The organism is Taklimakanibacter deserti (assembly GCA_003574785.1).
The window spans coordinates 227207-282860 of sequence record QORU01000005.1; the positions used below are offsets into that span (position 1 = coordinate 227207).

Annotated in this window: 59 protein-coding genes (2 of these 59 cut by a window edge); 28 read left to right on the top strand and 31 right to left on the bottom strand. The window is 61.8% G+C overall.

The window, feature by feature from the left end:
• The 4 genes in view from arcC to arcD are tightly spaced (at most 42 nt apart) and all read right to left on the bottom strand, a layout consistent with a single transcriptional unit that may run on beyond the window.
• Positions 1-386 carry the 5' portion of a carbamate kinase gene (gene arcC, locus DS839_RS12115; protein WP_119270586.1) on the bottom strand. It extends 553 nt beyond the left edge of the window, so 386 of the gene's 939 nt are visible here — the first part of the coding sequence; its start codon is at positions 384-386; the stop codon falls past the left edge of the window.
• Positions 387-388: 2 nt separating this feature from the next.
• Positions 389-1393: an ornithine carbamoyltransferase gene (locus DS839_RS12120; RefSeq protein WP_119270587.1), complete on the bottom strand. Its 1005-nt coding sequence runs from the start codon at positions 1391-1393 to the stop codon at positions 389-391.
• A gap of 40 nt (positions 1394-1433) precedes the next feature.
• A complete protein-coding gene (gene arcA / locus DS839_RS12125) occupies positions 1434-2663 on the bottom strand; it encodes an arginine deiminase (RefSeq protein WP_119270588.1) in 1230 nt (409 codons plus the stop codon).
• A 42-nt stretch (positions 2664-2705) separates the two neighbouring features.
• Complete coding sequence (arcD, locus tag DS839_RS12130) at positions 2706-4184, bottom strand: arginine-ornithine antiporter (RefSeq protein WP_119270589.1); 1479 nt, start codon at positions 4182-4184, stop codon at positions 2706-2708.
• 880 nt (positions 4185-5064) lie between these two features.
• On the opposite strand from arcD, the gene DS839_RS12135 reads away from it, so the two are divergent.
• The 7 genes from DS839_RS12135 to DS839_RS12165 all read left to right on the top strand — a co-directional run bounded on the left by DS839_RS12135 (position 5065) and on the right by DS839_RS12165 (position 12140).
• Positions 5065-6453, top strand: a complete 1389-nt coding sequence (locus DS839_RS12135; RefSeq protein WP_119270590.1) for a DUF3300 domain-containing protein — start codon at positions 5065-5067, stop codon at positions 6451-6453.
• Positions 6454-6493: 40 nt separating this feature from the next.
• A complete protein-coding gene (locus tag DS839_RS12140; RefSeq protein WP_162918472.1) occupies positions 6494-7426 on the top strand; it encodes a DUF2950 domain-containing protein in 933 nt (310 codons plus the stop codon).
• A 480-nt stretch (positions 7427-7906) separates the two neighbouring features.
• Positions 7907-8545 (top strand): response regulator, encoded by a 639-nt coding sequence (locus DS839_RS12145; protein WP_119270592.1) that lies wholly within the window; start codon positions 7907-7909, stop codon positions 8543-8545.
• Positions 8546-8848: 303 nt separating this feature from the next.
• A complete protein-coding gene (locus DS839_RS12150) occupies positions 8849-9616 on the top strand; it encodes a DUF2092 domain-containing protein (RefSeq protein ID WP_368911552.1) in 768 nt (255 codons plus the stop codon).
• A gap of 13 nt (positions 9617-9629) precedes the next feature.
• Positions 9630-9836 carry a hypothetical protein gene (locus tag DS839_RS12155; protein WP_119270594.1) on the top strand — a complete coding sequence of 69 codons (207 nt, stop codon included), beginning with the start codon at positions 9630-9632 and terminating at the stop codon, positions 9834-9836.
• A gap of 145 nt (positions 9837-9981) precedes the next feature.
• A complete protein-coding gene (locus DS839_RS12160; protein WP_119270595.1) occupies positions 9982-10572 on the top strand; it encodes an HdeD family acid-resistance protein in 591 nt (196 codons plus the stop codon).
• A gap of 491 nt (positions 10573-11063) precedes the next feature.
• Complete coding sequence (locus DS839_RS12165; RefSeq protein ID WP_119270596.1) at positions 11064-12140, top strand: ABC transporter ATP-binding protein; 1077 nt, start codon at positions 11064-11066, stop codon at positions 12138-12140.
• On the opposite strand, the gene DS839_RS12170 is transcribed toward DS839_RS12165, so the two are convergent.
• The 3 genes from DS839_RS12170 to DS839_RS12180 form a co-directional block, all read right to left on the bottom strand.
• A complete protein-coding gene (locus DS839_RS12170) occupies positions 12137-12970 on the bottom strand; it encodes an ABC transporter permease (RefSeq protein WP_119270806.1) in 834 nt (277 codons plus the stop codon). The genes DS839_RS12165 and DS839_RS12170 overlap by 4 nt on opposite strands.
• A gap of 5 nt (positions 12971-12975) precedes the next feature.
• The gene (locus tag DS839_RS12175) at positions 12976-14211 is read right to left on the bottom strand and encodes an ABC transporter permease (RefSeq protein ID WP_119270807.1); all 1236 of its coding nucleotides are present in this window, start codon (positions 14209-14211) and stop codon (positions 12976-12978) included.
• 207 nt (positions 14212-14418) lie between these two features.
• Positions 14419-15459 carry an ABC transporter substrate-binding protein gene (locus DS839_RS12180; RefSeq protein ID WP_119270597.1) on the bottom strand — a complete coding sequence of 347 codons (1041 nt, stop codon included), beginning with the start codon at positions 15457-15459 and terminating at the stop codon, positions 14419-14421.
• Positions 15460-16010: 551 nt separating this feature from the next.
• On the opposite strand from DS839_RS12180, the gene DS839_RS36405 reads away from it, so the two are divergent.
• Positions 16011-16166, top strand: coding sequence for a hypothetical protein (locus DS839_RS36405; protein WP_162918473.1), 156 nt, complete (start codon positions 16011-16013; stop codon positions 16164-16166).
• 15 nt (positions 16167-16181) lie between these two features.
• Here the strand turns inward: DS839_RS36405 and DS839_RS12185 are convergent, their stop codons facing one another.
• From DS839_RS12185 to DS839_RS12195, 3 genes are read right to left on the bottom strand one after another with little or no spacing between them, the layout of a single operon-like run.
• The gene (locus tag DS839_RS12185; RefSeq protein WP_119270598.1) at positions 16182-16931 is read right to left on the bottom strand and encodes a Crp/Fnr family transcriptional regulator; all 750 of its coding nucleotides are present in this window, start codon (positions 16929-16931) and stop codon (positions 16182-16184) included.
• A gap of 11 nt (positions 16932-16942) precedes the next feature.
• Positions 16943-17323, bottom strand: coding sequence for a response regulator (locus tag DS839_RS12190; RefSeq protein ID WP_119270599.1), 381 nt, complete (start codon positions 17321-17323; stop codon positions 16943-16945).
• Between the two features lie 5 nt (positions 17324-17328).
• Complete coding sequence (locus tag DS839_RS12195) at positions 17329-20847, bottom strand: CheR family methyltransferase (protein ID WP_119270600.1); 3519 nt, start codon at positions 20845-20847, stop codon at positions 17329-17331.
• Between the two features lie 309 nt (positions 20848-21156).
• On the opposite strand from DS839_RS12195, the gene DS839_RS12200 reads away from it, so the two are divergent.
• The 3 genes from DS839_RS12200 (at position 21157) to DS839_RS12210 (ending at position 21918) form a co-directional block, all read left to right on the top strand.
• Entirely contained in the window at positions 21157-21372 is a 216-nt protein-coding gene (locus DS839_RS12200) for a hypothetical protein (protein WP_119270601.1), read from the top strand.
• Between the two features lie 29 nt (positions 21373-21401).
• Positions 21402-21602 (top strand): hypothetical protein, encoded by a 201-nt coding sequence (locus tag DS839_RS12205; RefSeq protein ID WP_119270602.1) that lies wholly within the window; start codon positions 21402-21404, stop codon positions 21600-21602.
• Positions 21603-21732: 130 nt separating this feature from the next.
• Positions 21733-21918: a hypothetical protein gene (locus tag DS839_RS12210; protein ID WP_119270603.1), complete on the top strand. Its 186-nt coding sequence runs from the start codon at positions 21733-21735 to the stop codon at positions 21916-21918.
• Positions 21919-21921: 3 nt separating this feature from the next.
• Here the strand turns inward: DS839_RS12210 and DS839_RS12215 are convergent, their stop codons facing one another.
• A complete protein-coding gene (locus DS839_RS12215) occupies positions 21922-22938 on the bottom strand; it encodes a chemotaxis protein CheB (protein WP_119270604.1) in 1017 nt (338 codons plus the stop codon).
• A 402-nt stretch (positions 22939-23340) separates the two neighbouring features.
• Between DS839_RS12215 and DS839_RS12220 the strand changes: the two genes are divergently transcribed.
• On the top strand, positions 23341-23565 hold the full coding sequence (locus DS839_RS12220; protein ID WP_119270605.1) for a hypothetical protein: 225 nt from the start codon (positions 23341-23343) through the stop codon (positions 23563-23565).
• A gap of 6 nt (positions 23566-23571) precedes the next feature.
• Here the strand turns inward: DS839_RS12220 and DS839_RS12225 are convergent, their stop codons facing one another.
• The 4 genes from DS839_RS12225 to DS839_RS12240 form a co-directional block, all read right to left on the bottom strand.
• Complete coding sequence (locus tag DS839_RS12225; protein ID WP_368911557.1) at positions 23572-24474, bottom strand: amidohydrolase family protein; 903 nt, start codon at positions 24472-24474, stop codon at positions 23572-23574.
• A 17-nt stretch (positions 24475-24491) separates the two neighbouring features.
• The gene (locus DS839_RS12230; protein ID WP_119270606.1) at positions 24492-27677 is read right to left on the bottom strand and encodes an efflux RND transporter permease subunit; all 3186 of its coding nucleotides are present in this window, start codon (positions 27675-27677) and stop codon (positions 24492-24494) included.
• Positions 27674-28831 (bottom strand): efflux RND transporter periplasmic adaptor subunit, encoded by a 1158-nt coding sequence (locus DS839_RS12235; protein WP_119270607.1) that lies wholly within the window; start codon positions 28829-28831, stop codon positions 27674-27676. Before DS839_RS12235 ends, DS839_RS12230 begins: the two co-directional genes overlap by 4 nt.
• A 295-nt stretch (positions 28832-29126) precedes the next feature.
• Positions 29127-30350: an argininosuccinate synthase gene (locus DS839_RS12240; protein ID WP_119270608.1), complete on the bottom strand. Its 1224-nt coding sequence runs from the start codon at positions 30348-30350 to the stop codon at positions 29127-29129.
• A 64-nt stretch (positions 30351-30414) separates the two neighbouring features.
• On the opposite strand from DS839_RS12240, the gene DS839_RS12245 reads away from it, so the two are divergent.
• The gene (locus DS839_RS12245; protein WP_119270609.1) at positions 30415-31017 is read left to right on the top strand and encodes a 2-hydroxychromene-2-carboxylate isomerase; all 603 of its coding nucleotides are present in this window, start codon (positions 30415-30417) and stop codon (positions 31015-31017) included.
• A gap of 195 nt (positions 31018-31212) precedes the next feature.
• Complete coding sequence (locus DS839_RS12250; protein ID WP_119270610.1) at positions 31213-31713, top strand: hypothetical protein; 501 nt, start codon at positions 31213-31215, stop codon at positions 31711-31713.
• A gap of 31 nt (positions 31714-31744) precedes the next feature.
• Here the strand turns inward: DS839_RS12250 and DS839_RS12255 are convergent, their stop codons facing one another.
• The 4 genes from DS839_RS12255 to DS839_RS12270 are packed head-to-tail and all read right to left on the bottom strand — an operon-like array spanning position 31745 to position 34532.
• Positions 31745-32275, bottom strand: coding sequence for a hypothetical protein (locus DS839_RS12255; RefSeq protein ID WP_119270611.1), 531 nt, complete (start codon positions 32273-32275; stop codon positions 31745-31747).
• The gene (locus DS839_RS12260) at positions 32272-32748 is read right to left on the bottom strand and encodes a GNAT family N-acetyltransferase (protein ID WP_119270612.1); all 477 of its coding nucleotides are present in this window, start codon (positions 32746-32748) and stop codon (positions 32272-32274) included. The genes DS839_RS12255 and DS839_RS12260 overlap by 4 nt, the downstream gene beginning before the upstream one ends.
• On the bottom strand, positions 32748-33959 hold the full coding sequence (rlmN, locus tag DS839_RS12265; RefSeq protein ID WP_119270613.1) for a dual-specificity RNA methyltransferase RlmN: 1212 nt from the start codon (positions 33957-33959) through the stop codon (positions 32748-32750). Before rlmN ends, DS839_RS12260 begins: the two co-directional genes overlap by 1 nt.
• A 48-nt stretch (positions 33960-34007) precedes the next feature.
• The gene (locus DS839_RS12270) at positions 34008-34532 is read right to left on the bottom strand and encodes an invasion associated locus B family protein (protein WP_119270614.1); all 525 of its coding nucleotides are present in this window, start codon (positions 34530-34532) and stop codon (positions 34008-34010) included.
• A 183-nt stretch (positions 34533-34715) separates the two neighbouring features.
• Here DS839_RS12270 and DS839_RS12275 point away from each other — a divergent pair, with 183 nt between their 5' ends.
• The 4 genes from DS839_RS12275 to DS839_RS12290 all read left to right on the top strand — a co-directional run bounded on the left by DS839_RS12275 (position 34716) and on the right by DS839_RS12290 (position 37862).
• Positions 34716-36404, top strand: coding sequence for an acyl-CoA dehydrogenase family protein (locus tag DS839_RS12275; protein WP_368911559.1), 1689 nt, complete (start codon positions 34716-34718; stop codon positions 36402-36404).
• A complete protein-coding gene (locus DS839_RS12280; protein ID WP_368911560.1) occupies positions 36401-37237 on the top strand; it encodes an SDR family oxidoreductase in 837 nt (278 codons plus the stop codon). Before DS839_RS12275 ends, DS839_RS12280 begins: the two co-directional genes overlap by 4 nt.
• Entirely contained in the window at positions 37234-37422 is a 189-nt protein-coding gene (locus DS839_RS12285) for a twin transmembrane helix small protein (RefSeq protein WP_119270615.1), read from the top strand. The genes DS839_RS12280 and DS839_RS12285 overlap by 4 nt, the downstream gene beginning before the upstream one ends.
• A gap of 89 nt (positions 37423-37511) precedes the next feature.
• Entirely contained in the window at positions 37512-37862 is a 351-nt protein-coding gene (locus DS839_RS12290) for a YkvA family protein (RefSeq protein WP_119270811.1), read from the top strand.
• Here DS839_RS12290 and DS839_RS12295 read toward each other — a convergent pair.
• From DS839_RS12295 to DS839_RS12305, 3 genes are all read right to left on the bottom strand, one after another.
• A complete protein-coding gene (locus tag DS839_RS12295; RefSeq protein ID WP_119270616.1) occupies positions 37859-38203 on the bottom strand; it encodes a HigA family addiction module antitoxin in 345 nt (114 codons plus the stop codon). The two genes, DS839_RS12290 and DS839_RS12295, sit on opposite strands and share 4 nt — an antisense overlap.
• Positions 38204-38238: 35 nt before the next feature.
• Positions 38239-38523: a type II toxin-antitoxin system RelE/ParE family toxin gene (locus DS839_RS12300; RefSeq protein WP_119270617.1), complete on the bottom strand. Its 285-nt coding sequence runs from the start codon at positions 38521-38523 to the stop codon at positions 38239-38241.
• 72 nt (positions 38524-38595) lie between these two features.
• Positions 38596-39069, bottom strand: a complete 474-nt coding sequence (locus DS839_RS12305; protein ID WP_119270618.1) for an Lrp/AsnC family transcriptional regulator — start codon at positions 39067-39069, stop codon at positions 38596-38598.
• 108 nt (positions 39070-39177) lie between these two features.
• Here DS839_RS12305 and DS839_RS12310 point away from each other — a divergent pair, with 108 nt between their 5' ends.
• Positions 39178-39714: an RBBP9/YdeN family alpha/beta hydrolase gene (locus DS839_RS12310; protein ID WP_119270619.1), complete on the top strand. Its 537-nt coding sequence runs from the start codon at positions 39178-39180 to the stop codon at positions 39712-39714.
• A gap of 3 nt (positions 39715-39717) precedes the next feature.
• Here DS839_RS12310 and DS839_RS12315 read toward each other — a convergent pair whose 3' ends face one another.
• Both DS839_RS12315 and DS839_RS12320 read right to left on the bottom strand, forming a co-directional pair.
• Entirely contained in the window at positions 39718-40689 is a 972-nt protein-coding gene (locus DS839_RS12315; protein ID WP_119270620.1) for an NADPH:quinone oxidoreductase family protein, read from the bottom strand.
• On the bottom strand, positions 40686-41591 hold the full coding sequence (locus DS839_RS12320) for a DMT family transporter (protein WP_119270621.1): 906 nt from the start codon (positions 41589-41591) through the stop codon (positions 40686-40688). The genes DS839_RS12315 and DS839_RS12320 overlap by 4 nt, the downstream gene beginning before the upstream one ends.
• A gap of 84 nt (positions 41592-41675) precedes the next feature.
• Here DS839_RS12320 and DS839_RS12325 point away from each other — a divergent pair, with 84 nt between their 5' ends.
• Complete coding sequence (locus tag DS839_RS12325) at positions 41676-42398, top strand: tellurite resistance TerB family protein (RefSeq protein ID WP_119270622.1); 723 nt, start codon at positions 41676-41678, stop codon at positions 42396-42398.
• A 42-nt stretch (positions 42399-42440) separates the two neighbouring features.
• The gene (locus DS839_RS12330; protein WP_119270623.1) at positions 42441-43316 is read left to right on the top strand and encodes a YihY/virulence factor BrkB family protein; all 876 of its coding nucleotides are present in this window, start codon (positions 42441-42443) and stop codon (positions 43314-43316) included.
• Here the strand turns inward: DS839_RS12330 and DS839_RS12335 are convergent.
• From DS839_RS12335 to DS839_RS36410, 3 genes are read right to left on the bottom strand one after another with little or no spacing between them, the layout of a single operon-like run.
• The gene (locus DS839_RS12335; protein WP_119270624.1) at positions 43284-43541 is read right to left on the bottom strand and encodes a TfoX/Sxy family DNA transformation protein; all 258 of its coding nucleotides are present in this window, start codon (positions 43539-43541) and stop codon (positions 43284-43286) included. The genes DS839_RS12330 and DS839_RS12335 overlap by 33 nt on opposite strands.
• A gap of 4 nt (positions 43542-43545) precedes the next feature.
• Positions 43546-44847 carry a crotonyl-CoA carboxylase/reductase gene (gene ccrA, locus DS839_RS12340; RefSeq protein WP_119270625.1) on the bottom strand — a complete coding sequence of 434 codons (1302 nt, stop codon included), beginning with the start codon at positions 44845-44847 and terminating at the stop codon, positions 43546-43548.
• Between the two features lie 36 nt (positions 44848-44883).
• Entirely contained in the window at positions 44884-45090 is a 207-nt protein-coding gene (locus DS839_RS36410; protein WP_162918474.1) for a hypothetical protein, read from the bottom strand.
• Between the two features lie 20 nt (positions 45091-45110).
• On the opposite strand from DS839_RS36410, the gene DS839_RS12345 reads away from it, so the two are divergent.
• From DS839_RS12345 to DS839_RS12365, 5 genes are all read left to right on the top strand, one after another.
• Complete coding sequence (locus DS839_RS12345) at positions 45111-47090, top strand: methylmalonyl-CoA mutase family protein (RefSeq protein ID WP_368911561.1); 1980 nt, start codon at positions 45111-45113, stop codon at positions 47088-47090.
• On the top strand, positions 47087-47467 hold the full coding sequence (locus DS839_RS12350; RefSeq protein WP_119270627.1) for a hypothetical protein: 381 nt from the start codon (positions 47087-47089) through the stop codon (positions 47465-47467). The genes DS839_RS12345 and DS839_RS12350 overlap by 4 nt, the downstream gene beginning before the upstream one ends.
• Positions 47464-47811 (top strand): hypothetical protein, encoded by a 348-nt coding sequence (locus DS839_RS12355; RefSeq protein ID WP_119270628.1) that lies wholly within the window; start codon positions 47464-47466, stop codon positions 47809-47811. The genes DS839_RS12350 and DS839_RS12355 overlap by 4 nt, the downstream gene beginning before the upstream one ends.
• A gap of 23 nt (positions 47812-47834) precedes the next feature.
• On the top strand, positions 47835-48779 hold the full coding sequence (locus DS839_RS12360) for an AEC family transporter (RefSeq protein ID WP_162918475.1): 945 nt from the start codon (positions 47835-47837) through the stop codon (positions 48777-48779).
• A 95-nt stretch (positions 48780-48874) separates the two neighbouring features.
• Entirely contained in the window at positions 48875-49642 is a 768-nt protein-coding gene (locus tag DS839_RS12365; RefSeq protein WP_119270812.1) for an isocitrate lyase/PEP mutase family protein, read from the top strand.
• Positions 49643-49708: 66 nt separating this feature from the next.
• On the opposite strand, the gene asnB is transcribed toward DS839_RS12365, so the two are convergent.
• Genes asnB through DS839_RS12385 form a run of 4 tightly spaced genes read right to left on the bottom strand, consistent with a single transcriptional unit; the run spans position 49709 to position 53986 of the window.
• A complete protein-coding gene (gene asnB / locus DS839_RS12370) occupies positions 49709-51565 on the bottom strand; it encodes an asparagine synthase (glutamine-hydrolyzing) (protein WP_119270630.1) in 1857 nt (618 codons plus the stop codon).
• A gap of 27 nt (positions 51566-51592) precedes the next feature.
• Positions 51593-52648: a MaoC family dehydratase gene (locus DS839_RS12375; RefSeq protein WP_119270631.1), complete on the bottom strand. Its 1056-nt coding sequence runs from the start codon at positions 52646-52648 to the stop codon at positions 51593-51595.
• On the bottom strand, positions 52641-53117 hold the full coding sequence (locus tag DS839_RS12380) for a hypothetical protein (RefSeq protein ID WP_119270632.1): 477 nt from the start codon (positions 53115-53117) through the stop codon (positions 52641-52643). Before DS839_RS12380 ends, DS839_RS12375 begins: the two co-directional genes overlap by 8 nt.
• Positions 53114-53986, bottom strand: a complete 873-nt coding sequence (locus DS839_RS12385; RefSeq protein WP_162918476.1) for an HpcH/HpaI aldolase/citrate lyase family protein — start codon at positions 53984-53986, stop codon at positions 53114-53116. The genes DS839_RS12380 and DS839_RS12385 overlap by 4 nt, the downstream gene beginning before the upstream one ends.
• Positions 53987-54098: 112 nt before the next feature.
• Here DS839_RS12385 and DS839_RS12390 point away from each other — a divergent pair, with 112 nt between their 5' ends.
• Positions 54099-55271 (top strand): NAD(P)/FAD-dependent oxidoreductase, encoded by a 1173-nt coding sequence (locus DS839_RS12390; protein ID WP_119270634.1) that lies wholly within the window; start codon positions 54099-54101, stop codon positions 55269-55271.
• Between the two features lie 120 nt (positions 55272-55391).
• Positions 55392-55654, top strand: the 5' end (the start) of a protein-coding gene (phhA, locus tag DS839_RS12395) for a phenylalanine 4-monooxygenase (RefSeq protein ID WP_119270635.1). Its footprint extends 613 nt past the window's final position; the window shows 263 of its 876 coding nt (coding positions 1-263); it begins with the start codon at positions 55392-55394; its stop codon lies off the right edge, out of view.

Genomic DNA, 55654 nt, shown 5'->3' on the forward strand with positions numbered 1-55654 from the left:
TCATAGACGGGCCCGACGAATTTTGTCGGGTTCTTGAACCCGGGATCGTCGCCGTCGACCTCCACCATGGTGAGCAGCGTGGCGAAGGGGACCTCGAAGGGAAGCAAATTGCCGAGTTCCTGCTCGATCATGTAGCCGATCATACCTTCGGTTTCGGCGCCGAGGACATCAAGCGGATAGGCCTCGTCCGGCTTGTAGGCAGCGCCCTGGAGCGCCAGGAGTCCGACCTGAGGGCCGTTGCCGTGGCTGATCACCACCTGATGCTCGGAGGCGATCGGCGCGATCGCCTGTGCCGCGACCTTGATGTTGTTCCGCTGCGTCTCCGCGGTCATCGGTTCGCCCCGCTTCAGGAGCGCGTTGCCGCCCAACGCTATCACCACTCGCATGATCAGTCTCCCAGCGTGGCCACCAGCAGCGCCTTGATCGTGTGCAGGCGATTTTCCGCCTGCTCGAAGGCGACATTCGCTTCCGACTCGAAGACTTCATTCGTCACTTCGAGTCCATCCGACATCCCGTAGTCCTTGGCGATCTGCTTGCCCAACACGGTCTCGGTGTCGTGGAAGGCAGGCAGGCAGTGCATGAACTTCACCTGCGCATTGCCGCTCGCCTTCATCAGCTTGGCGTTCACCTGGTAGGGGGTCAGCAGCTTGATGCGTTCCTTCCACACGTCCTTGGGCTCGCCCATCGAAACCCACACATCGGTATGGATGAAATCGACACCCTTGACCGCGGCGGCGGTATCCTCGGTGATCATCAGCCGCGCGCCGGATTTTTTGGCAAGATCCTTGGCGATCGACTGATACTCGTCCGAGGGCCACAGTTTCTTCGGGCCGCAGATGCGCACATCCATGCCCATCAGGCAGCCCACGATCAGCAGCGAATGTCCCATGTTGGAGCGCGTGTCGCCGAGAAACGCATATTTGATCTCGCTGATCGGCTTTTCACTGTGCTCGCGCATGGTCATGACGTCGGCAATCATCTGAGTAGGGTGGTACTCGTCGGTGAGGCCGTTATAGACCGGCACGCCCGCAAATTTTGCGAGCGTTTCCACGCCCTTCTGGGCGGAGCCGCGATATTCGATGGCGTCATACATGCGCCCGAGCACGCGCGCCGTGTCCTTGAACGATTCCTTGTGGCCGATCTGCGATCCGCTCGGGTCGAGATACGTGACATGGGCGCCTTGATCGTAGCAGGCGACTTCGAAGGCGCAGCGCGTGCGGGTCGAAGTCTTTTCGAAGATCAGGCAGATCTCCTTGCCCTCGAGATGCTTTTGCTCGGTGCGCGCATATTTCGCCCGCTTGAGGTCGCGCGCAAGGTCGAGGAGATAGCGGAATTCGCGCGGCGTGTAGTCCTGGACAGTCAATAAGGACCGGTTGCGAAGATTAAGGCTCATCTCTCTGCTCCATCATTCAGCGTGATTGTCGGATGGGTGCTCAATAGGCGGGCTCGCGCCAGATCGGGCAGGTCATGCAATGGCCGCCGCCCCGGCCCCGGCCGAGCTCGGCGCCACGGATCGTGATCACCTCCACGCCTGCTTTGCGCAGCAGCGTGTTGGTATGGGTGTTGCGGTCATAGGCGACGACCACGCCGGGCTCCAGCGCCACGACGTTGTTGCCGTCGTCCCACTGCTCCCGCTCGGCTTCATAGGCGTCGCCACCCGTGCCGACCGTGCGCAGCTTGTTGAGGCCCAGCGCATCGCGGACCACTTCGAGCATCGGCTTGTCTTCCTGCCGCGCTTCGATGCCGCCATTGCCGTCGGTTGGATAGAGGCTGTAGCAACGGATCTGGCTGACCACTTCCTCGAACAATGTCACGAGATCGCGGTCGCAGAAGCTGAACACCGTGTCGAGATGCATGGCGGCCCGGCTTTTGGGCATGAGGCAGCCTATGACCCGTGTCGCCGCCTTGGCCTTGAACAGCTCTCGGGCGACCTGTCCCACCGCTTGATAGGTGGTTCGCTCACCCATGCCGATGAGGACGACGCCCTTGCCGATGGGCATCACGTCGCCGCCTTCCATGGTGGAATTGGCATAGTGGCTATCGGAATCGCCCCACCAGATCTTGAAGTTTCCGCCCTTGAACATGGGATGGAATTTGTAGACGGCGCGCTGCAATAGCGTCTCCGGCCTGCGGGCCGGCCAGTACATCGGGTTGCAGGTTACCCCATTGTAGATCCAGCAGGACGGATCGCGTTGGAACAACGTGTTGGGGATCGGGGGGAGCACGAAGTCGCTGTCGCCGAAGGCCGTTTTCATCAGTGTTTTGGCTTTTCCGTCGGGAAGATCGGAAATGGCGATGCCGCCTATGAGAAAGACCGCCAGTTGCTTGGCCGGAATTTCATTGAGCCAGCTTCGCATGAATGACGCAACCTGAATCCCCACGGCATTCTCGGTAATCTGTCGGTCGAGAACGAAACTTCGAGCCTCCTTGTCCTCGAGCGCTTCCGCCAGAAGATCATGCAGTTCCAGAACCTCGACCCCTCTCTCTTTCATCTTCAGGGTGAAATCGTAGTGATCCTTCTGCGCTTCGTGCACCCAGATGACATCATCGAACAGAAGGCTGTGACAGTTGCCGGGAGTGAGCCGCTGATGGGCGAGCGAGGGCCTGCACACCATGACCGTCTTGAGCTTTCCGACTTCCGAATGAACTCCATACTCTCGCATTTACATTCTCCAGAGCTTGAATGGGACGTCTTTATCCAGCGGTCACAGCGGACTGATCTTGCCGGTCCACATCAAGTAGGCGGCCAGGACAGCAAGCAGCACGATCACCACGGCCACGATAATCTCGAAGCCCTTGAACACAGATTCGCCACGTTCGCGCCGCGCTATGGCGTAGACCAGAATGCCGGGCGCAAACAAAACGGCGCACATCAGCAGGTAAGTGAGCCCCGCGGCATAGACGAGCCAGAGGCCGTAGACGGTGGCCAGGCCGCCAATCCACATGTCCCTGTTGCGCGAACCACCGTCGCGGGAATAGGTCTCTCCGCTGGCCGCAAGCTTCAAGGCATAAGCGCCGGAGAGGACATAGGGCGGAAGAATGGCGACAGAAGCGATGAAATAAAAGAACTGATAGGCGTCCTTGGAGAAGTAGCTGACGATCAGGAACAGCTGGATGAGAGCGTTGGTCGCCCATAGCGAATTGGCGGGGGAACCGTTGGCATTTTCAAACGCGAACCACCGCGGAAATGTGCCGTCGCGCCCGCAGGTGTAGGGGATTTCGGCGCACAGCAGCGTCCATGAGAGAAAGGCGCCGCCCACGGAAATCATGAGGCCGATGTTGATCAGTGCCGCCCCCCAGCTGCCGACCAGAGGCTCGAAGACCCCCGCCATTGAAGGCACCTTGAGTCCGGCAAGTTCGGGCTGGCTGAGCACTCCGGTTGCCAGCAGCGAGACCAGGACATAGAGGCCGAGCGCGCCGAGGAATCCGATGACCGTGGCCCGTCCCACGTCGGAGCGGCGGGCGGCTCGCGCCGAATAGACGCTCGCTCCCTCGATGCCGATGAACACCCACAAGGTGACCAGCATCGTGCTCTTCACTTGATTGACGATCGATCCAAGGCCGCCCGCGCCCTGGGAGTCGGGCTCGCCCCAGAAGTTGAAGGTGAACTTGTCCCAGTTGAATGCCACGATGGCGACGAGGACGAAGAGAAACAGCGGCACTAGTTTTGCGATCGTTGTGACGATATTGACGAAAGCTGCCTGCTTGATTCCATTCAGCACCAGCAGGTGAATGAGCCACAGGCAGATCGATGCGCCGATGATCGAGACGAGGTTATTGCCATCCCCGAACATCGGGATGAAATGGGATAGCGCCGAGAAGATGGCGACCGCATAGGCGACGTTGCCGAGGAAGGCGCTGAGCCAGTAGCCCCAAGCGCTATTGAAGCCGACGAACGATCCGAATCCCGCCTTCGCATAGGCATAGGGCCCGGCATTGAGCTCGGGCTTGCGCGTGGCGAGGTTCTGATAGACGAAGGCGAGCATCAGCATGCCGAAGCCGGTGATGAGCCAGCCGATAAGGATCGCGCCCGGTGAGGCGCCCTTCGACATGTCGGAGGGCAGGTTGAACACGCCGCCGCCGATCATCGAGCCGATGACGAGGGCAATCAGCGGGATGAGAGAGAGTTTCTGTGTTTCGGTGGAACGCGCTTCGATCGCCTGTTCGGTGTCAGTCGCAGTCATGGTTCCCTCCCCAGCCGCGCCGGCGCTGACGGCATCAGGCGGCCAAAGCGAGCCATCGCTATCGCCTTGAGCGGATGCGTCACGTCACCGGTTCAGCATCAGGCAACTCCACCGGCTTTCAGGACTGGGCCGGCCATTCCGGTCTGAAGCTACATCAGCGCAGACAGCGCGAGACCTCGTAAATTTGCGAGGTAGCGGCATGAATTATTACTGATGCGCGGGTTGCTTCGATCGGCAAGAGAAGGACGAGCCGGCATCGCTGATACGGCTTTGCCTTGTTCGGGAAACTTCGCTGGGCAGGTTTGCCGCATGCACTGCTGATGTTGAACGCGATGCAACTCCTGCGAGCGAGGCACGCGCGGTGGGTGAATGACACTCGTAATACCGCCGACAGCTTTGCAGGTAATTTTACCAGCTTGCGTGATTGGCGATTTGGACGAGACTTTGCCTCGCGGCCTGGTGAGCGCCCAGACACTTCAATCAGGCCGTAGGTCTGCGACTTGGTGACCCTGGTCGAGCCCGCCCCCGGCGCTGCGGCTCCCGCCTGGCGCCGGGGATTGTATCCTGCATGCAGCAGGGTGAGCGCGCTATTCAAAGATGGCCGAGAACCAGATCATTCTCCTCGTAAAATTACGAGGTCTCACGACGTTTCTACGACTGTATAGTAAAATCGAAACAGCAAGTATGAGATGTTTGGATGGCACCGACAACCCTTGTCATGACACAGGCGAAGATTCGGCCTGCGCATGCGGATACGCCGTGACCGCCATCATTTGTTGTCGAGGCAACTCGTTGGCTCAAGGCTGTGAAGATTAGCCATTCCGACGCGTCTGGTTTGATCGGCAGCCTCGCTATTGGCAATCGTTCGGAGGGTCGAAGCATGTCTCTCAGCCGCCAGATCAAGTCGATTGGCATGACCGTTGCGACGATCATGATCTTCATGGCCCAGGATCCCGTGATCCTGTCGGCGCAGGACTCCAGCGCAACGTCCGCCGCGGCCGACGCCAGCCAGCAACCTCTCTCAGCCGAAGAGCTTGAGACCCTCGTGGCGCGCATTGCGCTTTATCCGGATGACCTGGTGGCGCTTGTCATGGCCTCCTCGCTTTATCCGCTGCAGCTCATCCAGGCCGATCGCTACCTCTCCGACGTCAAGAGCAAGCCAGACCTGAAACCGGACCCGGATTGGGACGGCAGCGTTATTGCGCTGCTCAACTATCCGGACGTCCTCAAGATGATGAATGACGACCTCAAATGGACAGAGCAGTTGGGCAACGCGGTCCAGACCCAGCAGAAAGATCTGTTGGTGGCTATCCAGGAGTTGCGCGACCGGGCGGTGGCAAATCGCATCATAAAATCAGACAGCAAGATTACCGTTAAAGAAGAGAACAACAATGTGATCATCGCACCGGCGAAGGAGGAAGCCACCTATGTGCCGACATATGACCCGGCCATTCTGAGCCCGACCTATGTCTACGAGGAAAGCGCTCCGCCCCCCGTCTATTACGGTGACCCCTACCCTTCCTATTATTATCCCTACGCACCCTATTGGCCCGGATTCATCACCGGCGCGTTCTGGGGTGCGGCGATCGACTGGGATGACTGGCATTCCTGGGGCGGTGACGTCGATGTCGACATCGATATCGACGGTGATTTTGATTTTGACCGCAATCGTCTCGAGCACTGGGACAGGAACAACTTCAACCAGTGGAACAAGAACAACTTCAAATTCGACCGCAACTCGATCAATAACCGGCTGAGGAACAATAATTTCGATCGGCTTGACCGCAAGGCCGGCAACCGCGGAAACCGTGTTTCGAATTTGCCCGCTGGCGGCAATAGGATCACAGGCAAGGATGTAAGGCGGGACGTGAAGCAGGGCCTGAAGAAGCAAGGCCAAGGGCAACGTCAACGACCCGCCAATGTTGCGGACCGTAAAGCGGGCCAGGGCTCGCAACGGGCAGGCACCAGGCCGTCCCAGGGTGCCAGGAACGTGGCTGCGCAGAGAAAGAAGGCAAGCAGCACTCGCAACCGGGCCGCACAGCGCCCCGCCTCCAAAGTCGACCGGCGTCCCAAGCAGATGTCCGGCCTGGGTGACTACGGCCGAGGCCGCAGCGCCAAGCAGTATTCGAAGCGCGGACAATTCAGCCGCGGAGGCGGCAGAGGAGGCTATGGCGGCGGCCCGAAGATAAGGCGCCCGATGGGTGGCCGCGGCGGCTTCGGCGGCGGCGGCAGGGGCGGCAGGGGCGGCAGAGGCGGCGGCCGCCGCTGAGCATCACATCCTGATCCATACCGATTCCAGGAGACTGACCATGCGACGCACCACTTCAATCCTCCTCTTCACGGCAACGCTGCTCTGGGGTGCCGCCGGCATTCCCTCGGCCGACGCCGCGCCGTCGATCGAGAGGTTCTTCGGCGATGAGCCGCAAACATTCAAGGAACCGGCAGAGGCCGTCGAGGCGTTCAAGGCCAAGATGATCGCGAAGGACGTGCCTGGCCTGGCGCAGATCATCGGGCTCGATGCCAAGGAGATCGCCAAGACGGAAGACTTCGACAAGCGGTTGACTGAGCTGCAGACCGCCACGAAGGAGAAGGTCGAAGTCAAGGAGACGAAGCCCGATCGCCGCGAAATCCTGCTTGGCAACCTGCTATGGCCATTTCCGTTCCCGCTGGTGAAGAGCGCGAAGGGCTGGCAGTTCAACACCGAGGAAGGCCTTGAGGAGATACTGGTCCGGCGCATAGGCGAAAACGAGATCGAAGCCATCGAAAACTCCCGCAACTACATTACGGCGCAGCAGGATTACGCAAGCGAGGATCGCGACGATGACGATGTGCTGGAATTCGCGCAGAAACTCATGAGCACTGAAGGAGCGCATGACGGGCTTTATTGGCCCGCTGATGATGACGGAGAAAGTCCTGCCGGTCGATTTGTAGAGGAGGCGAAGCTCGGGCAAACCGGCGCTCCCGCGGACCAGGGCTATTTCGGATATCGGTTCCGTATTCTGGGCGGGCAAGGGAATAATGTTGCCGGCGGCCGATATGATTATGTGATCAATGGGAACATGATTGCCGGATATGCGCTGGTGGCGTGGCCGGCGCGCTATGGCGAAACCGGGATAAAGACCTTCCTCGTGAGCCATCACGGCACGGTCTATGAGAAGGACCTTGGCCCCAATACGGCGAAGCTTGTCCAACAGATCAAGCGTTTCAACCCCGACAAGACCTGGAATGAGGTCCCGAACTAGAATGCTGGGACTGTAATCGTCCATGAGAGTCAGCATTGCATCAGCGAGCGCATCACCAACTCTGGCGATGCGCTTTATTTCTTAGACGTTTCTGTATTTCTGCGCCTCATCCAGGTCCTCCTCCGCAAGGCACCAGCGCTGTCTGCTTCCACTGACGCTTGCCACGCTTCCATTATGCCGAAGGGCTATTCTTTTGAGTTTAACAATCACTTTTCTGTTGACATCGTGGGCCAAACGGCAGGATTTGGAGAATATCAAGATCGAAAGAAATGCGTCCGGAATTCCTGGCTGCCGGGCGTTTTTTCGTATCCTGAGAGGGTCGACTTGACTTGCCTCGAAAGTCACATCTGAGAGACGCCGTTGAATAGGATCGCACCTGGGACCGGTGGGGTGTTTGATACTGCGCCGCCTCGCGCAGCCGGCTCGCTCCGTGCGGTTCTTCGTGCTACAACAATGTCCAGCCGGGCGAGGAGCAAAGCAATGAGCCGTCCACGCGTCCTGTTGGCTGACGACCATCGCATCGTCAGCGAGGGGCTGAAGGGCCTTCTTGCCGATGATTTCGAGCTGGTCGGCATGGTTGAAGACGGACGTGCGCTGATCGCCGCCGCCAGGACGCTCAAGCCCGATGTCGTAGTGGCCGACATATCGATGCCGCATGTGAACGGGATCGATGCCGTAGCCCAGCTGAAAAAGGACAATCCGGACATCAAGGTCGTCTTTCTGACGATGCACCAGGATTCAGCCTATGCGCGTCGGGCGCTCGACGCCGGCGCTCACGGCTTTGTGGTGAAGCACTCCGCCACCGCTGAACTCGTCATGGCCATTCACGCCGCGCTCAAGGGTCAGACTTTCATAACACCTGCGCTGACCGGCGACTTGCTGCGACAGGGGAACAAATCATCGAACATCGACGATGCCGCCAAGTTGCTGACCGCGCGACAGCTCGAGATCCTGCGGCTGCTGGCGGAAGGCCGTTCAGCGAAAGAAATTGCGATAAGCCTTGCAATATCCCCGCGCACCGTCGAGTTTCACAAATATCAGCTGATGGAGGCTCACGGGCTGCACAGCAATGCGGAGCTGATTCACTTTGCGATCAAGCACGGCGTGGTGACCATCTGATCGGAGAAAACTACTCCGCCTTGATCGCCAGCAAGGTCAGCAATAGCCCGATTGTCGAGAAAAGAATGATTACCTGCGCTTCCATGGCTCGCTCCCGCAGCCGAAATGATGCATCTGCTGACGGCATCCGGAAATAACATAGGTGAATGAGCGCGAACAAACTGCGCCAGTAATTTTTCACCCGGTCCCCTCGTAAACTTACGAGGTCTCAAGCTCAGCTCTCGTCACGTAAAGTGAAGGTCCGTAGAGCTGATCCTTATGGGCTGCTCAGAAGGCAAGCAACGCAAACAAATGGATCGCACGATGTCGTCGCTCAGAATCACGTCCGTGGTGCTGGCCCTATCGATGATCACGGCCATGCCGGCAGCTCGAGCGGATGAAGCACAGGCCAAGCAGCTGTTCAAGGCGATGTCGGATTACATGGCCTCGCAGCAGAAGATCTCATTCAACCTCGACACCACCCTCGAGGTCGTTACCAAAGACGATCAGAAGATCGCCTTCGCAAGCTCCGGCAGCGTGACGCTCAACCGTCCTGACAAGCTTCGTGCCACGCGTAAAGGTGGGTTCGCCGATGTCGAGCTGGTCTTTGACGGAAGGACCGTCTCGCTGCTCGGCAAGGATGCGAATCTATACGCTCAGGCCGATATACCCGGCACCATCGACAACCTGGTCGACGTCATGCGGGACAAATTTCATCGCCCGCTGTCGGGAGCGGACCTGGTGATGTCCGACGTCTACGGTCAGCTCATGCCCCTGGCAACGGAAGTGAGGGATGTTGGAAGCGGCGTGATCCGGGGTGTGGAGTGCGATCATTTTGCATTCCGGGCAAAGGACGTGGATTGGCAGATTTGGATCGCGCAAGGTGACCATCCCTACCCTTGCCGCTATGTCGTGACCACCAAGGACGTCAAAGGGTGGCCGCAATATACGGTCGACATTCGGGATTGGAAGACGGGAGCCGAGGTCGCAGCCGACGATTTTGCCTTCACGCCGCCGGCAGAGGCGCGAAAGCTGAAGCCAGGTGAATTTCCCGATGTCGACGAACTGCCGAGCGCTCTGGTGAACAAATAAGGAGGTCACCGCAATGCTGAAGCGTATTGTGATCGTGCTCGGCGCCACCATCGTCGGCATGCTTTCATTCAATGTCGGCGAGTTGCTGATTGGGCCCGGTCGCGGAATCTCGATTCCAACTGCGCAAGCAAGGGTCGGTCGACCGCTGACGCCGATGAGCGTTGCCGGCGTCACGCGCCGGACGGTACGGCGGTGCGCCGCTGGGGTCTACAACTGCTAGCTCTGTAGACATTCAGCCCTCCACTCGGCCACCGACACTCCACTCCAAGTAGGCAAAACTATTAGGGAATTGCAACCACAGGCTTTCTCGGTATTGGGCCTAAGTCCAACTTGTCGCCGAGTAAGACTATTGCTGTGGTGGGGCCATGGATCATACGGTTCGCGGCGCGGCGTCGAGGCACGTGCTCGTCGGGCGTCCATGGATTCCATTGCTGCGCGGATTTTGGGTCGTGACACTCGGCGAGATCACTTTGCTCCTGCCGGACATGACTTTGGCGATGCTTGCGATCCTCTTTGGGATCTATGCGCTCGTCGATGGCACCATCGCCCTGGTCTCGGCTTATCGCGCACCCAGCATTGGAGCGAACTTGTGGCTCGCTTTGATCGGTGTTTGCGGCATCCTCGCCGGTCTTTTCGCGCTCCTATGGCCAGGTCTGTCGGCGCAGACATTGCTTTACTGCATCGCCGTCTGGGCCGTCGTCCTTGGCCTTTGCGAGATTGCGGGCGGCATCGCCTTGTTCAAGGTGACCTCCCATGAGTGGTTCTACTTTCTGGGCGGGTGGGTCGCGATCATTTTTGGCGCCATGCTGATATACCAGTCGGACGAAGGCGTTGTCGCGTTGGTCTGGCACATCAGCAGTTTTGCCATCGTCTTCGGCGTGCTGCTGATCGCGGCGGCCTACCGGCTGCGCAAGGAATTTGTCGATAGCGACCAAAGCGCCTTCCTAAGCGATTAGAACGTGGCGCGAGGTTGGCGCAAACCGCTTCGCACTTCTTGGTCCGATTCTGTGGTAGCTGCATCGGGTGGCGCGATACCGGAACGCTAGTAATATTTCGTCCCCCTCCCTCGCAAAGTTACTAGGTCTCACAACCGCCCTTCAACCCTAGAATGATACGCGGAATCTCGAGCATTTTAGCGAATGCGCAAGCAGAACTTCGGGGGATGCATATAAGCAGATCGCGGTGCTGGTTGCCCACTCGCAAAGGCCGCCCGCGAAGGGCTCCCACCTGGACCCCGGAAGGCATCCGGGTGGGAGAACCCACAGCACGGTCCATTCCTCCTTGCTACCCCGGAATCTCCGTGCCGCCAGGGCAGGCGGTCATGCGGGGCGCAAACGGCGAGCGGCTTCCTTTTTGGCCGGCTCCGGCCTATCCTCTCGAACCAGAACCATAAAGCCCTGAGGGAGGGAAATTGACGACAACGGCTTCCGTGTCCGGCGGCGACCCCATGGTCCGCTTCGTGAACGTGCAGAAGAGTTACGACGGCAGGACTCTGGTTGTTAAGAATCTCAATCTGGATATCGCCAAGGGTGAGTTCGTCACCATGCTGGGCCCGTCGGGCTCGGGCAAGACCACGACGCTCCTGATGCTCGCGGGCTTCGAGCCCGCCACCGACGGCGAGATCTTCCTGAACGGCCAGCCGATCAACCGCATGCCGCCGCACAAGCGCGGCATCGGCATGGTGTTCCAGAATTATGCGCTTTTCCCGCATATGACAGTCAATGAGAACCTGGCCTTTCCGCTGCAGGTCCGCCGGCTGGACAAGGCCGAGATCGAGAGCCGGGTGAAGACGGTGCTCGAGATGGTGGAGCTGCCGGGCTTCGGCAATCGCCGCCCGAGCCAGCTCTCCGGCGGCCAGCAGCAGCGCATCGCCGTCGCCCGCGCTCTGGTCTTCGACCCCGATCTCGTGCTCATGGACGAGCCCTTGGGCGCGCTCGACAAGCAGTTACGCGAGCAGATGCAGTATGAGATCCGCCATCTGCACGAGCGCTTGGGCATCACCGTCGTCTATGTGACGCATGACCAGGCCGAGGCGCTCACCATGTCGGACCGCATCGCGGTCTTCAATGACGGTGTCGTGCAGCAGCTCTCGACCCCGGCCGAGCTCTATGAGCGCCCGCAGAATTCCTTCGTCGCCCAGTTCATCGGCGAGAACAACCGGCTGCCCGGCGTCGTCGAGACTATCGCCGGCAACGGATCCTGCACGGTCAGGCTCGATTCGGGCGAGGTGGTGAACGCCTCGGCGGTGAAAGTCGCGAAGAAGGGCGACCGCACGCTTCTCTCCTTGCGTCCGGAGCGGGTGAAGATCGATCCCACGACCAACGGCACCGCCAATATCATCGACGGCTCGATCGAGGAGCTCATCTATCTCGGCGACCATGTCCGCACCAGGCTCAAGGTGGCGGGCCAGTCCGATTTCATCGTCAAGATCCCCAACAACACCGAGCGCCCCGCGCTCAAGGAAGGGATGAAGGTGAAGATCGGCTGGGCGCCCGAGGATTGCCGCGCCCTCGACGACGTTTAGCTCGGCGTCATGCCGCGCAGCCTCTCGGAGCGGCGGCGCAGCAATTCGACGCCGATGAGAAGGCAGATCGAGAGCGCCACCTGAACCGTCGCGGCGGCGGTGATCGTCGGGCTGATCATCTCGCGGATGCCGCTGAACATCTGCTTCGGCAATGTGCGCTGCTCGGCGCTCGACAGGAACAGCGCCACCACGACCTCGTCGAAGGAGGTGACGAAGGCGAAGAGCGCGCCGGTGACGACGCCCGGCAGGATGAGCGGCAGGATGATCTTGCGGAAAACGGTCAAGGGCGTTGCCCCCAATCCTTGCGCGGCGCGCTGCAGCGACCAGTCGAAATTGGTGAGCGTCGAGGTCACCGCGATCACCACGAAGGGAACCGCGAGTGCCGTGTGAGCCAAGGCTAACCCTGTGAAAGTGCCGATCAGGCCGAAATAGCCGAAAGACATGAAGACGGCGACGGCGACGACGATCACCGGAACGATCAGCGGCAGGAGGATGACGGCCAGGATCACGCTGCGTCCGGGCAGATGCGTCCGGGCGAGGCCCAGCGCCGCCATGGTGCCGAGCGCCGTCGCGGCAATGGTGACCACGACCGCGAGCTTGATGCTGAGCAGGAAGGCGCCGGTCCAGCGCGGATTGCCGAAGAAATCCTGATACCAGCGCAGCGACAGGCCCGGCATCGGATAGCTGAAATAGGGCTCGGCATTGAAGGACAAGGGCACGATGGCGAGGATCGGCGCCACCAGAAACAGGAGCACCAGCCCGGTGAAGACCCAGCCGCCATAGAACAGCGCTTTCTCGGCGGGCATGGCATAGGGGGCGGGTTTGAGCATCATGTTCAACCGAGCTTCACCTTGTCGATGCCGACGATGCGGTTATAGATGAAGAACAGGACAATGGTCGCGAGCAGCAGGATGGCGCTCAAGGCGCTGGCCTTGCCCCAGTTGTTCTCCTGATTCATGGCTCTCTCGATGGTGCCGCTGACCATCTGGTCGGCGGCGCCTCCGACCAGCGCCGGCGTGATGTAGTAGCCGAGGCAGAGAATGAAGGTCAGGAGGCAGCCGGCGCCTATACCGGGAAGCGTGAGCGGCAGATAGACCCGGAAGAACGAATAGAAGGGCCCGCCGCCGAGCGACCGCGCGGCGCGCATATAGGACGGCGATATGCCCTTCATCACGCCATAGATCGGCAAGAGCGTGAAAGGCAGCTGGATATGGACCATGGCCGTCACGGTTCCGAACCGGCTGAAGATCAGCTTGAGCGGCCCTTCCGAGAAGTTCAGGTACTGGATGAGGCCGTTGACCGGGCCGTTATCCTGGAGCAGCACGAACCAGGCCGTGGTCCTGACCAGTAGTGACGTCCAGAACGGCACCAGGATGAAGATCAGGAGGATATTGGCCAGGCGGTTCGGCGCATGCGCCAGCATGAAGGCGACGGGATAGCCGAGCGCCAGGGTGATGAGGGTCACCAGCGCGCTGATATAGAAGGTGCGCGCCAGGACATTGACATAGACGGCCTGGGATTTGGGGACGGAAACGATGCCGTTGTCGGCATTGCGCTCGAGATCGAGCGAGCGCAGCAGATAGAAATCGGTGAAGGATCTTCCGGCCTGCTTGATCTTGGCCCAGACCAGCCGGTCGCCCCATATCTTGTCGGCGGCGATGAACTGCTCCTTGTAAGGCGCTCCGGTGAACTCCGTCGACTTGTTCACCGAGCCGATGATCTTGCTGCGGATGCCCGATATCTCATAGTTCATGCGCTTGCCGACGAAGGCCGCGGTATTGTCTTGGGCGACTTTCTTGAAATCCTGGGCCAGCGCCGCATAGACCTGCTCATCGGGCAAGTCCTTGCCGTCCCAGTTCTGCAAGGCGGCAATCGTCGTGGGCAACGTCTCGGCGATGCTCGGATCATAGACGGCACGCGTCAGAAGCAGCACGACCGGTGTCGCGAAGGTGACGATCACGAACAGCAGCAGAGGCAGCACGAGGACGGCCGCGCGGAGGTGGCCCTTTCGCTCGGCGGCGGCGAACTGCCACGGCAGTCTGGGGGCGGCTGTGAGGGTGGCCTCAGTCATCGTGGGCATCGCAACAATATTCCCCTTCTCCCGCGCGGCACGCGTGGGAGAAGGTGGCCGAAGGCCGGATGAGGGCTCTTTCGTGCAGCGTGTCCAGCTTTCAAAAGCATTTGCTTTGCAGGCAAAGAGCCCTCACCCGCCCTTCGGGCACCCTCTCCCATTGCTTCGCAACGGGAGAGGGGGAAGTTGGAGAGCTTTTGCTCACTCTTACTGCGCAACCCAGACGTTGAAGCGCTCGCGCAAGGCGTCGATATTGTCGCCCCAGAACTTCGCGTTGACGATGAAGCCCTTGCTCAGATTGTCGGGATTCGTCGGCAGATCGGGCGTGATCTTGGGGTTGGTATCGGCGATCGCCTGCTTGTTGCCCGGACCATAGGAGATGTAGTTGGTCTGGTCGGCCTGGCGGTCGGCACGGCCGGCAAAGGCGATGAACTTATAGGCGGCGTCGCGGACCTTCGATCCCTTGACGACGTTCCAGCCCTGCCAGTCGAGGGCCTGATTTTCCCACATCACCTTGAAGGGCTTCTTGTCGACATTGGCGGCCGAATAGATGCGGCCGTTCCAGGCGGAAGTCAGGATCACCTGGCCGTCGGCGAGGAGTTGCGGCGGCTGGGCGCCCGCTTCCCACCACACGACGTCCTTCTTGATCGTGTCGAGCTTGGCGAAGGCGCGATCGACGCCTTCGGGCGTCGACAGGACGTTGTAGACGTCCTTGACATCCACGCCGTCGGCGATCAAGGCCCATTCCAGATTGATGAAGGGGCTCTTCTGCAGGCCGCGCTTGCCGGGATATTTCTCGAGATCGAAGAAGGCGGCGACCGAGGTCGGCGCTTCCTTCACCTTCGTCGTGTCATAGGCGAGGACGGTCGCATAGAGGATGCTCGGCACCACGCATTCGCTGGCATCGGCGCTGACGAAATCGTCGCGCTTCAGGCCGAGCTTGTCCCAGTCGATCTTCTCGACGATGCCTTCGGCGCAAGCCGCGATGGTGGTCATCGAGTCGTTCTCGACCACGTCCCAGGTGATGTTGTTGGTCTCGACCATGGCGCGGATCTTGGCGATCTCGCCGTTGAACTCCTCTTCGACGATCTTCTCGCCCGATTCCTTCATATAGGGTTCGAAGAAGGCCTTGCGGACGCTGTCCTGATAGGCGCCGCCCCATGACACGACGGTGACGCTGTCCGCTGCCAGTGACGGCAGCGAGAGCACAGCGAGAAAACAGGCAGCAGAGAACAGTTTGATTTTCATTTGGCAACCTCCCTGGAGGGCACGGACATTCGCGCCACTCTCTTCTGATGGTTAAGCGAGGGCCAGTATTCACTACTGGAGTCGCCAGTCAATCATAACCTGATTTTCGGATAAATCCATGCCGATCAATCGGTTAGGGATCCGCGTTCGAACCGCCCCGCTGGGGCGAGCGATCAGCACAATGACCTGAAAGACGCAAGCTCCAGATGGAGAAAGCCTGCCGGACCACCTGAGGAGGTCACGGCAGGCTTCTGTCCCGCGACGGCTTGGGACAAATCATCTTTGTTCAAACAAGGAACTCGCGCCTTATCTTTTGTTAAGTCCGGCTGCGAGAGCGGGCGCACGCCGACAATTGAGGAACCAATCCGCATCGACGCCGTTGGGGGCGGTGAACAGCGGGGTCCAATCATGATTCGCCTTTTCCTTGTTGCCCTTCCCGTCCGGTATTTCATGCTGGGCGCATCACGGGGCGTCGTCCTTTCACTTGCGGTTTTTGCCGGAGCCGGAACGGAATGCCGGACGTGACGTTACACCGTAAAGGAGTACCGGCCATGGAAACGGACACCAGGCCCGCGGAACTCCGGGAAGCGGCATCACGTGCCCGCGCATTTGCGCAATCTTTGGAGTCTACCGAGCTGAAGCAAAGCTTTCTCGAGCTAGCCGACAAGTGGGAGGCCGAGGCGCGAACGCTTGAAACGATGCACTGAGCGCGCAAGGGCCGATCAGTTCCCCCAGCGCGAGACGGCGACCTGAGGGTCGGCATATTCCGCTATCGCCACGAGTCTCTCTTTGTCTCTGATCGTCACGATCGGCGATTTTTGCTCGATCAGCTGCTCGCGGCGCAGCGTCTGCAGCGTGCGGTTGACATGAACGATGCTCAAGCCAAGGCAATCCGCCAGAATCTCCTGGGTGAGCGGCATCTCGAAGGTCGAGCCGTCGGAAAGCCCTGCCGCATGACAGCGCGAATTGAGCTCCAGGAACAAGTGAACCAGGCGCTCATAGGCGGTCTGGCGGCCGATCCTGATGATCTGATGCAGCAGATAGGCTTCATCCAGCGCCGTAGCCCGCTGATGGGCGCGGGTGATGTGGGGGAAATCAGGAAGGAGACCCAGACACACCGAACGCAGGGCGGACGCGTCGCAGAGCGCGATTGCCGTGCAGGCGATGAGGCTGGTCAGCGCCAAAGGCCGTTCGCGCTCGCAAAGGCCAATGGCGTCGCCCGGCAGGACGAAGCCGAAAATCTGGCGCCGGCCGTCGGACAGATAGCGGGTGCGCAGCGCCCAGCCATCGAGAATATAGTGCGGCCCCGGGATGACCTCGCCCTCGCGCAACAGTTCGGTGCCGCTTGGATGACGCTCGATGGGACCCAGCCCGCCCATCAGAAAATTGATGTCGGTCTCGGAGATCGGCGCGAGAGAACGGAAACGGCTGATCAGAGCGGAGGATTGAGCCAGCAAGGCCGCGCGCGGCATGGCAGGCCTCCCTAACGCCCTGGACTCAAATGCCGCACGGCTTCGATCACCGCCTCGACCGTGAACGGCTTTGTCAGGCGAAGCCTGGACTTGAACCGGTCGGGAAGAATGGTCGCCTCATGGCCGGTCGCGAAGACAAAGGGTATGCCTCTTCTCTCGAGCTCGTCGGCCAAGGGGAAAACCATCTGCTCGTCGAGATTGATGTCGAGAAATGCAAGATCGATGTCGGATTTGGCCAGTTGCTCCCGCGCCGCCTCGCTGCTGGCGACCGGCCCCACGACCACGCCGCCCAGCCTGGTCAGGGTCCGGCTCAGATCGGCAGCAATGAGATACTGATCTTCGACGATCAGGACCCTCTTGTTCTTGAGTAATGTCGGCGCCGCCGCCTCCACTGTTCCTACTCCCGGATCGTGATCTTATCGTCGAGCGGAATCTCCATAACGCATCTTACACCACCTTGGCGGAACTCAAGAGCGGTATTGGCCCGGAGATCATAGGGCAGGCCACGCTCGATGAGCTCCCGTCCAAACCCGTTTCTGGCAGGCGCCTGGTCGATGACCGGCACGCCGCTTTCCAGCCATTCGAAGGTCAAGCGCGGATCGCCAAGCCTTTCGCCCACGCGCCAGGAGACCTTGATATGACCCGAACGCGTCGACAGGGCGCCATATTTGATGGCGTTGGTCGTCAGCTCGTGAATGGCGAGCCCCAGGGTCTGGGCCGGCTTGGCGCGCAATTTGATCTCCGGGCCGCTGACCTCCACCTGGTCATCGAAATGCGCCGCATGGCCGACAAGCTCTTCATGGACGAGTTCGGTCAGATCGACCCCGCCTTCCGGCGACCGCGCCAGGATATTCTGGGTGCGTCCCATGGCGCTCAAGCGGCCATCGAAATGAGCGACAAAGTCCTCGAGCGTTTCCGTGTTCTCGGCGGTGCGATTGGCAAGCGAGCGCACCACCGCCAGGATGTTCTTCACCCGATGCTGGAGCTCGGTCAGCAGGAGATTCTGGCGGTTCTCCGCTAGCCGGCGGGCATGGATATTGATGCATGAGCCGAACCACTGCGACACTTTCCCGGCCGGAGACATGATCGCATGGGTCTTGCCCAAGAACCACTGATAGGTGCCCGAAGCGTCACGCAGGCGGAACTCCAGCTCGACGGGGGAACCGGTTTGCGTCGACAGCGCCAAAAGGCGCCGATATTCCTGGGCGTCATCGGGATGAAGGACGGAAAGCCACCTGGACCCCAGCCCTTCGCCCTCGGGAAGCCCGGTATACTGATAGAATGCCGGGTTCACATACTGCCATTCCAGGCTCGGCGTCGCGATGAAGAGGAAAGCCGGCACCGTCTGGGCGATATTGCGAAAGCGTTCTTCGCTTTCCATGAGCGCTTTCTCGGCCTGCGCCGTTGCGGTGACGTCCATGAACGTCAGCAGGACGCCGGCGATGAAATTTTCGACATTGCGATAGGGCAGGATGCGCACGAGATAGCGAGTCCCGCTGGCAGAATCTTCGATCTCGCGCTCGACGGTGTGCAGAGTCCGCAAGACCTTGCGGACATCCTCGTGGAGGTGCTCATAGGCGATGCGTGGCGCAATGTGCACGATCGGGCGGCCGACGTCGCTGTCGATCAGATGGAAGATCTCGGCGACCGCCGGCGTGAAGCTCCTGATCCTGAATTCATTGTCGAGAAAGATCGTGGCGATCTGGGTGCTTTCCAGCAGGTTCTTCAGGTCGCTGTTGGCGCGGCCCAGCTCATGAACGCGGTGCGCCAGCTCGCCATTGACCGTCTGCATTTCCTCATTGACCGACTGCAGCTCCTCCTTCGATGTCTCGAGCTCTTCATTGGCGGATTGCAGCTCTTCATTGATCGACTGATATTCCTCGTTCGAGGATTTGAGTTCCTCATTGGTGCTCTCGAGCTCCTCGATCGTCGCTTGCAGCCTGTCCTTGGTCAGCCGCAATTCCGATTCGATGCGCTGGACATGCTCGTCGCGGATCACGCCGGAACTCGAATTATCGCTGGGCGTCTCGTCTTCCGTGATCTCGGCATCCTGGAAGAAGACGACGAAAGCCTGCGGCTCGCCGGGGTTGTTGTTGAGCGGCTCGACAATGATGGAAACCCCGAGCCGATCGCCATTCAGCCCCATGACGATTTTTTCGGTCTTTACCGAAACCTTCTCGGCCGCGGCCTTGAGCAGTGAAGCGCGCAGGTCCAGGCGCAGATCGCGGTGAACGAGGCTCAGGAGATTGAGGTTGGCGGAGCCGGAAGCCGGCTCGAGAAAGCGCCCGGTGCGCCCGGAAAAATGCAAGACCTCGCTCTGGTCATCGACGATGATGTAAGCCGGGGTGTAGCGCTCGGCAATGCGCTCGGCACGCCTGGCAATGCCCGGCTCGACGGTGCGGCCTCTCGCCGTGGCACGAGGCTCGCCTCCCTGCTCGGGCCTTTCGATGCGCGTTGCCAGCGGAAATTCCGGCAGCACGCGCGTGATCGTGTCCTGGCGCTGGAATATGCGGTGACGCCTGTCGATGGGAGAGAACAGCTTGGCATGCCGCGTCACGCTCTCCGATGGTCCGAGGAACAGATAGCCGCCGGACCGCAATGAAAAATGGAACAACGGGATGATGCGGCTTTGCAGATCGGCATTCAGATAGATGAGCAGGTTGCGGCAGGAAATCAGATCGATGCGCGAGAAGGGGGCGTCCTTGATCAGGTTATGCGCCGAGAAGATGCACATCTCGCGCAGCTCCTTGACCACGCTGTAGGTGTTTCCTTCATGCACGAACCAGCGCGCCAGCCGCTCCGGCGACATGTCGCGGGCGATGGACTCGGAAAAGCGCCCGACGCGTGCCGCGGCCAGCGCCCGCCCGTCGATATCGGTCGCGAAGATCTGCACATGCGGCACCGAATCTATGCGCGCCAAATGCTCGCGCAGCAGAATGGCGATGGAATAGGCCTCCTCGCCGGTGGCGCAGCCGAGGACCCAGATCCTTATATGATCGCCCGTCGCCTTGCCTTCGAACAGCTGGGGTATGACGCGGCTTTCCAGAAGTTCGAATTCCTTCGTGTCGCGGAAGAACTGCGTCACGCCGATGAGCAGATCCTGGAAGAGAAGATTGGCTTCATCATTGTCGGACCGCAGGAATTCGGCATATTTGTCGACCGCATCGATCTGGTTGACCTGCATGCGGCGCTGGATCCGCCGCAGAAAGGTGTTCTGCTTGTAATTATGGAAATCATGCCCCGTCTTGTTGCGCAGGATCGTGGCGATGCGGCGGACTTCGCCCGGTTCCGGCTGGAAACTTTCTCGGGCGCCGGCGGTATCGGTGCGATGGGCGAGATGGCTTGTAAGCCTTGCGACGATGTCTTCGCGCGGCAAGAGATAATCCACGATGCCTGTCGGATTGGCCGGATTGGGAGCGATCCCATCCACGAGCTCGGCCACCGCCAGTCCGCCCGACTCCTTGAGCGCGGTCAGGCCCAGAGTGCCATCGCCATTGAGTCCCGACAGGATGATGCCGATGGCCCTGTCTTCCTGATCACTGGCGAGGGACAACAGGAAACTATCGACGAGGCCCTTCTGCGCGCCGCTCTTTCCTTCGATGACGAACCTGGATTTCTTGATGGTCGAGACGCGATCAGGCGGAAGAATATGGATGGTGTGGGCCTCGATCCTGTCCTTCGTCGCCGCGACCTTGGTTTTAAGACCGGAAACCTGTCCGATCATCTCGCCGAGCTTGTCGGGTGAGCCCGGGTAGCCGGGAACCAGGACGATGAAGGAGGCGTCATGGCCGGCCGGCAGGCCCGCAAACAGCCGAGTCAGGGAATCGATGCCGCTTTCCGGCGCCGCGATGAGGACTACGCCCGATATCTTAGGCTTCTTTTCAGATTTGGGGTCGTCGGCCACCGTCTTGTTCACTCATTCGTCATCAGGTCATCGACTGATCATAGCGATTCCGGACCGTTCGGCATAGCTGCCGGAATCGCACCCTTCCGCGTCAATCGAAGCTCGGAGTTTTTCGCTTCGAAAATCGCCGCAAGCGCTGTGGTAAGTTCCGCTGACATGCCAGTGCTCGAGCGAACGGAAGTTCCAACAATACTTGCTCTCCGCCGCCATTTGATTCGCCTATGTTAAGGCTGCCCTCGCGCCAGCTCCTATGGTCAATCATCACGGCACTCCACGTTTGCAAAACAATCGAGCGCCAATAGCGCCGCCAGGGAGGCGATCATGAACGACACGCGCATAGAGGACGATCCGATCACCCGTGTCCGCGAGGAAATGGAGATCATCACCGCCGACGGAAGATGCGCCGGCCATGTCAGCGCATGCACGGCGAGCCTGATCTTCACGAGCACATCCGATCAGCCCATACCGAAGGAGTGGATTAGACGGGTCGATCGCGAGGTCTATATCTCCAAACGCTCCTACGAGCTCGCTCATTGAATGGACTGGCCAAGCCAGGGAGAATTCATATGACTACCGGCTATTTCAATTCGGCGCAGCTTGCGGCTCTCTATAAGGAGCTCGAGCAGGAATGCGCGGAATTCAAGCGTGAACATGGCCATGTGACGGCCGCCCAGCACAACCTCATCGCCGCGCGCATCATGGCGGCGGCACGCGACAATCCGCCACCCAAGGCGCCGCTGGAGGTCATCGGCCCGCACGGAACCTGAATCACATAGGTTAATGTGGCCATCGGCTCGCCCCGTAGAATTATGAGGCGCAATCGTGTGATCCGATGCGCCGCGGAGAGGCCCCTTGCAGTCCGTAGCGAGGGGGTCTCTCCGCCCCAAAGGAACAGCCATGGTGCAGCGACTCAAACGTCAACCGGACCGACTTCTTATCCTTGCCCGCCGCGCGCGACGGTTCGCGGGCGAGGAAGATGGCCTGCTGGCCGATCTCTATCGCGAACATGCCGCCATTTGCGAAAGCAAGGCGGCAGCCCAGGCGATGCGCCGGAGGAAGTCGAAGCCGCCCGCAAAAAACTGACGATTACTCACCGGCGGACGAAGGCGCAGGTCTGGCCAGCCGGTTGATGCGCTTGATGGCATCGCGAACGACCTCGGCCTCTGCGTCGAGCTCCGTGATTCTGTCCCGCCACATCTTGGCGCTCGCCGGACGCGATGTGCGTTCCGCCTGACCTTCGAGATCCCGCGCGATCTCTGCCCGTTCTTCGAAGGAGCGCAACGCAACGGCGAGCGCCCGTGACACGGAATCCTCGAGCGCGATATTCACCAGGTCGGCCGAGAAGGCATGGCCGACATGGCAGCGATATCGCAATGTATCGCCTTCCTCGATCTCCCACATGACGCCGTCGCACTCTGGACAGGTGATGACCGAGCGGCGGCCAATCCGGTCCATCAAGCCAATGGTCGATTTGCCGGTTTTTGCCATTTCGACCTCGTGCTGAAGGTTTTCCGGGACATCGCCCGGCACGGCGGCCGGCTCGCGGACCAGCTCGTTCAGCAAAGCCGGTATCGCCGCCAGTGTTGCGACATGATCCACATTTCCCCTTCGCAGCGCCGTTGCCGGCATCTCGGCGAAGGCCGCGTCTTCCGGATCCTGCACCACCGTCTTCCCTCCGCAGTCGCCCAGCGCGTGAATGCCGGCACTGCCGTCAGTCATCGTCCCGGTCATCAGGACCCCGATCGAACGGTGGGCGCAGCATTGGGCCACCGATCGGAACAACGGATCGATCGACGGCCGGGAATGATTCTCACGGCTTCCGATGCCCAGCGACAACAAACGGCCATCGTAAATCAAATGACGATCGGGCGGGGCCAGGTAAATGCGCCCGTGCCGGGCCGGCTCGCCATTCTCGGCGAAATGCGCCGGCATCCTGCCCAGCTGGGTGAGTATGCTGTCGATCCTTGACGTGAATCTGGGCGACAGATGCATCACGACAAGAAGCGCTGCCGGAAACTCTTTCGGAAGTTCGGACACCAGAAAACGCAAGGCATCGAGCCCGCCGGCCGATGTGCCGATCGCCACTATATCGCGGTTTGCCATCGTTCTTCCTTGCGAAGCCCCAACGAAGAGCAATGCGGGACAATCGCGGTATGTTCCTAAATGGCGGCGTCAATCGCAGCTCGGGAGGGTGTCACCAGACCTAAGCCGATAGTACTCCTCCCAGTGCCATCCCGATCAGCAAGTCGGATCTTGAGCGTCTATCGTATCCAGGCAAAGGAAAAGCCCGTCAGACGGGGGTTGGGGGTGGTGCCGACAACGGGCTTTGTGAGTTCCGCTTGTCCTCCAGTTTCGGAGGCTGAGAGAACTATAATCCGCGCGCGCCGTGCAGCCTTAACCTGTGTTAAGGGTCGCTTCCCTGGATGGCGAAAGCCCGTCTAACCTCCGGCGATGACGGCCAGGCGGATTTTCCCTTCCGCCTCGGGAACTGTGCTAAAACCAGCCATGGATAAGGCCACGACATTGGCTCATCTTGCGCTGGCCGAGCGCCATGTCGCGCGCGGCTATGAGCATATTGCCAGCCAGATACGCATCATCGCCAGCCTGGCGAATGGCGGTCACGACACGGCGGTAGCTGAAAATCTCCTGGCGACCTTCGAGGACATCCAGAAAATGCACCTGGCCGATCGTGACCGGCTCAAGAAGGAGCTGGCGGAATATCCCCGCTGATGGAGTCTAGAACCGATAGAACCGCCGCGCATTGTCGTGGAACAGCGCCCGCTGGTCGTTCCCTGAGAGATGCGCCACCGCCTCTTTGAAGTTCTGATAGATCTCACCGTAGCTCATCTGCAACGCCGCCACCGGATAGTCGGTGCCGAACATGGCCCGCTCGACGCCGAAGGCGTCAAGGCAATCCTGCACCACGCCCCTGATGCTTTGCGGTGTCCAGTCATGATCATAGGCACCGGGATTGGAGATCTTGAGCGCCACATTGGGCCGCGATGCTACAAGCCTCAACGCATCGCGCCATCTCTGCAGGCCGGCGGGATTGCGGTCGATCGGGCTGCCGCAATGATTGACGATGATCTGGAGCTGAGGAAAAGCTTGCGCCACATCGAAGACGGCCTCGCCCTGATAGGGATACATCATGAGCTCGAGATGGAGTCCCGCCTCGCTCAAGAGCCCGATATCGCGCCGCCAGTCCTTGTCATAGGCAAGATCGGGACGCGTGATGAAGCTCTTCTGCGGCAGGGTCGGATGATGGCTCAATATGGCCCTGATCCCGGCTACCCGCTCGATCGCCGCCTGCCGCGCGATGACGTCGCGGGCTTCAGGAGCGCCCAAGGGCGCCCGCGCCACGTAGCGCAAGGCCACATCTTGTGTTTTGTCGAGGCCTTCGAGCCACAATGTCTCGCCGAGCGCGTCGTCTTCCTGCCATTGCGCCTCGATGTGGACGGTGCCGACCACATTATGGCCGGCAGCGTCTTTCAGGTAGTCGGCGACCAGATAGTCGCGTCTGAGCGGCGCGAGGCTACCCAGCGCTTCCGTGGCGCCTTCGACCGGCATGAGCCAGCGATGCTTGCCCATGCCGTAATCCCACAGATGATGATGCGCATCGATGATCGGCCCGTCATACACGCCTGTACACCCTTATCTCAGATCTTATTATCGGCCGCGACGGCTTCCGAATAGGTCGGCCGCGAGGCGATGCGATAAGGAAACACCTTGCGCAAGGCGACGAAGAAGACCGGCGTCAGGAACAGGCCGAAGAAGGTGACGCCGAGCATGCCGGAGAACACCGCCGTGCCGAGCGATTCGCGCATCTCCGCACCCGGGCCCGTCGCCAGCATCAAGGGCAGCACGCCCAGGATGAAGGCGAAGGCGGTCATCAGGATCGGCCGCAGGCGCAGCTGGCAGGCTTCGACCACCGCGTCCACCGCCTGAAGGCCGCGCTCCTCCGCTTGCTTGGCGAATTCGACGATCAGGATGGCGTTCTTGGCGGCAAGGCCGATGAGCACGATGAGACCTATCTGGGTCAGGATGTTGTTGTCGAGGCCGCGCAGATTGACGCCGATCAGGGCGGCGAGGATGCTCAAGGGCACGATCAGGATGATGGCGAAGGGCAGCACCCAGCTTTCATATTGCGCCGCGAGCGCCAGGAACACGAACAGCACCGAGAGCCCGAAGATGATGATGGCGGTGTTGCCGGTCGAGCGTTCCTGGTAGGCGAGCTCGGTCCACTCAAAGGACGTGCCCTGCGGCAAGGTCTTGGCGGCGAGACCCTCCATCAGGTCGAGCGCCGTCGTCGTCGACACGCCGGGCGCCGCATTGCCCTGCAGCGGCACCGAGACATACATGTTGTAGCGCTGGATGAGAGCCGGTCCGGTCACGTCGCGGATCGAGACCAGCGTGCCCAGAGGCACGAGAGCGCCTGCGGCAGACCTGACCTTCAACCTGCTGATGTCGGTGCGATCCATCCGGTGCAACTGGTCGGCCTGCGCTCTGACCTGGTAGACGCGCCCGAAGGCGTTGAAGTCATTCACATAAGATGTACCGAGATTGATCGACAGCGTCTCGAAGATGTTGGGGATCGGCACGTTCAGCATGCGCGCCTTGTCGCGGTCGATCTCGAGGAAGAGCTGCGGGCTCGAGGCCGAGAAGGTGGTGAATACGCCGGTGAGGCCTTGCGTCTGGTTGGCCTGCTGCATCATGCCATAAGCGAGGCCGAGCACCCGGCGCACATCGGCCGTGTCGCGCTCCTGCAATTGGATCTTGAAGCCGCCGGAATTGCCGATGCCACGGATGGGCGGCGGCGGGATGGCGATGATGAAGGCTTCCTGGATCTGCTGCAGGCTGGCATAGAGCTGGCCGATGATCTGATTGGCGTTGTGGCCTTCCTTCAGCCGGTTCTCGAAGGAATCGAAGCGCGCAAAGACGACGCCGGCATTGGAGGCGTTGGTGAAGGTGGCGCCCGAGAAGCCGGCGAAAGCGACCGAATCGGTGACGCCCGGAGTCGCCGCGATGATCTTGGAGGCGCGCTGCACCACCGCATCGGTGCGCGACAGCGATGCACCGTCAGGCAGCTGGATCACCACGATGGCATAGCCCTGGTCCAGGGTCGGAATGAAGCCCCTGGGCGTCGCCTGCAGCGCATAGACGGTTCCGGTGATGAGGGCGGCGAAGACCGCCAGCATGGCGATAAGCGAAATCCAGCTCTTGACCAGGAAGCGCACCACCTTGCCATAGAATTCCGCCACGGCGTCGAAGCCGCGGTTGAAGCCGTCGCCCGCCGCCTTGAGCCAGCGCACCAGGAAGAAGCGCGGCGGTGTATGGCTGTGCGGCCGGAACAGCAGTGCCGCCAGCGCCGGCGACAGAGTGAGCGAGTTGAGCGCCGAGATCACCGTCGCCACCGCGATGGTGACGGCGAACTGCTGATAGAACTGGCCGGAGATGCCGGGGATGAAGGCGGTCGGAACGAAGACCGCGACGAGCACCAGCGAAATGGCGATGACCGCGGCACCCACTTCGTTCATGGTGCGATGCGCGGCCGTCGCCGGATCGAAGCCCAAGCCGATATTGCGCTCGACATTCTCAACCACCACGATCGCGTCGTCGACCACGATGCCGATGGCGAGTACCAGGCCGAACAAAGTGAGCATGTTGAGCGAGAAGCCGAAGGCATAGAGGAAGGCGAAGGTGCCGATGAGCGACACCGGAATGGCGACGATCGGCACGATGGCGGTGCGCCAGGACTGCAGGAAGATGAGGACGACGATGACGACCAGGAGTGCCGCCTCGAAGATCGTCTTGTAGACCTCCGAGATCGATTCCGAGATGAACTCGGTCGGATTGTAGATGATCTGATAGGCGAGCCCGGGCGGGAAGTCCGCCTTGAGCCTTTCCATCGTCTGGATGATCTCGTCCGCCGAGGCCAGCGCATTGGTGCCCGGCCTCTGGAAAATGCCCAGCGCCACCGCGGGCTTGCCGGTGAGATAGCTGTTGGTGACATATTCCTTGGCGCCGAGCTCGATCCGTGCCACGTCCTGGAGTTCGATGAGCCGGCCGTCCTCGGTCGACTTGACGATGACATAGCGGAACTGGCGGGGGTCCTCGAAGCGCCCTTGCGTCGTCACCGTATATTCGAAGGCATTGTCGCCGGGCGTCGGGGGTGCTCCGATCGAGCCGCCGGAGACCTGGACGTTCTGGTCGCGCAGCGACTGGACGACGTCGCTCGCCGTCATGCCATAGGCAGTGAGCTTGTCGGGATCAAGCCAGATGCGCAGCGAATATTCGCGCTCGCCGAAGATGATGAGATCGCCGACGCCGTCAAGGCGCAAGAGGATGTCGCGCACTCTGGAGCGCGCATAGTTGGAGACATAGAGCTGGTCGTAGCTCTCGTCCGGCGACAGCATATGCACGACCATCATCAGGTCGGGCGAGCTCTTGGCGGTGACGATGCCGAGGCGGCGCACTTCCTCCGGCAGCCTGGCTTCAGCGATCGCCACCCGATTCTGCACCAAGACCTGCGCCTGGTCGAGATCGGTGCCGAGCTTGAAGGTGATGGTGAGCTGCATCGAACCGGTGGCGGTCGAATAGGATGACATATAGAGCATGCCTTCGACGCCGTTCACCTCCTGCTCGATGGGCGTCGCCACCGTCTTGGCGACGGTGTCGGCATCGGCGCCCGGATAGGTGGCGCGCACCACGATGGTGGGTGGTGCTATCTCGGGATATTGCGCGATCGGCAGCTGCGTATAGGCGATGCCGCCGATGATCAGAAGCACCAGCGACAGGACCGTCGCGAAGATCGGACGGTCGACGAAGAAATGCGAAAACCTCATTGACCGGCTCCGCCGGCCGCCTGTTCGGGGGGCAACGTCACGAGCTCGGGCTTGACCGTGACGCCGGGCCGGATGCGCATGAGGCCGTTGATGACGATCGTCTCATTGCCGGTGAGGCCGGAGCGCACCACGCGATAGCCGTGGAGCTTGGGTCCGAGCCGGATCGGCTTCGGCGTCACTTTCCCGGCATCGTCGACCACATAGACGATGCGGCGGTCCTGGTCGGCGCCGATCGCATCGTCGGGAACGAGGATCCCCTGATAGGGCAGCGAGCCCGGCATGTTGACGCGCCCGAAGAGGCCGGGTTGCAGGATCAGGTCCTTGTTGGGGATCTGGGCGCGGATGCGCATCGTGCCGGTTGCCTGATCGATGCGGTTTTCGGCGAAATCGAGCTTGCCCGAGACCGGCGATTCCAAGTCGTCGGCGAGCCTGACCGTCACATCGAGGCCTCCCGCCCCTTCCTGCAGGCTCGCCTTGCGCGCTCTCGCATCGCGGGCATAGGCGAGGAACTGCCGCTCATCGACATCGAAATAGAAATCGATTGGATCGAGCGACACGATGGTGGTGAGCGCCGTCTGGTCGGCCTGGACGAGATTGCCGACCGAGACGAGGCGGCGGTCGATGCGGCCCGCGAGCGGTGCTTTGATTTCGGTATATTCGAGCTCAAGCTGGGCGCGCACCACGGCCGCTTGCGCGCCTTGCACCTGGGCCACGGCGGCGAGATATTCGCGGCGCCGATCGTCGAGCGTGGAGACCGGTATGTTGCCCGTCTGCGACAGCTTCTCGGCGCGATCGAACTGGATCTTGGTGAAGTCGACCAGCGTCTGGCCGACATTGAGGCTGGCTTTTGCTTGATCGAGCGCCGCCTGGAAGGGGCGCTGGTCGATGGTGAACAGGAGATCGCCCGCCTTGACGATGGCGCCGTCCTTGAAATGCACCTTGTCGAGATAGCCGCCGACCCGTGAGCGTACCGTCACCTCGTCCACCGCCGCGAACCGCCCGATGAACTCGTCGTCCTCCACGATCTCGCGCACCACGGGCTTCGCCACCGTGACCGGCACGGGACCATTCTGCGCCTGGGCGAAGGCGGGAAGCGGCAGCGACAGGACGAACAGAACGGCGGCTGATCGTGCAAACGAAACTCTATTGAGCATGACGGATGTCCAGCTGGCCCGAAGCGAGGCATTACGGCAATTTAAGAATGCGATAAGTGTGCAGTCGCACAATCATTGTCAACTGGCGGGAATCGGATCGCTGGCAGGCTCCAGGCTAAGCCTCTGAAATGGATTAGCTTATTACTGTCACTATGACGTTTAGGTCAGCTCGGTCCGGTCATGCTCTTCGTCTCAGCAAGCACCACTCGTTGAGATCGGAGCATCTTGCTCGAAAGAGCCCTCATCTTTCTCCCACGTTACGCGTGGGAAAAGGGGAATGATGGAGAGTACCTGATCAGGTGCTGCGCTTCCTCGCCGCGAGGGTCCGCAGGCGCAGCGCATTGAGGCGGATGAAGCCCGCCGCATCCTTCTGGTCATAGGCGCCGCGGTCGTCCTCGAAGGTGACGAGCTCATTCGAATAAAGCGATTTCGGCGACTTGCGGCCGGTGACGATGACATTGCCCTTGTAGAGCTTGAGCCTCACCGTGCCTTCGACATTCTCTTGGCTCTTGTCGATCATCGCCTGCAGCATCTCGCGCTCGGGCGCGAACCAGAAGCCGTAATAGACGAGCTCGGCATAGCGCGGCATGAAGCTGTCCTTCATATGAGCCGCCTCGCGGTCGAGGGTGATCGATTCGATCGCGCGATGCGCCACATGCAGGATGGTGCCGCCCGGCGTCTCATAGACGCCGCGCGATTTCATGCCGACGAAGCGGTTCTCGACCAGGTCGAGACGGCCGATGCCGTTGTCGCGGCCGAGATCGTTGAGCGCGGTGAACAGGCTCGCCGGCGACATCGCCTTGCCGTTGAGCGCGATCGGATCGCCCTTCTTGAACTCGATCTCGATCGAGGTCGGCTTGTCGGGCGCCTCTTCCGGCGCGATGGTGCGCTGATAGACATAAGGCGGCGGCTCGACCCACGGATCCTCCAGCACTTTGCCTTCCGACGAGGAATGCAGCAGATTGGCGTCGACCGAGAACGGCGCCTCGCCGCGCTTGTCCTTGGTCACCTGGATCTGGTGCTTCTCGGCGAAGTCGATGAGATCGGTGCGGCTCTTGAACTGCCATTCGCGCCAGGGGGCGATGACCTTGATGTCGGGATTGAGCGCATAGGCGGTGAGCTCGAAGCGCACCTGGTCGTTGCCCTTGCCGGTGGCGCCATGGGCGACGGCATCGGCTCCGGTCTCCTTGGCGATTTCGATCAGCCTTTTGGCGATGAGCGGCCGCGCGATCGAAGTGCCGAGCAGATAGACGCCTTCATAGAGCGCATTGGCGCGGAACATCGGGAAGACGAAATCGCGGATGAACTCCTCGCGCACGTCCTCGATGAAGATCTCCTTGATGCCGAGCCTCTGGGCCTTCTCTCGCGCCGGCTCGATCTCGCCCCCTTGGCCGAGATCGGCGGTGAAGGTCACGACTTCGGCGCCATATTCGGTTTGCAGCCATTTGAGGATGATCGAGGTGTCGAGGCCGCCGGAATAGGCGAGCACGACTTTCTTGACGCTGCCGCGTTTGGACATGAGGGTTTATCCGCTATCTTTCACAAAAATCGCGCGCACTATACTCAGGGAACCGGCAAACACAATGCGGCCAAAGCTTCATTTCTGGTACGAATTCGCCTCGACCTATTCCTATCTGGCGGCGCTCCGGATCGAGGCCCTGGCAAAAGAACGAAATATGGACATCGCCTGGCGGCCCTTCCTCCTGGGACCGATCTTCAAGGCGCAAGGCTGGGATACCTCGCCCTTCAACGTCTTTCCGGCGAAGGGCGCCTATATGTGGCGCGACATCGAGCGGCTCTGCGACGCGCAAGGGCTCAAATTCCGACGCCCTGAGCCCTTCCCGCAATCGAGCCTCATGGCGGCGCGAATCGCCTTGACCCCCGAGGTGACGCCGAAGCGGCCTGAATTCTCGCGCCGCGTCTATCTGGTCCATTTCGCAGAAGCGGCGCGGATCGACGACGAGGCCGTACTCCGCGGCATCGTCGAAAGTCTGGGCCTCGATGCCGACACCGCCCTCACGCAAGCACGCAGCGATGCGGTGAAGCTCGGTTTGCGCCAGGCCACGGACGAGGCGATGCGGTTGAAACTTTTCGGCGCGCCGAGCTTCGTGACGCCTAAGGGCGAGGTCTTCTGGGGCAATGACCGACTGGAGATGGCGCTGGATTGGGCATTGCAGGAAGACTGAGCTGCCTAAGATATTCTCCCACACTAAAGCGTGGGAACGGCGGTGCCCAGCGCCGGTAGGGTGTACATTTCTCTTGCAGTCGTGGGCCAAGCGGTGAGATTTTGTGAACATTAGGACCGAGCGTTATACGCCGCGGCACCAAAGGTGCCCGCGTTTTGTTTCAAGGCTGAAATGGACCGCCGAGGAGTGGAGACTATGCGGCGATGGTTCCGCTGGGTGACGCGCATCAGCTTGGGACTCGCCATTCCAATTGTATTCGTCGTGGCATTTATCATTCTGAATCCACTGGGCGCAGTGATACTGCTCTATTCGTTAGTCGGGAATACGCACCCTCCAGCGATCGCAGAGGATCAATTTGCCGGCGCGAGCTGGCCAAGTCGGACCGAGGCCAGCGCAAAATTGACCACGCTATTGCAGCGGAAATTCCCGGTTGGAACGAGCGAAGACGCGCTGAGAGCGACGCTCTCAAGCCAGGGATTCAAGCCCCTGTCTCCACCCCCTGCCGACTGCCTGCCGGCCGGGCAGCCGGCGCCCATAGGTAGAGCTGTTACGACTTGCCCGACACACGACCAAAGCAAGATCCTCGAGTATCGCTGGGGCGTCGTCTGCGGCGAAACCATCACTATCCGTTGGTGGACCGACGATCGCCATGCGATCACAGGGCTGGACGCCGCCTACTACGTCGCCTGTCTGTAACGCTATACGCTCTCGTCAGGACAAATTGTGCCTACCCTCTTGCTGTTTCGCGCCGCACTGCTTGCTGCTGCGTTGCGTCTGCGGGGCGAGGATTGACGGCGTCGGCGTCCCGGCGAAAGCCCGCCATCCGCCCGGCGATTGCCCAATAGACGAGCCCCGCAATGAGGGCGGAGAGCGCGACCGCAAGCGTGAGCAGCCAGCGGTCGAGAGTCATGCCCGAGAACCAATCGGGCATCAGCAGCAATCCGGCGCTTGCCGCCAGGAGCAGCGAGATGAGGAGATGCAGCCAGAGCTGACACAGGCTGAAAATTTCGGTGATGAGCTTGAGGATCGCCGCCGGGATGCAGGTCAGTATCATCACGATCGACATGCTGTAGAAGAGGAGGACGGGCGCGATGAAGAGCGCGACAGGAGCAAGGCCCGCTATCTGCCAGACCTGGCTTTCGGGATAGAAAGAACTCATGATCAAGAGAATGCTGGGAAAGGCGCCGGCGGCTGCCGCAAGCGCGGCGAAATAGCCGAGCACGACGAAAGCGATGCGCTTGGCGATATGAACGATCATGCCGTGATGTCCTTCGTCATGAAAACCGAATTCGGATCATGCTTGTAGCGGGCGAAAGGCCCGCAGAACCGGTAGCCGGCACCTTCATAGAGCTGAAGGGCGGCATGACTCTTGGGGCCGGTCTCGAGATCGATGCGCGAGAGCTTCAGCTCCCTGGCTTTCGTCTCGACCGCGTGAAGCAGCATCTTCGAGAGTCCAAGGCCCCGCGCGGCCGGGCGGATGAACATGCTCTTGAGCTCGCCCGATCCATCCGAATGGCGAAGAAGAGCGGCGCAGCCGATCAATGCCCCCGCAAGCCGCGCGGTCCAGAAGATGATCTCCGGCCGGTCGAGCAGATGGAGCGGCAGCGTATGGACGCTCTCCGGCGGATAATTCGCGTGGGAATAGGCGACGCGCTCTTCGATCAGTTCGGCAATTTCGCGGCCGCGCGGCGCTTCGATGGTGATGACCAGATGCTGATCCGGTCCGCGCATCAGGCGCTGGCCGCCGCCGTATCGAGCGCCAGGCGCTCCTTGGCCCGCATGCGCTGGCTTTCCGACTTGAGCTGGCCGCAGGCCGCCATGATGTCGCGTCCGCGCGGCGTCCTGACCGGCGAGGCGTAGCCCGCCCGGTTCAGCACTTCAGCGAAGCGCTCGATCGTGTCCCAGTCCGAGCATTCATATTGCGTGCCGGGCCACGGATTGAACGGGATGAGATTGACCTTGGCCGGAATGCCCTTGAGCAGCTTGACCAGGCGCTTGGCATCATCGAGCGTGTCATTGACGCCCTTGAGCATCACATATTCGAAGGTGATGCGCCGCGCATTGGAAAGTCCCGGATAGGCGCGGCAGGCATCGAGCAATTCGCTGATCGGATATTTCTTGTTGAGCGGCACCAGCTTGTTGCGGATCTCGTCCGTCGTGCCATGGAGCGAGATGGCGAGCATGGTGCCAATCTCGGCGCCGGCGCGCACGATCTCAGGGACTACGCCCGAGGTCGAGAGCGTGATGCGCCGCTTCGACAGCGATACGCCCTCGCCGTCGGAGACGATCTCCATCGCGTTCTTCACATTGTCGAAATTGTAGAGCGGCTCGCCCATGCCCATGAGCACGACATTGGTGACATAGCGCCCACCGAGCGGCGGGGTCGGATTGGCCTCGAGCTGATGCGGCCATTCTTCCAGCCGGTCGCGCGCGATGAGCACCTGGCCCGCGATCTCGCCCGCGGTTAGGTTGCGCACCAGCTTCTGCGTGCCGGTGTGGCAGAAAGTGCAAGTGAGCGTGCAGCCGACCTGGCTCGAAATGCACAAGGTGCCGCGGTCTTCCTCGGGGATATAGACCATCTCGACTTCATGGCGCTGGCCGCGCTCGTCGCTGGGCAGCCTGAGCAGCCATTTGCGCGTACCGTCGGTCGAGATCTGCTCGGTCACGACTTCCAGCCGGTCGATCGAGAAGACCTCGTCGAGCTTCTGCCGCAGTTCCTTGGAGATATCGCTCATGGCGGCGAAGGAGGTGACGCCCCGGTGATAGACCCAGCTCCAGATCTGGCGCATGCGCATGCGCCGCTGCTTTTCGGGAACGCCGGCCTTGGCCAGGGCCTCTGTCAATTCGGCGCGCGTCAGCCCGATGAGCGGCAGCTTGGCTGGCCCGGCGGGAGACGGCTCGCGCGCGACGCTGCGGCCGATATCGAGGGTGACGGCGGTCATAATGCGGGCCTAATAGCAGAAAGCCCTGAAAATAGGAAATGGCCGGCCCTATTTACAGGCCGCGTCGATCTTGGCGAGCGCCTGGGCCAGGCCCTTCAGCGAATAGGAATCGAGTGTCTCGGTGCCGCGCCAGGAAGCGCCCTTGACGGTGAGCTTCTGGCCCTTCTTCATCGCCGTCACGATTTCCTTGTCCTTGGTGGCGGTATCCGCCCAGGCGCCGTCGCCATTGGCGAAGAGCTCGAAATCCGTGGCATCGATGCTGAGCTGGACCGGGGTGTCCTTCTTGAACGGGTAGCCGATGATGGTCGACACCTCGTTGCGGACACTCTGGCTGGGCCTATGGGTGACGAGCAGGAAGGCCGGGTCGCGCTTGGCGTTCTTCGGCTGCTGCGCCTTGGGCTGGGAGGAGACGTAGCAGACCTTGCCGTTCTTGGTCTTGTAGGTGTAGGCGGCCCAATCGCCGAACTCGCCGAGCGATGTCGGCTCGGGCGACTGCGCCAAAGCAGGCGCCAACCCCGCCAGAACCGTCAGTGGCGCCAGAACCACAGCCCATGCAAAAGGCTTGCACGTCATGTCAGAAACCTCATTCCCATCACCCGCAGATCCCCGAAAAGCGGCCGACCTGCTGCGTTGCGCGCCCTAACTGCGTGAACAATCTGACCGGATTTGGGCGGGAATCCCCGCGGCCATCTGAGCAGATTGCGCAATGATTTGCGCTCATGTAACCCATAATTCATAACCTGTGGAGCTTGCTGAATGGTTGCTGCGGCCGAAATGACCCGGGAAAGCCCGATCCTTGCGGATTTGCCTCGCCTCCTTGCCGAAGCCCATCGGGCGGTCGAGAGCCTCTATGGCCAGGCCAAGGCCCGGATCGGGGCCAAGGTGACGGCCGAGCGCAAGCTTTCCGCCCATCTCATCGACCGCGAGCAGCATGCCGTCCATGGCCTGGCCTGGCTCGCCACCTATGCGGCGGTGCTGCGGGAGCTCTCGGCCTACGCGGCCCGTCTGACGGAGGGTCAGAAATTCGGCGAGATCGAGCAGCTCCTGGCCCAGATCGCCGCGGGCGAATATCTGGCCCAGGTTCAGGGCGGCATTCCCATGAACCAGGCCGAATTTGCCAGGCTCCCGGAACTCGGCCTCACCCGCACCGACCTTGCCGTCCTCGACCGCCCGCCGGTCCAGGCCCTGCTCACCGACGGCAACAACGCGGCGGCCCGCCTGAGGCTGGTCGAGCTCATGATCGCCGCCAAGGGGACCGCGACCTTCGGCGATTGCGGCCTCGACGACACGCTGGAAGAGATGCGCCTCAGCATGCGCCGCTTCGTCGAGGACAAGGTCGCGCCCAACGCCCATCGGTGGCATCTCGAGGATGCCTATGTGCCGATGGCAATCGTCGAGGAACTGGCCTCTCTCGGCGTCTTCGCGCTGACGCTGCCCGAGCAATATGGCGGCTTGGGGCTCGGCAAGGAATCCATGTGCGTCGTCTCCGAGGAACTGTCGCGCGGCTGGATCGCCGTCGGCTCGCTCGGGACCCGCGCCGAGATCGCCTGCGAGCTCATCATGGGCGGCGGCACCGATGCTCAGAAGGATCAGTGGCTGCCGAAGATCGCCTCGGGCGAGATCCTGCCCACCGCCGTCTTCACCGAGCCCAATACCGGCTCCGATCTCGGCAGCCTGCGCACCAGGGCGGTGAAGGACGGCGATGTCTACAAGGTCACCGGCAACAAGACCTGGATCACCCATCCCGCCCGCGCCGACATCATGACGCTGCTCGCCCGCACCGACGCCAAGGAGCCGGGCTATAAGGGCCTGTCGATGTTCATCGCCGAGAAGCCTAGGGGGCATGATGCCGATCCCTTCCCGGTCACGGGCATGTCGGGCAGCGAGATCGAGGTGCTCGGCTATCGCGGCATGAAGGAATATGAGATCCGCTTCGAGGATTTCGAGGTCAAGGCCGAGAACCTGCTCGGCCAGGAGGAAGGCCAGGGCTTCAAGCAATTGATGCAGACCTTCGAATCGGCCCGCATCCAGACCGCGGCGCGCGCCCTGGGTGTGGCGCAGAACGCGCTCGATGTCGGCCTCGATTATGCGATGGCGCGCAGCCAGTTCGGCAAGCCCATCGTCTCCTTCCCGCGCATCGCCGACAAGCTGGCGCTGATGGCGGCCGAGATCATGGCGGCGCGCCAACTCGTCTATCATTCGGCGCGCGAGAAGGACGCCGGCAGGCGCTGCGATCTCGAAGCCGGCATGGCCAAGCTCTTGGGCGCCCGCGTCGCCTGGTCGGCCGCCGACAATGCGCTGCAGATCCATGGCGGCAACGGCTTTGCGCTCGAATTCCAGATCTCGCGCATCCTGTGCGATGCCCGCATCCTCAACATCTTCGAGGGCGCGGCCGAGATCCAGGCGCAGGTCATCGCCCGCAGGCTCCTGGAAGGTGGCAATTGAGCGATGGCCGGACCATCCTGATCACCGGCTGCTCCTCCGGCATCGGCTATGCCTCGGCCAGGATGCTGAAGGAGAAAGGCTGGCGTGTCTTCGCCACGGCGCGCAAGGATGCCGATCTCGTCCGCCTCGAAGGCGAAGGTCTCGAGGTCTTCCGCCTCGACTACACCGAGCCCGTGACCATTTCCGAATGCGTCGCCGCCGTCGCCGAGCGCACCCAAGGCAAGCTCTTCGCGCTCTTCAACAACGGCGCCTATGGCCAGCCCGGCGCCTTGGAAGACGTCTCCCGCGGCGCGCTCACCGCCCAATTCGAGGCCAATGTCTTCGGCTGGCACGAATTGACGCGCGACTGCCTCAAGCTGATGCGCGCCAATGGCCAGGGCCGCATCGTCAACAATTCGTCCGTCCTCGGATTGACGGCGATGAAATGGCGTGGCGCCTATTGCGCCTCGAAATTCGCCATCGAGGCCTTGTCCGACACGCTGAGACTGGAGCTGCAGGGCACAGGGATACATGTCTCGCTGATCGAGCCCGGCCCCATCGCCACCCGCTTCATCGAGCATGCGCTCGAAGCCTTCGACCGCAATATCGACGAGGACTCCTCCAACTATCGCGACGTCTATGCCCGCCAGCGCCAGAGGCTCAATGGCGGCGGCGCCAAGCGCTTCAAATTGCCGCCGGAGGCGGTGGCGCGAAAACTCCTGCATGCGCTGGAAAGCCGCAAGCCGCGGCGGCGCTATTATGTGACAGTGCCGACCTATGTCATGGCCTGGGCGCGCCGGCTGCTGCCGCCGCCCGCTCTCGACCGGTTTCTGGATAAGGCATCCGACCAATGAACGTCTTCGATTACCTCGTTCCGATCTCCATCGCCGCCGTCTTCCTGGTGCTGTGTCTCGGTCTGTGGAACATGATGCGCGGTGGCCCGGGCAATGTCTCGCAGCAATTCATGCGCTGGCGCGTCGTCCTGCAATTCGTCGCCATCATCATCATCATGGCAGCGATCTGGTTCGCCGGTAGATGATTCCCGCCTGAACGGCCCTATCCTTGAAAAACCGGGCGGCGATCACCATATGGACGCCCGATTTCGGCAATGAGGGGAGCGATCTTCTTATGGACCTGACCAGAGACGAACAGACAGTGCGCGCGGGCTTCTGGCCCAAGCTCGGCAAGGTATTTGCGTCCATTCCCTTCGCCGAGGATGCGGTGGCCGCCTATTACTGCGCCTTTGACCGCGCAACGCCTTTGAAGGTGAAGGGCGTGCTTCTGGGTGCGCTCGCCTATTTTGTGCTGCCGCTCGATGCCGTGCCCGATTTCCTTCTGGGCCTCGGCTTCACCGACGACATGGCGGTGCTCCTGGCCGCGATCAGCATGATCCGCACCCATCTCAGGCCCGAGCACTATGACAAAGCGCGCGAGATCCTCGCCCGCCTGAAGAAGGGCGAGAAGGTTGCCACCAGTTAAGCGCGTTTGCGCCTGCTCTCCGACCTGTCGTTGTCGTTTGCCGTGTCGACCGCTTCCCGCGGCTCGATCCGTTCGAGCGCGGAGCCCATTTCGGCCGCTGTGCGGCGCAGATCGTATTCGGTCTGCAGGTTCAGCCAGAACTGGGGCGTAGTCCCGAAGTAGCGGCCAAGACGGTGAGCCGTGTCAGCGGTGATGGCGGTTTCCTCCCGCTCGATGCGCTCAATGCGAGTGCGGGGCACGCCGAGTGCCTTGGCGAGGGCATAGGCGGTCAGGCCCAGGGGCTTCATGAACTCCTCGCGCAGGACTTCGCCCGGATGCATGGGCGGTACTTTCTTGGCCATCCGACATCTCCATTTTGATTCCCAGGCCATCGGGCCTAGTGGTAGTCACAAATCTCGACCTCTTCGGCCCCGTCGCCTGCCCATTTGAAGCAGATACGGAACTGATCATTGATTCTGATCGAGTGCTGTCCGGCCCGGTCGCCTTTCAGGGCTTCCAGCCGATTTCCAGGCGGCGATTTCAGATCATCAAGCCTTACCGCCGCATGAACCATCATGAGCTTGCGGCGGCCCACCTTGAAAAGGTCTGACGGGAACCCTTTGCCGGGCTTCTCGTCGTTGAAGACCTTCTCTGTAATCTGGCCCCTGAAGCTCTTGATCATGAAGACAACATGGTATCATGGCATGGTACAAATTGTAAAGCGAAAAGTATCGCGCCATGATACGTCTTGCCACTAACCTCGCGCGATCAGCGCGCGGCTGATAGTCTTCGCAGGCTCGCTTCGCAAGACCACCGAGGTCGTAACCCCGCCATAGCGGCCGAGCGTGTCGACGATGCTTTCGAGCTCGCTCGGCGAGGGCACGATGACCTTCAGGAAGAAGCAGTCCTCGCCCGTCAGGCGCAGCACCTCGATCACTTCCGGCATCTTGCCGAACTGTTTCAGACAGGCGGCGATATGCTCATGGGTGGTGCGCAGGCGGATGATGGCCGTCGTCGAGAGCCCGAGCGCGGCGAGGTCGACGATCGCCTTGTAGCCGGCGATGATCCCGCGCTCTTCCAGCCGCTTCACCCGTTCCGACACCGCGGGCTGCGACAGGCCGACACGCCGGCCGAGCTCGGTGATGTTGATGCGCCCATCCTCCTGCAGGATCTCGATGATCGTAAGATCGGTGGGATCGAGACGGGCGCCGTTCTCCTTGCTTGGCATGGTTGACCTTTAATCCATCGGTTTTGACCGCTCTTTTCCGATGAATACCCATTTTGCGCGGAAAAATCGCCAGTACACTTTGCGGCATATCGAAATCAAGGATGCGGCATGACGGAATTCATCGTTCTTCCGGGGATCGGCGGGTCGGGCGACAGCCACTGGCAGACATTTTGGGAGCGAGCCAACCCGGCGATGCGGCGGTTCGCGCCGGCGAACTGGGAAGCGCCCGACTTCAAGAACTGGATGGCGGCGCTCGAGCTCGCCGTCGCCACGGCGCGCACACCGCCCCTTCTCATCGCGCATAGCCTGAGCTGTCTTCTGGTCGCGCATTGGCAGAAGGTCTCGCGCCTGCCGGTCAAGGGCGCTTTTCTTGCCGCCGTTCCCGATCCGTCATCACCGGTCTTTCCGACGAATGTGGACGGTTTCGTCACCGCACCGCGCGAGCGCTTCCGTTTCCCATCCTTGATCGTCGCGAGCGCCAATGATCCTTACGGCTCGCTCGATTATGCCAAAGCGAGAGCCGTGCAGTGGGGTTGCCAGCTCCATATTGCCGGCGCGCTCGGCCATATCAACGGCGCGAGCAATCTGGGCGAATGGGCGGACGGCAAGGCGTTGCTGGAGGCTTTCACAGCCGCCTGCCCATGACCCTCATGGCACCAGAATCGCCTTGCCCTTGACTTCGCGCCGCGCCAGCGCACCCAGCGCATCGGCGATTTCCTCGAAGCGATAGCGGCGGTGGACATGCGGCGCGAGCTTGCCCTCCGAGGCCCAGGCCAGAAGCTGATCCATATTGGCGCGATGCCGCTCGGGCTCGCGTTCCGTATGCGCGCCCCAGAACACGCCCTGGATGTTGGCGCTCTTGAGCAGGACGAGGTTGAGCGGCAGTTTCGGGATTTCGCCTTGCGCGAAGCCGATGACGAGATGGCGGCCGTTCCAGGAGAGGGCGCGCACCGCGAGCTCGGTCAGATCGCCGCCGACCGGATCATAGACGACATCGACGCCGTCCTGGCTGAGCGCCCGCAGGGCGTCCTTCAGATTCTGCCTGTCATAGTTCACCCCCTCGTCGGCGCCGAGCCTGCTGCAGAAATCGAGCTTGTCGTCGGAAGAGGCGCAGGCGATGACTTTCGCTCCCATGATCTTGCCGATCTCGATCGCCGCCTGGCCGACACCGCCCGCCGCACCCAATATGGCGAGCGTCTCGCCCGCCTTCACATGCGCGCGGTCCTTGAGCGCATGGAGCGTCGTGCCATAGGTGATCGAGAGGCCGGCGGCGATCTCATCGCTCAAGCCCTCAGGAATGAGCGAGAGCCCTCGGGCCTTGACCACCGCTTCCTCGCGTGCGCCGCCATGGCCGACATAGCCCATCACCCGGTCGCCCGCCTTGAGATGCGTGACGTTGCGGCCGAGCTTGGTGACGACGCCGGCGATCTCACCGCCCGGCGAAAAGGGCAGCTCCGGCTTGACCTGATACTTGCCTTGGATGATCAGCGTGTCGAAGAAATTGAGGCCGACCGCTTTGATCGCGACCGCGACCTCGCCGTCACCGGGAAGGTCCGGCGCGATCTCCTCGATCGTGAGGCCGTCTGGACCGCCCAATGTCTTGCACAGGATCGCTCTCATCTGGTGTTGCCTCGTGTGACGATGATGACTCCGATGGCACAGACCAGCATTCCCATGATCTGGACCGGCGTCAATGTCTCATCGAAGAGCAGCCACGCCATGATCGCGGCCACGGCCGGCACGAGGAAGATCAGCGCCGATACGCGCGAGACATCGCCATGGCGGATGAGCGCCATGAGGAGAAGGATGGCGCCGATCGACAAGACGATAACCGACCAGCCGAGCGCGATCCAGGCATCGCGCGTGGCATCGAAGCGGAAGTGCTCGCTGAGAAGCGTGCCGAGGAAGACGACGATGAAGCCGCCGGCATATTGCCAGGCAATGCCGGGCAGCAGATCGACATGGGTCACGTGACGCTTCTGGTAGATGCTGCCGAGCGTGATCGATATGGCGCCGAAGACCATGGCGAGAACGGTGACGGGCGTGATGCCGCGTGTCGTCGAGAGGCTGAGCTTCGGCGCAAGGACCAGGGCCAAGCCGGCCAGCGCCACGGCGAGACCCAGCCAATGGCGCGGCGTGATGCGCTCGCCCAGCAGCTTGCCGGCGACTATCGCGGTAAGGATGGGCTGCAGGCCGGCGATCAGCGCGGCGATGCCGGCCGGCAGACCTTGCGCAACGGCCCAATAGCAGGCGCCGAGATAGCCGCCATGCAGCATCGCGCCCGCCATAACGGCGTGGGTCATCGCGCGCCGCCCGGGCCAACGTGCCTTGAAGAACATCGCCAGAACCGCGAGCACGACGCCGGCAATGCCGAACCTGACCGTCAGGAAGGTCAATGGTTCGACATGCGGTGCGGATAGTCTTGCAACGATGAAGCCGGTTGCCCATATGACGACGAATGACGCGGACGCCGCGGCAATCCAGTTGGGCGCTGTTTTCACATTGGCGTTCGCATGGGCCATGGCGTTCGCCAAGGTTGTTAAAGGGCGGGAAGTCTTTTGCCCGCCCTCGGCTTGTTTGGCGAGTTAGACTTGAGAAGGGCAGATATGTTCGATCCGCAGAAGCTTCTTGATCAGTTCATGGGTGGCCAATCGCGGGGCGGCGAGAACGTGCCCGCCAAAAGCGGATCGGGATTTTCGCCCGACATGCTCAAGGGCCTTGCCGGCGGTGCCGCCGCCGGCGGTCTCGTCTCGATCCTCTTGGGGTCGAAGGGCGGCAAGAAGCTTGCCGGCGGTGCCTTGAAGCTCGGCGGTGCTGCCGTGCTGGGCGGCCTCGCTTACCGCGCCTGGCAGAATTACCAGGCGACGAAGGGCGCCCAGACCACGGTGCCGGCCGAGCAGCCCATGAAGGACATCACGCCCAAGGTCGAGGGCACGGTCTTCCTGCCTTCGGCGCCTAAGGAACGCAACGAGCTGAGCCTCGTCCTGCTGCGCGCCATGATCGCCGCCGCCAAGGCCGACGGCCATATCGACGCCAAGGAACAGCAGGCGATCTTCGCCAAGCTCGACGAACTCGATCTCGACACTGAGGCCAAGGCTTTCGTCATCGACGAATTGCGCAAGCCGCTCGACATCGACGCGGTGGTCAAGGGCGCCACCAGCCCCGAGCGCGCGGTCGAGATCTACGCCGCCTCGGTGCTCGCCATCGATCCCGACGACCCCGCCGAGCAGGCCTATCTCGCGATGCTCGCCTCGCGCCTCAAGCTCGATCCGGCCCTCAAGGCGAGCGTCGAGACCGAGGCGAGGAAATTGCCGGTCACTCAGGGCTAAGGCGATCTGGCGCCGAATCCTCGGCGCTGATATGCCTTGGCCATGACGGAACAGCGGCCCAGTCTCACCCGGCTCCTGCTTGAAGCCATAAGGCGGCTCTTCGCCGACGAAGCCATTCCGCTCGCCGGCAACATCGCCTTCCGCTTTCTGTTCTCGATCTTCCCGTTCCTGATCTTTCTCACCGCGCTCGCCGGCTTCTTCGGCAGCGCCGAGCTTGCGGCGCGCATCGTCACCTATCTCTTGAGCGTGGCGCCGAAGGAATTCGTGACGCCGATCGCGCCGGAGATCAACTCGCTGCTCACCCATCCGCGCACCGGCCTGTTGAGTGTTTCCGCGGCCATCACGGTGTGGAGCGCCATGGGCGGCGTCGACAGCGTGCGGGTGGCCCTCAACCGCGCCTATGGGCTGACCGAGGACCGCAACCCGTTCCTGCTCTATGCCATCATGGCGCTATTTGTCGTCGGTTCCGCCATCCTGCTGCTGGCGCTCGCGGTTCTGATCGTGCTGGCGCCGACCGCCATTCACTTCATCAGTACCTATGCGCCGGGCTTCGATGATGTCATCGTCATCTTCGACCGCTATCGCTATCCCCTCGCCATCATCATCCTCGTCATCGGACTGTTCCTGGCGCATCTGATCCTCCCCGCGCGCCGCGTGAAGATCTACTATCTGATGCCGGGCGTCTTCCTCACCGTCGCCGTATGGCTCGTCCTCACCAGCGTCTATTCCTACTTCCTGTCGAATTTCGCGACCTTCGCCTCGACCTATGCCGGCCTCTCTGGCCTCTTCGCCGCGATGTTCCTGATCTATCTCTCGGCCTTGGCGCTCATTCTCGGCGGCGAGCTCAACCGCGTCATCGTGCTGGCGCGCAAATACCGCCAACCCTCAGCTGAGGCGGCGGACCTGAGCAAGGAGTGAGTCTTTTTCCTTGTGCGTGAGTTCGCGCCAGTCGCGATGCTCGAGCCCGGCGGCGATCGCCCAAAGCAGATTGAGCGAAGCCTTGTCCGCAACACGCCGATAAGCCTTGGCGGCGCCGAGCACGCGCAATTCGGCGATCGTCCGGATTCCGGCCTCGGCCAGGAGCCGCGCGGATTTGGGCCCGAGATTGCGCAAGCGCGCGACCGGCAGGCGGTCCTCGTCCATGGTGTCAGGACGAAGCGGCCTCGATCACATCATCGAAGGTCTTGAGCCCGGTGCGCGGTGCGGAGATCAGCACCGCCATGTTGCCGGGCCGGTGCTCGTTCTTCCACATCTTCATATGCGCCTTGGGAATGTCGGCCCAGGCATAGACTTCCGACATGCACGGATCGATGCGCTGCGCCTGCACCAGCTTGTTGGCATTGGCCGCCTGCATGAGATTGGCGAAATGCGAGCCCTGCACGCGCTTCTGATGCATCCACAGGTAGCGCGCATCCATGGTGAGATTGTAGCCGGTGGTGCCGGCGCAGATGACCACCATGCCGCCGCGCTTCACGACGAGGACCGAGACCGGGAAAGTCGATTCGCCCGGATGCTCGAATACCAGATCGACATTGTTGCCCTTGCCGGTGAAATTCCAGATGGCTTTGCCGAAGTCGCGCGCGTTCTTCAGCCAGTCATTGTATTCGCTCGTACCGACCTTCGGCATCTCGCCCCAGCATTTGAAGTTCTTGCGGTTGATGACGCCCTTGGCGCCGAGCGACATGACGAAGTCGGCCTTGTCGTCATCGGAGATCACACCGATGGCATTGCCGCCGGCGGTGGCGATCAGCTGCACCGCCATCGAGCCCAAGCCCCCCGACGCGCCCCAGACGAGGACATTCTGGCCGGGCTTCAGCGTGTGCGGCCGGTGGCCGAACAGCATGCGATAGGCGGTGGCGAGGGTGAGCGTGTAGCAGGCCGATTCTTCCCAGCTCAAATGCTGGGGACGCGGCAGAAGCTGGCGCGCCTGCACGCGGGCGAATTGCGCGAAGGACCCGTCCGGTGTCTCATAGCCCCAGATGCGCTGCGAGGGCGAAAACATCGGATCGCCGCCATTGCACTCCTCGTCATCGCCATCGTCCTGGTTGCAGTGGATGACGACCTCATCGCCGACCGCCCAGCGCTTCACCTTCGAGCCGATGGCATAGACGATGCCGGACGCGTCCGAGCCCGCGATATGATAGGGGTTCTTGTGGCCGTCGATGGGCGAGATCGGCTTGCCGAGGGCCGCCCACACGCCATTGTAATTGACGCCGGCGGCCATCACGAGGACGAGCACTTCGTCTTCGCCGATCGTCCAGGTGGGGACGACCTCGACCTGCATGGCGCTGTCGGGAGGCCCGTGCCGCTCCTGCCGGATGGTCCAGGCATACATCTTCGCCGGCACATGGCCGAGCGGCGGGATCTCACCGATCTCATAGAGATCCTTCACCGGCTGATTGGCGTTGGCGGCGGGTTCGCTCAGCGTGGTCTTGGCCTGCGCCTTCATGGCTTGGTCCTCCATTCCCCCCAGTTGGGCAAAAGGCTAACGCAGTTTGCGATGCAACAAAAGCACATTGTGCGCCTGCTCACTGGCAAATCGGGACAGTTTGCCGCAGTTTTGGGCAGAACTGCCCGGTTTTTGGAAGAAGCTCTTTCGCTTGGTCCAAGCCTGTTTATCGACCGCCCAATCCGATCCTGCCTCATTTCCGGGCAAAATGGCGGTCCGCACGGAATTGTTGCGCCGCAGCATAACCCATGCTTTCATGGGCCATGACGCGTGACCGACCCTGGATCTTCCGGACCTATGCCGGCCATTCGACGGCGGCCGACAGCAACCGCCTGTTCCGCACTAATCTGGCCAAGGGCCAGACCGGCCTTTCCGTCGCCTTCGATCTCCCGACCCAGACCGGCTATGACAGCGACCATACGCTGGCCCGGGGCGAAGTCGGCAAGGTCGGCGTGCCGATCGCGCATCTGGGCGACATGAAGACCTTGTTCGAGGGCATCCCCTTGGGCGAGATGAACACCTCGATGACGATCAACGCCACGGCGGCCTGGCTTCTCGCCCTCTATGTCGCCGCGGCCGACGAGCAGGGCTCGCCGCGCGGAAACCTCTCGGGCACCACCCAGAACGACATCATCAAGGAATATCTCTCGCGCGGCACTTATGTGTTCCCGCCAAAACCGTCGATGCGGCTCATCACCGACACGATCGCCTTCAGTTCCGCCGAGCTTCCCAAGTGGAATCCGATGAATGTCTGCTCGTACCATTTGCAGGAAGCGGGCGCGACACCGGTGCAGGAATTGAGCTTCGCGCTGGCGACCGCGATCGCTGTGCTGGATGGCGTCAAGGCGTCGAGCACGATCACGCAAGATGAATTCCCGCAAGTGGTCGGGCGCATCTCCTTCTTCGTCAATGCCGGCATCCGCTTCATCACCGAGATCTGCAAGATGCGGGCCTTCACCGAATTGTGGGACGAGATCTGCCGCGACCGCTATGGTGTCGTGGACGAGAAGCTACGCCGCTTCCGCTATGGCGTGCAGGTCAATTCGCTTGGCCTCACCGAGCAGCAGCCCGAGAACAACGTCTATCGCATTTTGCTCGAGATGCTGGCCGTGGTGCTGTCGAAAAATGCGCGTGCCCGCGCCGTGCAGCTGCCGGCCTGGAACGAAGCGCTCGGCCTCCCCCGGCCCTGGGACCAGCAATGGTCTTTGCGCATGCAGCAGATCGTCGCCTATGAGAGCGATCTTCTCGAATATGGCGACATCTTCGACGGCTCGAAGGAGATCGAGGCCAAGGTCGAGCAATTGAAGGCTCAAGCGCGCGTCGAGCTCGAGAGCGTCCTCGCTATGGGTGGCGCCATCACGGCGATCGAAGCGGGCTACATGAAGAGGGCGCTGGTCGAGTCCAATGCCGAGCGCCTGCGCGCTATCGAGGCGGGCGAGACGAAGGTCGTCGGCGTCAATGCCTTCACCTCCTCCGAGCCGTCGCCGCTCGCCGCGGAAGATGGCGAGGCCATCCTCACCGTTCCCGAGACGGTCGAATATGAGCAGATCGAGAAACTGAAGGCCTGGCGCGCTGCACGAAACAAGAAAGCTGCCGCCGCCTCATTGAAGGATCTCGAATCCGCCGCGCGCGAGGGCCGCAACATCATGGAGCCGTCGATCGCCTGCGCCAAGGCGGGCGTCACCACCGGCGAATGGGGCGAGACCTTGCGCCGCGTCTTCGGCGAATACCGCGCGCCGACCGGCGTCACATTGCTCATGCGCGGCGATGCATCGCAACCCATCGCCGACGTGCGCGAGGCGGTCGAGGCGCTTTCCGCCAAGCTCGGCATGAAGCCCAAATTCCTGGTCGGCAAGCCCGGCCTCGACGGCCATTCCAATGGCGCCGAGCAGATTGCCGTGCGCGCCGCCGATTGCGGCTTCGAGGTCTCTTATGAGGGCATCCGCCTGACACCGGAGCAGATCGTCAAGGCAGCGCTCGAGCAAGGCGTCCATGTCGTCGGCCTCTCGATCCTGTCGGGCTCGCATGTGCCGCTGGTGCGCGACGTGATGAACCGCATGCGCACCGCAGGGCTAGGTCACGTGCCGGTCGTCGCCGGCGGTATCATCCCGCCCGAAGACGTGCTGGTGCTGAAGCAACTGGGCGTCGCCCGGGTCTATACGCCCAAGGACTTCGATCTCAACCGCATCATGACCGATCTGGTGAAAATGATCGACGCCAGGGAAAGCGAACACGCGGCATGAAGCGCCCAAGCAATCAGAGCATCACCCGATGGCTGATTTTCGATTTTGTTCGCCGCAATCTTTACGCCTTTGCCTTTGTCTTTGCACTCACCGCTGCCCTCGGCGTCTGGTTGACGAATGAGCCTGTCTCTTCACGGACGATCGAAGGCAAGTTCGCCCGCTGGACGGCGATATCCCGTCAAGGCCCACCCTTGATCCAGGTTTTCGTCGATCTTCCGGATGGCCGGACGACCATGGTCAAGGCCTGGCCCGATTGGCAACCACCGGCAGTCGGTGACGCCATCCGCCTCTACGAAGTTACGCTCCGTTGGTTCGGCAAGAGCTACAGTCTTGCCCCTCCGGCGCAGAGCGGGAGGGAAGGCGAGCGCGCGACATGAGAAAAGACGCGGCAAGGAAACTCAGCCGGCAGCTGACTTCCGAGGCCCTCCGCGGAAATCTCCTGGCAATCCCCTTTGGGCTTCTCATCATAGCGGGTCTGATTTTCTGGACCACCAATGTAGCCGTCTCGCGTCACATCATCGAAGGCCGTTACGTCCGTTGGACGGTGCACCAGTCCGACAAGGGTCAAAGCCTGCCGCGCGTTTTCATCGATCTGCCGGATGGCCGGACGCTCGCGGTCGTAGCCTGGCCCGATTGGCGACCGCCAGAGGCTGGCAGTGCCGTCCGGATCGAGGAACAATCCCTGCGCTGGTACGGCAAACGCTATAGCCTTGTGCGCTGAACCGGCTATTGTGCCGGCGCTTCATGTCTTCGGTCCTCACCACCATTCTCCCGGTCTTCGGCCTGATCGCGCTCGGCTTCATTTGCGCGCGGACGAAGTTCATCGGCGCCGCCGCCGGCCAGGGCCTGAGCCAGGTCGTGTTCAATCTCGCCATGCCGGCGCTGCTCTTCCGCACCGTGGCGGTGATCGATCAGCAGAGCCTGTCGCCCTGGCCGCTCTGGTCGGCGCTGTTCGGCGGCATTGCTTTTGTCTGGCTCGTCACCACCGTCATCGCCAACACCACGAAACTCATCGCCGCCGCACCGGCCTCGGCGGCGATGGGCGCCTCATTCGGCAATCTGGCCATGCTCGGCCTGCCCTTGACGCTGGCGCATTTCGGCGACCGCGCCGCTCTGCCCGTCGGATTCGTCCTGTCCATCCACGCGCCGATATTGTGGCTGGCCGCCGTGATCCATATCGAGTCCTCGGGCCATGGCCATCTCCCTTCCGTCCTCACCATCGCCCGGCAACTGGCGAGCCAGCTCATTCGCAATCCGATCGTGCTGGCGCTGCTTTTGGGCTCTTTGTGGCGAGTGACAGGCTTGGGCCTTCATCCGGTGCCCGACCGTTTCCTCGAGCTCCTGGGAGAAGCCGGCATCCCGACGGCGCTTGTGGCGCTGGGCCTGTCGCTCGCGGCCTACAGCCTCAAGGGTCAATGGCGCGGCATCCTCACGCTCATGATCTTGAAAATGCTCCTCCTGCCGCTCACGGTCTGGCTGATCGCGCGCCATGTCGTCGGCCTCGAGCCCTTCTGGATCCAGATCGCGCTGGTCCTCGCCGCGATGCCGACCGGCGCCAATGCCTATTTGTTCGCCGAACGTTACGCCACGGGAACGGCTGCGGTTTCGGGCGCCATCGCGCTTGGGACGGCGCTGTCGCTCGTCACCTTGAGCGTTCTGTTCCTGTTCATGGATTCAGGCTTGATCTAGGCCCGTTCGCTGAAAATCCTGACAGCAACTGTCATCAGGGGATGCTTAGCTGCGCTGCCAATCCGGCACTGATCATTGAGCGAGAGGTGATGACGATGACCGACCAGACCCGCAAGGCCGAAGAATTCCACGCGCTGCACAGGGCCGGAAATCCCCTCATTCTCTTCAATATCTGGGATGCGGGCAGCGCCAAGGCGGTTGCCGCCGCGGGCGCCCGCGCGCTGGCGACGGGGAGCTGGTCGGTCGCCAATGCGCAGGGTTTTGCCGATGGCGAGCATCTGCCGCTCGCTGTGGCCATCGACAATCTGCGGCGCATCGTCAAGGTGACGGACCTTCCCGTGACGGTCGATCTGGAATCGGGCTATGGCGACACGCCGGCAAAGGTCGGCGAGACCATCGGCATGGCGATCGAAGCGGGCGCCATAGGCTGCAATCTCGAGGACAGCTTTCCCGCCGACGGAACTCTCCGCCCGGCGACGGACCAGGTCGAGCGCATCCGTGCGGCGCGGCGGGCGGCCGATGCCGCCCACCTTCCCTTCTTCATCAATGCTCGCACGGATATCTTTTTCCAGCACGAACCCGAGGCGCATGACGATGCCATGATCGATGCGGCGCTGGAGCGCGGCCGGGCCTATGCGCAAGCCGGCGCCAGCGGGCTTTTCGCGCCTGGCCTCGACAAGATCGCTCTGATCGAACGCCTCGCCAAGACTTCCTCGCTTCCCCTCAACATCATGGTCGGCACAACGACCCCGTCACGCGACGAGCTCGCGCATGCTGGTGTCGCGCGCTTGAGCCACGGCCCCGGTCCCTATCTGCTGGCCATGAAGGCGCTCGAAGACGCCGCGCGCGGCGCTCACCTCTGAGCGGCATTGGGTGACAAGCGCATTGAGCATGTGACGATCTTTCCCGCTGCTCGTTCTGTCGATCCGTTATGTGGCCAGGCGATATCGTTCCTGCAGGACGCAGGCGCTCGCAAGCCGCATCAGCGCCCGATCAATGCTGGACAGCCTTTTGTCATCGAATGAAGGAAGGCGGTCGAGTAAAGCCACGATCCGCTTCTGATCAAGATAAGGGATGGCGGCGAGAGCCGGTCCCCGGAGCATGTCCTGTACCAGCGTATTCAATCTCTCCCGCCGCCGCAGCGTGGCAGGAGGCGTGGCGAAGGGGTGTTTGCGCCGGCGATAGACGGTGTCGCTGACGACATCGCGCGTTGCCTCGCGAAGCACGTATTTCTCGGTCTTGCCGCGTATCTTCTGGCTCACCGGCTGGGCGCTCATAACCTCGACGACATGATGATCGAGGAAAGGCAGGCGGCCCTCGACCGAGTGCGCCATTTCCACGCGATCGCTCAGCATCGTGAGAATATAGGTCGGCATCCTGCTCTTTGCGCCAAGGTACAGCGCCTGGTTCAGCGGATGCCGTCCCGCAAGCTGGGCCGGCACATTGATCTCGCTGATCAAGGCGCGGTAGCAATCGCTCCGGGGAAATCTTTCCAGGAATTCCTTCGCCATGAAGCCCTGCATGGATTGCGCAGCAGCAGCCCGGATCTCCATCCAGTAGGGAGCAACACCAAGCCGCTTTCTCACCGTGTCGAGCGGCAATACTACGCCATTCGGGTCCGCAGGCGTTCCCGCACGCTGCATATCAAATCGAAATTCGGGATAGCCCGCAAGAATCTCATCAGCGCCTTCTCCCGTGAGGACAACCTTGAATCCGGCATCGCGCACAACCCGGCTCAGCAGATACTTGGCCACGCCATGAGCATTATTGCAGAGCGTCTCGGCCTGTTCGATGGCGTCGGCAAAATGATCCGCGAGATCGTCCTGCCGGGCGGGGATCGAAACGAATTCGGCGTTCGCCTTGGCCGCCATTTCTCGAGCGATCTCTTTCTCGTCGAACCGCGGATCGTCGAAACTGATGTTGAAGGCGCGAATGGGACGAGGGTGATGCCGCGCCGCCAGTCCGAGCACCGCGCAGGAATCGATGCCGCCGCTGAGATAGCACGCCACCGGCACATCGGCGCGCAGGCGAATGCGGACCGCCTCATCGAGCGCGCTGCGAAGCTCCGCTGCCCAGTCTGCGTCCGAACGTTGTGGCGGCGGAAAGCGTTCCTGACGAAAATTGAAGTCCCAATATTGGCTGATCCGCACTCGCTTCTCGGTGGCGATCATATAATGGCCAGGCGGAATTTGCAGAACGCCCGCAAACAGCGTGCGCTCCTGCCCGCCGGCGGAGGTCAAGGCATGGTAGAAGGATTCGGCATCCCACCGCGCCGGCAAACCGGCGGCAAAGAGCGCCTTCACTTCCGAGGCGATAAACAGCGTATCGTCATGCCACGCATAGAACAGCGGTTTGATTCCAAAGCGATCGCGCGCGGCAAACACAGTGCGGCTTCTTTCGTCCCACAGCACAAAGGCGAACTCGCCGCGCAGCCGGTGCAGGCACTCCACGCCAAGGTCCTCGTAAAGATGCAACGCAATCTCACTGTCCGAGCGCGTGCGCAATCGGTGACCGGATGCCTCGAGCTCGCGCTGGATCGACTCATAGCCATAGAACTCGCCATTGACCACGATGCGTGTGTGGCCGTCTTCGCTGGCGATCGGCTGATCGCCCGTCGCAAGATCGATGATGCTGAGACGCCGGTGGCCAAGGCCGGTCCGCCGATCAGGCGAAATCCAAAAGCCCTCTCCATCCGGGCCGCGATGCCGGAGCCGGTCGGTTGCCCGAGCGAGCACCTCGGGCTCGATCGGCTTTCTGCGCGAGAAGATCGCGACGATTCCACACATGGCCGTCCAGCCTTTCAGGGTCCCCTGTTACCGCGGCAGCAATACCCAGTAGTCGAATTCGAGGATCACACCCGGCTCTTGCGCCGTCGCTTCCTTGGTCGGGAAATCCTTGGCGGGCAGGTCGCGGGTCGCGCGCGTCAGGATGCGCAAGGCGCCGAGATCGGACTGCGCCGGCACATCGGCGGTCTCGACGATCTCCGACCAGGCGTAGACGGTGCCTTGGGCGAAGAGCGGCGCCACATGGCGGCCGCCATTGATGGCCGCCACATGGAAGGCGTTGCCGAGGCCGTTGAAGGAGAGAGCCCGGGCCAGCGAGATGACATGGCCGCCATAGATGAGCCGCCGCCCGAAGCGGCCCTTGGCTTCGCTGAGCTGATCGAAATGCACCTTGGCGGTATTCTGATAGAGCCGCGTCGCCAGCATGTGCTCCGCCTCTTCCACCGTCATGCCGTCGACATGATCGATGCGCTCGCCTTTTTTGTAGTCCCTGAAGCGATGGACTGAGCCCGAGAGCGCGTCGTCCCAGACCTTGCCGGCGACCTTGGGGCACCCGGCGCCGAGATCGGCCGGCAGCACGGCCTCGGGCAGGTCCGGGACCGTGGCCTTGGACGCCGGTGACTTCTCATCGCGCTTGCGCACCATCACCCAGCGCACATAGCTCAGGACCGCATCGCCCTCCTGGTTGAGGCCGGTCGAGCGCACATAGACCGTGCCGGTCTTGCCGTTGGAATTCTCCTTGAGGCCGATCACTTCCGATGTGGCGCTGAGCGTGTCGCCCGGATAGACGGGCTTCAGGAAATGGCCGTCGGCATAGCCCAGATTGGCGACGGCGTTGAGCGAGATATCGGGCACCGTCTTGCCGAAGACGATATGGAAAACGAGGAGGTCGTCGACCGGCGCATGGCCATAGCCGATGGCGCGGGCGAAGGTATCGGACGACTGAACGGCGAAGCGTGTCCCGTAGAGCGCGGTGTAGAGCGCCTGATCGCCCGCCGTCACGGTGCGTGGCGTCGCATGGCGGATTACCTGGCCCAAGCGGAAATCCTCGAAGAAATTGCCCGGATTGGTCTTCGTGTCAGTCATCGTGCCTCATCTCTTCAAGATACTGGCGAAGGGAATGAACGTGCATCCACAAATGCATATCGTATCTGAAGCGCAATGCCGCAAGCGCATTCCTCCGATCGGCGTGCTCACTGATCCACCGAACTTCACGCAGCGCGATGAGAATATCCGCCAGATCGTCGATCGCGTCGCCAACCGCCAGCTCTCCGTCCGCGCCGTCTTCGACGATGGCATGAAGGGCAAGCCAATAATGTCCCAAGGTCGGGTAGCGCTGCTTGATGGCCTCATAGGCCTCACGATAGTCGAATTGCGGCGCCTCCAACTCCGTCTCTTCATTGGCTGGAACATCCGCACCGATCGAGTGAAGCGAATAAGTGAGCGTATCGACAGCGCGGATAAGTCGGGAGATCTCCGCCGGCCTATGGTCGGCGCCGGAAATTTCATCGGCGAGCAGCGCCGCCACTTCCAGCGGATCGATGGCAGAGCTCACCGCGCAATAGCCTCCCAGATGGCGACGACCCGCTCGGCCATCACCAGATGCAGCCTTTCCACCATGCGCCCCTCGACGGTAATGACCCCCTTGCTCTTGTGTTCCGGCAAAGCGAAGGCCTGGATCACTTTGCGCGACCAGGAGACCTCCTCCTCGGACGGCGAGAATATCCGGTTGCACGGCTCGATCTGCGAAGGATGGATGAGCGTCTTGCCGTCCATGCCGAGGGTGCGCCCCTGCTCGCATTCGGCCTTGAAGCCCATTTCGTCCTTGAAGTCGTTATAGACGCCGTCGATCACATCGAGGCCGAACGCGCGGGCGGCGAGGACACTCCCTGCGAGCCACGGGATGATGGCGAAACGGTCGCCCAAGGCTCTGGCGCGCGATTCTTTCAACAGGTCGTTGGTGCCGAGCACCAGGCAGGAGAAACGGGATTCGGCATCGCCGGCGACGCTCGCTATGTCGCGCGCATTGAGGATGGCGAGCGGCGTCTCCATCATCGCCCAGAGCCGCGTATGGTTGGGCGCGCCATAGGCCTTGAGCAGCTTGGCGGCGCTCGCCATGTCGCCCGGCCGCGAGACCTTGGGCACCAGAATGGCATCGGGCCCCGCCGCGGCGGCGGCCTTGAGGTCGTCGGCCCCCCAGGGCGTCTCGATCGCATTGATCCTGATGATGAGCTCGCGCCGCCCGTAGCCGCCGCTCTTGACGGCGGCGATCACCTTGTCGCGGGCTTCGGGCTTGGCCTCGGGGGCCACCGAATCCTCGAGATCGAGGATGAGCGCATCGGCGGGGAGGCTCTTGGCCTTTTCGAGCGCCCGGTCATTGGCGCCCGGCATATAGAGGACGCTGCGGCGAGGTCTGATTTTCATATCCAGTCCTGATAAATTCGCGAGACCCTATTCATTCTTGTCATATCTGCCAAGCCTGGCCGACGGATGAAAGGCTTGAGAGTGTTTTCGTCTTTGGGCAGAGTGCCGCACCATGAAGACCTATGATGTTGTAATCGTCGGCGGCGGCATCGTCGGAAGCAGTGCCGCCTATTTCCTCAAGAAGCAAGGTTTCACGGGCACGATCGCGCTGATCGAGCGCGACACCAGCTACGCCAATGGATGCACCGCGCGTTCTTGCGGCGGCATCCGCCAGCAATTCTCGACGCCCGAGAATATCCGCCTGTCGAAATTCGGGCTCAACATCCTGCGCCGTCTCAAGGAGGAATTCGGTCCCGAGGCCGATGTGGGCTTCCACGAGCAGGGCTATCTGATCCTCGCTTCCGAGAACGGCAGGGCGATCCTCGAAGAGAACCATGCCATCCAGGTCGAAAACGGCGCCGACAATGTGCTGCTCGACGCACAGGGCCTGGCGAAGCAGTTTCCCTGGCTGGTGACCGATGGCCTGGCGCTCGGCTGCTTTGGCAAGAGCGGTGAGGGCTGGCTCGATCCCTATTCGCTGATGGGCCTGTTCCGCAAGGCGGCCGCGGCGCGCGGCGTCGACATCATCCAGGGCGAAGTCGCGTCGGTGAAGAAGACGGGAGGCCGCGCTTCGTCCCTGACCCTTACCGACGGCAGCGAGATCGCCTGCGGCACGCTGGTCAATGCCGGCGGCACCGGCGCCGGCGCGCTCGCCCGCATGGCGGGCATCGAGCTCCCGGTGGGCCCGCGCAAGCGCTATGTCTATGTGCTCGATTGTCCGGGCGCCAGCGAAGCGCTGCACAAGGCGCCGCTCACCGTCGATATTTCCGGCATCTATTTCCGTCCCGAGGGCCGGCAGTTCATTTGCGGCCTATCGCCGGAGGAAGTGGACGAGCCCCGCGAGATGAACTGGGAAGTCGATTACGCCTGGTTCGAGGAGCGCATCTGGGAAACGCTTGCCGCCCGCGTGCCGGCCTTCGAAGCGATCAAGGTCGTCAATGCCTGGGTCGGCCATTACGACTACAACGCGCTCGACCAGAATGCCGTCATCGGGCCGCATCCGCAGGTTTCGAATTTTCTCTTCGCCAATGGTTTTTCCGGTCATGGCCTGCAGCAGGGTCCCGGCGCCGGCAATGCCATTGCCGAGCTCATCATCCATGGCGGCTACCGCACGATCGATCTCGAGCGCTTCGGCTTCGAGCGCATCGCCCGGAAGGTGCCGCTTTTCGAGCGCAATGTGATCTAGGCCGCCTCTTTTTCCGCATTGCGCGACCAAAAACGCTGATTTGGCGCGCACGGCCACTATATATTCGGACATACCAATTGCGCCGGCCCAGTCCGCCACTGGCCCTGAGGAGTGAACGTCATGTCCGCGCACACCGTTTTGACCGCCCAGACCGTAGAAGACTGCATCATCGACCAGAGATGGGACGGTTACAGCAAGGAGGACCACGCCATCTGGGGCACGCTGTTCGAGCGCCAGCTCGCGACACTGAAGGGCCGCGTCGCCCAGGAATATCTCGACGGCCTCTCGGCGCTCGGCATCGGCCCGGAAGGCGTGCCCAATTTCGACCGCATGAATGCGAGGCTTCGCAAGATCACCGGCTGGGAGGTCGTCGCGGTGCCGGG

Excerpts from the sequence above, each read along its gene's own strand:
- DS839_RS12120 (WP_119270587.1), bottom strand. The coding sequence starts at position 1,393 with ATGAGCCTTAATCTTCGCAACCGGTCCTTATTGACTGTCCAGGACTAC.
- arcA (WP_119270588.1), bottom strand. The coding sequence starts at position 2,663 with ATGCGAGAGTATGGAGTTCATTCGGAAGTCGGAAAGCTCAAGACGGTC.
- arcD (WP_119270589.1), bottom strand. The coding sequence starts at position 4,184 with ATGACTGCGACTGACACCGAACAGGCGATCGAAGCGCGTTCCACCGAA.
- DS839_RS12135 (WP_119270590.1), top strand. The coding sequence starts at position 5,065 with ATGTCTCTCAGCCGCCAGATCAAGTCGATTGGCATGACCGTTGCGACG.
- DS839_RS12140 (WP_162918472.1), top strand. The coding sequence starts at position 6,494 with ATGCGACGCACCACTTCAATCCTCCTCTTCACGGCAACGCTGCTCTGG.
- DS839_RS12145 (WP_119270592.1), top strand. The coding sequence starts at position 7,907 with ATGAGCCGTCCACGCGTCCTGTTGGCTGACGACCATCGCATCGTCAGC.
- DS839_RS12150 (WP_368911552.1), top strand. The coding sequence starts at position 8,849 with ATGTCGTCGCTCAGAATCACGTCCGTGGTGCTGGCCCTATCGATGATC.
- DS839_RS12155 (WP_119270594.1), top strand. The coding sequence starts at position 9,630 with ATGCTGAAGCGTATTGTGATCGTGCTCGGCGCCACCATCGTCGGCATG.
- DS839_RS12160 (WP_119270595.1), top strand. The coding sequence starts at position 9,982 with ATGGATCATACGGTTCGCGGCGCGGCGTCGAGGCACGTGCTCGTCGGG.
- DS839_RS12165 (WP_119270596.1), top strand. The coding sequence starts at position 11,064 with ATGGTCCGCTTCGTGAACGTGCAGAAGAGTTACGACGGCAGGACTCTG.
- DS839_RS12170 (WP_119270806.1), bottom strand. The coding sequence starts at position 12,970 with ATGCTCAAACCCGCCCCCTATGCCATGCCCGCCGAGAAAGCGCTGTTC.
- DS839_RS12175 (WP_119270807.1), bottom strand. The coding sequence starts at position 14,211 with ATGACTGAGGCCACCCTCACAGCCGCCCCCAGACTGCCGTGGCAGTTC.
- DS839_RS12180 (WP_119270597.1), bottom strand. The coding sequence starts at position 15,459 with ATGAAAATCAAACTGTTCTCTGCTGCCTGTTTTCTCGCTGTGCTCTCG.
- DS839_RS36405 (WP_162918473.1), top strand. The coding sequence starts at position 16,011 with ATGGAAACGGACACCAGGCCCGCGGAACTCCGGGAAGCGGCATCACGT.
- DS839_RS12185 (WP_119270598.1), bottom strand. The coding sequence starts at position 16,931 with ATGCCGCGCGCGGCCTTGCTGGCTCAATCCTCCGCTCTGATCAGCCGT.
- DS839_RS12200 (WP_119270601.1), top strand. The coding sequence starts at position 21,157 with ATGAACGACACGCGCATAGAGGACGATCCGATCACCCGTGTCCGCGAG.
- DS839_RS12205 (WP_119270602.1), top strand. The coding sequence starts at position 21,402 with ATGACTACCGGCTATTTCAATTCGGCGCAGCTTGCGGCTCTCTATAAG.
- DS839_RS12210 (WP_119270603.1), top strand. The coding sequence starts at position 21,733 with ATGGTGCAGCGACTCAAACGTCAACCGGACCGACTTCTTATCCTTGCC.
- DS839_RS12215 (WP_119270604.1), bottom strand. The coding sequence starts at position 22,938 with ATGGCAAACCGCGATATAGTGGCGATCGGCACATCGGCCGGCGGGCTC.
- DS839_RS12220 (WP_119270605.1), top strand. The coding sequence starts at position 23,341 with ATGGATAAGGCCACGACATTGGCTCATCTTGCGCTGGCCGAGCGCCAT.
- DS839_RS12230 (WP_119270606.1), bottom strand. The coding sequence starts at position 27,677 with ATGAGGTTTTCGCATTTCTTCGTCGACCGTCCGATCTTCGCGACGGTC.
- DS839_RS12235 (WP_119270607.1), bottom strand. The coding sequence starts at position 28,831 with ATGCTCAATAGAGTTTCGTTTGCACGATCAGCCGCCGTTCTGTTCGTC.
- DS839_RS12240 (WP_119270608.1), bottom strand. The coding sequence starts at position 30,350 with ATGTCCAAACGCGGCAGCGTCAAGAAAGTCGTGCTCGCCTATTCCGGC.
- DS839_RS12245 (WP_119270609.1), top strand. The coding sequence starts at position 30,415 with ATGCGGCCAAAGCTTCATTTCTGGTACGAATTCGCCTCGACCTATTCC.
- DS839_RS12250 (WP_119270610.1), top strand. The coding sequence starts at position 31,213 with ATGCGGCGATGGTTCCGCTGGGTGACGCGCATCAGCTTGGGACTCGCC.
- DS839_RS12255 (WP_119270611.1), bottom strand. The coding sequence starts at position 32,275 with ATGATCGTTCATATCGCCAAGCGCATCGCTTTCGTCGTGCTCGGCTAT.
- DS839_RS12260 (WP_119270612.1), bottom strand. The coding sequence starts at position 32,748 with ATGCGCGGACCGGATCAGCATCTGGTCATCACCATCGAAGCGCCGCGC.
- rlmN (WP_119270613.1), bottom strand. The coding sequence starts at position 33,959 with ATGACCGCCGTCACCCTCGATATCGGCCGCAGCGTCGCGCGCGAGCCG.
- DS839_RS12270 (WP_119270614.1), bottom strand. The coding sequence starts at position 34,532 with ATGACGTGCAAGCCTTTTGCATGGGCTGTGGTTCTGGCGCCACTGACG.
- DS839_RS12275 (WP_368911559.1), top strand. The coding sequence starts at position 34,716 with ATGGTTGCTGCGGCCGAAATGACCCGGGAAAGCCCGATCCTTGCGGAT.
- DS839_RS12285 (WP_119270615.1), top strand. The coding sequence starts at position 37,234 with ATGAACGTCTTCGATTACCTCGTTCCGATCTCCATCGCCGCCGTCTTC.
- DS839_RS12290 (WP_119270811.1), top strand. The coding sequence starts at position 37,512 with ATGGACCTGACCAGAGACGAACAGACAGTGCGCGCGGGCTTCTGGCCC.
- DS839_RS12295 (WP_119270616.1), bottom strand. The coding sequence starts at position 38,203 with ATGGCCAAGAAAGTACCGCCCATGCATCCGGGCGAAGTCCTGCGCGAG.
- DS839_RS12300 (WP_119270617.1), bottom strand. The coding sequence starts at position 38,523 with ATGATCAAGAGCTTCAGGGGCCAGATTACAGAGAAGGTCTTCAACGAC.
- DS839_RS12305 (WP_119270618.1), bottom strand. The coding sequence starts at position 39,069 with ATGCCAAGCAAGGAGAACGGCGCCCGTCTCGATCCCACCGATCTTACG.
- DS839_RS12310 (WP_119270619.1), top strand. The coding sequence starts at position 39,178 with ATGACGGAATTCATCGTTCTTCCGGGGATCGGCGGGTCGGGCGACAGC.
- DS839_RS12315 (WP_119270620.1), bottom strand. The coding sequence starts at position 40,689 with ATGAGAGCGATCCTGTGCAAGACATTGGGCGGTCCAGACGGCCTCACG.
- DS839_RS12320 (WP_119270621.1), bottom strand. The coding sequence starts at position 41,591 with ATGGCCCATGCGAACGCCAATGTGAAAACAGCGCCCAACTGGATTGCC.
- DS839_RS12325 (WP_119270622.1), top strand. The coding sequence starts at position 41,676 with ATGTTCGATCCGCAGAAGCTTCTTGATCAGTTCATGGGTGGCCAATCG.
- DS839_RS12330 (WP_119270623.1), top strand. The coding sequence starts at position 42,441 with ATGACGGAACAGCGGCCCAGTCTCACCCGGCTCCTGCTTGAAGCCATA.
- DS839_RS12335 (WP_119270624.1), bottom strand. The coding sequence starts at position 43,541 with ATGGACGAGGACCGCCTGCCGGTCGCGCGCTTGCGCAATCTCGGGCCC.
- ccrA (WP_119270625.1), bottom strand. The coding sequence starts at position 44,847 with ATGAAGGCGCAGGCCAAGACCACGCTGAGCGAACCCGCCGCCAACGCC.
- DS839_RS36410 (WP_162918474.1), bottom strand. The coding sequence starts at position 45,090 with ATGCTGCGGCGCAACAATTCCGTGCGGACCGCCATTTTGCCCGGAAAT.
- DS839_RS12345 (WP_368911561.1), top strand. The coding sequence starts at position 45,111 with ATGACGCGTGACCGACCCTGGATCTTCCGGACCTATGCCGGCCATTCG.
- DS839_RS12350 (WP_119270627.1), top strand. The coding sequence starts at position 47,087 with ATGAAGCGCCCAAGCAATCAGAGCATCACCCGATGGCTGATTTTCGAT.
- DS839_RS12355 (WP_119270628.1), top strand. The coding sequence starts at position 47,464 with ATGAGAAAAGACGCGGCAAGGAAACTCAGCCGGCAGCTGACTTCCGAG.
- DS839_RS12360 (WP_162918475.1), top strand. The coding sequence starts at position 47,835 with ATGTCTTCGGTCCTCACCACCATTCTCCCGGTCTTCGGCCTGATCGCG.
- DS839_RS12365 (WP_119270812.1), top strand. The coding sequence starts at position 48,875 with ATGACCGACCAGACCCGCAAGGCCGAAGAATTCCACGCGCTGCACAGG.
- asnB (WP_119270630.1), bottom strand. The coding sequence starts at position 51,565 with ATGTGTGGAATCGTCGCGATCTTCTCGCGCAGAAAGCCGATCGAGCCC.
- DS839_RS12375 (WP_119270631.1), bottom strand. The coding sequence starts at position 52,648 with ATGACTGACACGAAGACCAATCCGGGCAATTTCTTCGAGGATTTCCGC.
- DS839_RS12385 (WP_162918476.1), bottom strand. The coding sequence starts at position 53,986 with ATGAAAATCAGACCTCGCCGCAGCGTCCTCTATATGCCGGGCGCCAAT.
- DS839_RS12390 (WP_119270634.1), top strand. The coding sequence starts at position 54,099 with ATGAAGACCTATGATGTTGTAATCGTCGGCGGCGGCATCGTCGGAAGC.